We start from the raw sequence: 57671 nt of genomic DNA, 5'->3' as shown, positions 1-57671 counted from the left end.
GCAATTGAAGAAATCGATAAATATCTGTCTGAAATGGAAAGTTTTTTAAAGAGTAAAATTTAGATTTTTGTAAAAATGAGGACAAGTAGCTGGATCATTCTTTTAATGATCCAGCAGCTCACTGAATACGGTCAGAACCTAAGTACGGCAGGAATCAACGAAATCACCATCGCCAATGTAGTAGCACTGGTGATTACAGAGTTACAACCCCCGATTTTTATCGGGGCCGGTGTCATAGGCACATATGGGGCATGCGCTGTATTGCCTGTCCCGATGAGCACAGCGATATCGGGAATGCTGACTCTACCTTGTATGAGCAGGAGGGCTGAGCGTAAAGAAACAGTCAAGTGGACTGTTTTAGCGAAGAGCCAGGCCGTGCGCAGGAAATCCTATCCAAAAAGGCAAGAAACAAAAACGAGGAACTGATCAAAAAGATTGCAGTTCCAAAGGACGGGTACATTGAAACCTACTTGGTCAAGGAGACTTCTGACGATGTATGATTTGACCAGTTTAGGATTCTCAGCACTGGACCACTTATCGTACAGGAAACCCATTACGATCCATGGGGAGTGGAGCTTTCTGGATTAGGTTACCAGTATGGCGGTATCAAAATAAATCCGTATTTATACAACGGCAAGGAGAGGGCTGAGCGTTAAGAAATGATCCCTTTGGATCATTTTAGCGAAGAGCCAGCTTGTAGGGTGGGAGGCAAACGGCCACTTGGGAGTAAATATCTACGATTTTGGCGCGAGGATGTACGATCCAGCCATTGGTAGATGGTTTGTGTTAGATCCGATGGCAGAGAAGATGCGCAGGCATTCCCCTTATAATTATGCATTCAATAATCCGCTGAGATATATCGATCCGGATGGGATGGAACCATACGAGGTCATGGGTGCGGTAACTCAAGGAACACCTGATCCTGAGGATCCGACACTAAAAAGTGTGGTAAATGGGGAGGAGCAGGCTCCGGGAAGTGATTGTCAAGGTTGTGCAACACTTCCTGAATTTGTAGTAGAATCAACAAGGATTGAAAATTATTCTGAAGTTGGAGATAAAGTAATGGGGCATAGGGATGGGGTGCCTGGATTTGAGGATTTCTTTGGTTATAGGACGCTGGGAGGTTTTGATGTAAATGCTGAAGGGAGGATAATAGGAATGTCCCCAATTGGTGGGACAGGTCCTGATGTATCTCCTGTCAAAATTCTTAAAATTTCAAAATTACTAATAAAGGATGGGAATGTATGGAAGTGGGCTGTAAATGGTCGGATAGTTTCAAAGGATGCATTAAAAAGATTTGGACTAGAAAGTACATCTTTAAGTACAACTTCGCAAGTTTCTAAAGTAGAAAAGGCTTTTGAACAGACTATTTCTAATGTTCCCAATACAACAGAACCCATGTCAACTTGGGGGAAAATTAAACAAATGATTAGGATTGCAGGACAATGGCAATTTTAAATTATATCTTATGGAATTTATATTAGGTGCTATTTTTGGATTTGTGTGTTTCTTTTTTGTAAGATATTTAAAGAAACAAATTCATGAAAAAAAGGGGGTGAAATCCAAAGAATATAAAAATATGCCTTTCAAAGAGAAGTTGAGAGATACTATAAGGCACATTGTGTTTGAGTATAATATTAAAAGAAAGAATAATGATTTCTTGCTGAATATATATTTTGATGGTATTCAGTTAATGCAAATTATGCACAGATCACATTTTCCTGAACTTTGCAAGTCAGAGTATGATGTTTCCTTTGGGCTGGCTTTATATATTCCTACAAAAAGTATGAGTATTAATCAAATTGAATCATTAAAATTACTGTTGCATGAAGAAAGTGAGATTATAAAGCATGTAGATGGAGGGGAGATATCTTATTTTATAGTTGATTTAGGTACTCGAATTAGGTTTGGAGGTTATTTGTTAACTAGAATAATTAAAGAGGTGTTTAATGAGCAAGAAAGTAAGATGAGTCTAAAACTTTTTTCTGAAGGTGAATTACCCTATCAATTAAACTAATTGTAATTTAATGTGAACATATGAGTTTCTTTGAGATTTCAATTCTCGTATAATGATTTTTTTTATTATGTATAAAAGTATAGAGATGTCCATTTAGATCAGACTAAAACAACAAAACTCCCGGCGGATATGCCACTACTTGGCTCAATGCAGGTAGAAACCGAACTCTTGGCCCTTCCCGATCACAGGAAGTGCAGCAAGGCGACAGCGTGGAGCTTGGTGTTCCCGTACAGTAGTCGGGAGGAAAGTACGTCGATCCTAAGAAATTCAAGTTGTCACCAGCCAGCTTTGTACGATCAGGAATGGACAAGAAGCTAATCCAGCAGCTCACCGAATACGGTCAGAATCTCAGTACAGTAGGAATCAACGAAATCGCCATCGCCAATGTGATCGCGCTGGTGATTACGGAGCTGCAACAGAAACCCGTGCCAGAAGCTTACTTGGGATATGCATTGTATGATTCAGATTCTACACTCTATGAACAAGGAAAAGTAATCCTTTCCAAAAAAGGCAAGAAACAAACACGAGGAACTGATCAAAAAGATCGCTGTTCCAAAGGATGGCTACATTGAAACCTACTTGGTCAATGAGACTTCTGACGATGAATGGATAAGAAATAGATTAGTTATAAGGTCAGAATCTTTAGAGAATGCAGGAATTGTTGATAAGCCCAAAGATTTCCTTTATTCATATGCTAGAAATCCCGCGACGTCGGGCAAGTATTCAGGATTGAAAGTCTTAGTGAGTTAGATTATTAGTGATTTTCAATTGTTTTCCAATAACTTATGGTTAAGGATAGTAAGGTGTAATTACATATAACCACTGTACGGATTACACCCAGCCACCACGATGATTTGACTTAACCTAGAAGGGGAAGACCAAGTTATAAGTGAAAAGTCAAAACTATTACTTATTTGCATTGATGAATTCAAACAAGCCTACTTCCATGCTATTAAAGATTTTTTTAGGCTTGTTTTTGTTTTTTGGAAGCTTCTCTGCAAATGCTCAGGCTATTTTCAAAGGTACTATTGTAGATTTTGAAACTGGAGAAGCGATTCCATACGCCACAGTATTTTTGGCTAATACTACCCTAGGTACAACTACCGACGAGGAAGGGAAGTTTTCTATGTATTTACCTAACGGAAACTATGAAGTAATTATCCGAATACTCGGGTATGAAGGGCTCACATTTAATCTTCCTGCGTCTATGGTGCAGCCTCAGGGATACAAATTTATGCTTGTATCTGTGGATGAAGACTTAGATGAAATGGAGGTGAATGAAACTCGTGATCCTGCTTGGTATAGAAATTTGGATGATTTCAAGAGATATTTCTTAGGTACTTCTCTGAATGGAAAAGCCTGTGAAATAGAAAATGAATTGTCAATGATTCTAGATGATCAATCTGAACCTGGAGCATTAATAGCTTCCTCTAGAGATATTCTAAAAATAAACAATCCAAATCTGGGCTATAGGCTTGATTACCTGCTCAATGACTTTCGGTTTAATTACAAAATAGGATTTGTCACTTATGGTGGATATCCTCTGTTTATCCCTGATTCAACTCTGTCTCGGCGAAAGCAGAGAAGAGTGGAAAGGAATCGGTTGGAAGCATATTATGGAAGTTTTCAGCATTTCATGCGGTCTATTTATGCTGGGAAATCAGTTGCCGAGGGTTTCGAGATAAGAAGACTTTACCGTAAGGATGATCCTGTTCATAAGGGCAAATTCATAGATAGCCTTGGAACTGAACTTATTACTTCCATAGATATCCGCAGAAACAGGGAGAGAAGAGAATATTTGGAATTCTCTGATCATATTCTTGTAACCTATCAGAATGAAAAAGAAAGTCCCCAATACGTCCTTGGAATGGGTAGGGGAGTTCGCAAAAGTCAATCTTCCAGCATGCGGATGACAGTGGATTCACTGGAGATTTTTGAAAATGGAAGTTTATCTGATCCCTTCGGCGTTGTGGTAGAAGGTTATATAGGTTGGGAGCGAGTCGGGGATCTTTTGCCCATCGACTATTTCCCCGAAGTTGAGTACATAAGGGGAGTACAGTAGCTATCTGCAATACTTATTTTCCTTCGCCAAATACGTTACATGTCTATATCCAGCTTGATATTTTCCAAGTAAAGCGCTTTTTCTACGCTGGCATAAAGTAACTCTTGATCTATTGGCTTGGTGATGTAGTCATCCATTCCAATTGCAAAAACACGGGCTTTGGTATTCTCAGTCGTGTCGGCAGTCACAGCAATGATCGGAATATCTTTAGAATTCATTCCCGAATTCCCAGATCGTATCTGCTCGGTAGCCTCGTACCCATCCATTTCAGGCATTTGGAGATCCATCAGCACTAGGTTATAGGCCTTTGTTTTTATGGCTTCCAAAGCTTCCAGACCGTGGTTTGCAAAGTCAAAGCTGACGCCCTTCCATTTTCGGAGGATTGATTTGATGACTAATTGATTTACCATATTGTCTTCTACTACCAGAAAATGCTTGCCCTGCATAAGTTTTTCTGATTGTGCAGAAGTCAATAACTCTTGATTTTTTGGAGTTGAAATAGATCTTTCAAGCTCGATTTTAATTTTTACCTGTGTGCCTTCATATTTCACACTACTCACTTCTATAGTACCTTCATGAAGATCAACTAATGCTTTTACGATACAAAGTCCAATTCCAAAACCGCCGTATTTCCGTTTGTCATTTATTTGTTCTTGGCTAAATGAATCAAAAATCCGATTAAGTTTTTCTTTGGCAATGCCGACTCCCGTATCCTCAATCTGTAAAATGAGTGCAAGCCTATTTCCTTGTTTTTCCTCTGTGTTCACTGTCAGTTTGATTTGACCTTTCTGTGTGAATTTAGTGGCATTTTCCAGCACATTTGAGATGATTTGTTTCAACCGAACAGGGTCGCCAATTAGCTTTGTGTTGATTTCGTTATGCTCTTGGTAAATAAATTCCAGTCCCTTCTCACGGGATTTTTGGTTGGTGACAAGCTTCAATTCATGGAGGATTTTCTGTAGATCAAATTCTACATGCGCAAGCTTCAACTCACCTTTTTCTATTTTGGAATAATCCAGAATATCATTGATAGAGCCAAGCAAAGACATGGAGGAATATTGAATTACTTCCAGATTTTTCTTGATCGTGGGATCATCGGTTCGGCTTATTATTGACTTGGATAGCCCCAAAATAGCATTTAGTGGAGTCCTGAGTTCATGACTCATGTTTGAGAGAAAATAGGTTTTCATGTCGTTGGATTCCTCCGCACGCATCAGCGCTAATTCCTGTATTTCCTCTTTTTCTGTTTTGAGCTGGCGAATTCTATTTGCCATTGAAAGTGAGAGGAAGATTATTTCTACTCCAGTCCCTATTTTGGAAGCATTGGCTGTTAAAAATGAATTAGGGATCAGTGAAAAATTATTCAAAATGAAAATCACAAAACCGAGTGTTAAGAATGCAATGCCCACAGTAAAGAAAAGATCAATATGGGCCTTACTTAGATAGCTTTTGAAAATCGTGATGATGATTAGAATAAGCATCAAAAAGCCCAGGATGTTGACCGCTGGATAATAAAGTGCTTGTCCTGGAGTGTATGCTATGATCAATACAAAAAGTATCGCATGGGCTAGGAATAATAGCTGAAAGAATTTTTTGATGAATTTTGATAATTCTACTGCCTTAAGGTAAACGTAACTATAGGCACCAAGTGCCAAGGAACTAAGTGCAGCAAAGATCAGAAGGGAACGATTGGCAAACCATCCAGGCTCTAGGGTGATGTATTGGAAGAAGTATCCATCCAGATTCAAATGGAGCAATGCCACAGAGAGCACGTATGCCACATAGAAGATGAAACTGGATTCCTTCATTGCAAAATAAAAAAAGAGGTAAGTAACTCCTGCTAAAAAAAGAATACCATAGAAGAAACCGAAAATCAGTTGGGTGAAGTATGAAGAAGTAACTAGCGAGGAAGTATCATTCAGTAAAAGAGGTAGATTAATTACTTCGCCGTCGCTTTGATATTTGATGTAAAAATTTGAGTTGGAGTTGGCCGAAATCGTAATCGGAAAGATCATCTTTCTATGCTTGAAAGGTCTATCCTCAAACTTTATCATATCTCCGCTCAACTGATCTGAGATGATTTTCCCTTGAGATAATTGGTATAAATGAACCACATCGGTGATTGGTCTGGCGGTTTCCAAATAGACAGTCTGAGGCTGATCCGTGTCATTTTCTAAAGAAAATCTTAACCAGAATGTCTGGTCTGTAAATCCAAGATCAGTAATAGGGTTTAGTAGATAATGAAAATCCAGTGAGTTCTCCAGCTCTAGGATTTCATTCAAAGTATAATCAGCAGAATCAACTCGTGCGATTTCTGCTTGGGCATGAATTGAAACAGGAAATGTTAATTCTTTGCTTATGGAAATCTGTGCTTGGCCGCTTTTGGTAAGCAGAAACAGAAAACCAAAAGCAAAGCAAAAATAAAAGTGCTTCATTGCGATATAATAAGGGTATAAGCAATTACGAACTGATTCTCAAACTAGATCTTATTTACTCTGAAATCGATTAGATTATTTTAGAAAATCTTCATGTTTATACCTAGGGTTTGGGTAAGTATAAAAGCCTTCTCCTGATTTGGTTCCCAATTTCCCTTCATCCACATAGGTTTTAAGTAGCGCCGCAAAAGCTCGCGAAGCTGGATTTCTTCTAGCGGTAGTAATATGCCATGCCGTATCCAAACCCACATTATCCAAAATCCCGAAAGGACCCGCCGACATACCGAAATTCACCATCCAGGATTTGTCGATAGCTTCTACTTCAGCGATTTCTCCAGTTAAAAGTCTTCCTGCTGCATCTATCCAAGCTATTAATAAGGTATTGAAAATGTAGCCTGAGTTTTCCTTTTTAATCAAAATAGGCACTTGATTTAGCTTTCTTCCAAGATCTTCCAATATGCCGATTATCTCTGTTGACGTGCCTGCATGTGGCATGATATCCACGACTCTGGAATAGAAAACATCATGAAAATGAAAAGCACAGAATTTCTCTGGTCTTCCGGAAACTTGTGCAAATTGAGAGGGCAGCAAATAGGAGGTGTTGGTGGTGAAAATGGTGTGCATGGGAGCATTCTCACCTATTTCTTTCCAAACCTTTGTTTTAATATCGGGATCTTCAGTGACACTTTCGCTGATCAGATCCACATTTTGAAGTGTTTCTTTAAGATTCTGAGAAAAGAAAATTCTTCCCAGAGCCTGAATTCCTTCTTCTTCAACTATCTGTTTGGATCGAGTTAAGTGATCCACCAGCTTTTTCATCGAGCTTTGTGATCTGTTTAGGCTTTTCTCATGAATATCATATACGTTCACTTGATAACCTGAAATCGCAGCTTGAAGCCCTATTCTGGTTCCTAGGTTGCCAGCGCCTATAATACCGATTGTATTAATATTCATTAAGGATTGATTTCCAGTTAAATTAATTAAATAGTAAATCCGCCATCAGAAGTGAAGACAGAACCTGTGGTGTAAGACGCGGCAGGTGAAGCTAAGAAAAGCGCCATTGCACCAATTTCTTCTGCTGAACCTACGCGTTTGATAGCGAGTTTTTTCATTACCATGCTCATAGTTTTCTCATCAGACCATAACGGTTCTGAGAATTTGGTCTCTATCAAACCTGGGCAAATGACGTTCACTCTGATTTTAGCTTCTCCCCATTCCTTGGCTAATACCTTGGTCAGGGAGATCAAAGCAGCTTTGCTCACGCTATAGATGCCCAATCCATGTTCCGGTGAAATGCCACCTATCGAACTGATGTTAATCACTGAGGCATTGGAGGATTTTCTCAGGTGAGGCCAGCATAGTTTTGACAGTTCGAATGGAGCCTTTAGGTTCACATTCATTATTTTGTCAAAAGCTTCCGAACTCGTTTCATGCACTGGGCCGAAAACAGGGCTTGTTGCGGCATTATTTACCAGGATATCCAATTGCCCGCATGATTCAATGGTTTTCTCTACCAGATTTTTTAATTCCTCCAAGTTTCCCACATTGCAGGCTATGCCCATTGCTTCGTATCCTTTGGCTTTTAGCTGATTGGCCATTTCATCCACAGCTTCTTGTTTTCGGCTGCAAAGCACAACTTTTGCTCCAGCAGCGGCAAAAATTTCTGCAATGCAAAAGCCGATTCCTTTGCTAGCTCCGGTAATGAGCGCAACTTTTCCATCGAGGGAGAATAGTGAAGATAGATCCATAAGTAGGTTTTTTTCTTCTTTCAAGATAAATAAAGATAAATAGTAAGCCTGAACGAATGGAGAATATTCTTAGTTAATCCAAGAATAATATGATTATCCGTATTTGTGCCAGTAAACATAAATTCCTTGATTTACAGGTTGGAAGACCGAACTAGGCTCAAAACTAGTGTTTTAACGTATATCAAGCTGTTTTTTGACTCATTAATGGTACAGTTGTGGATAATTAGAAATCGTAAATTCCAAATCAAATTTTAGCTAACTATGAAAGAAGTAATTTTTGAAAAAACAGGAAAGCCTGAAGATGTTTTGCAGGTAAAAGAATCAGCAGCACCGGAGCCCGAAGCTCATGAGATTCAGATAGAAGTAAAAGCAAGAAATATCAATCCTTCTGATCTGATGTTCATTCAGGGGCGGTATGGAATCCAGCCTAATTTGCCAAGTAGTGCTGGTTTTGAAGCAGCCGGAATAGTAAGTAAATCGGATGCTGAGGGTAAATTCTCAGTAGGTACCAGAGTGATGTTTACAGCTCAGGGAACCAGTACAGGCACCTGGAGAGAATACATCACGCTACCGGCCAAGCAGGTTATTCCTATGCCAGATGGAATGTCTTTTGAAGTGGCCTGTCAGGCTTTTGTAAATCCCGTGACTGCTGTGGCATTGGTCAATAAATCTGAGTTGAAAGCTGGAGAATGGCTTTTGCTTACGGCTGGCGCATCGGCTTTTGGGAAATTTGCAATCCAAGTAGCGAAATCCAAAGGAATTAAAGTGGCTTGTACTGTTCGTCACGATGAGCAGAAAAAATACTTAGCTGATCTTGGTGCTGATCTCGTCATCAATACAGAGAAAGAAGACTTGAAAAAGGAAATATCCGTGCTTGTGAGTGAAGGAGTTTCTGCCGTTTTTGATGCTGTGGGTGGAGAGCTTGGAGCCACAGCCTTGACCTGTATCAAGCAGTTTGGAAAGATGTACGTTTTCGGTGTTTTGAGTGGAAAAAATATGCCTACAAATACTGGAATGATGATTTTCAAAGAAGTTTCTATTGAGGGATTTTGGCTGAGCAGTTTTTTACAGAGAATTTCCAAAGAAGAAAGAGCTAAGCTTTACAAAGAAACTCAAGCTTTTCTGATGAGTGATGATTCTAAGGCTGAAGTCGCTGAGAAGTTTCCATTGACAGAAGTGAAGGCCGCAATCGAAGCTTATCACAAACCTGGCAGAAATGGAAAAATCCTTTTGGTGAGTTAATTTCTTTGAAATAGTTCTTCATAAAAAAAGAGATTTCCCATCTTTGCATTTCAAATCAAAAAAACCGAACAGAATGAATTGGGATACGCTGGACAAAGAGCTTACCGAAATAGTAGAAAAGAGAAATCGACTTGCCTCTATGAAATATAGCGACGAAAGCTATGATGACCTGGAAGAAGAGCTTCATGACTTGGAAGATGATTTCAACGAAAACTATGAGGATAGACTTGAAGCTGAAATTGAAAAAATTCAAGATAAGTTGAAGTCTGACACGGACATTCTTTTGCCTACAGCATATATCGCAAATGCTTATAGGCCACTTCTTCCTGATGCCAATGGCATCGTGAGCTATGAAGTAGCAGGTCATCAGGGCGTGCCAATCGAGTCAGAACAGTTTGATAAGCAAGACGTTCGCATCGTTTTGATTCCAAATCCAGCGAGATTTGTGATGCTGATCAACGGCAGACAGCTGAAGGATCTTTGGAGAAGTAGATAGGTATTAAGTAGCAAGTGATAAGTATTAAGATGTTAGATTTTAGAATCAAGAATCTAGATATAAGACATAAGTAATTTGAAAGACCTGGTGAATAGCCGGGTTTTTTCATTCGAATGAATTATTTTTTCCCTGATTTAAATTAAAACAATGAACTCAAAAAGAGTAGTAATTACAGGTTTGGGAGCTTTAACTGCTCTTGGAAATGACGTAAAGTCTAACTGGCAAAACGCGAAAGAAGGAAAAAATGGTGCCGGTGCGATTACGTATTTTAATACGGAGAAATTCAAAACCAGATTTGCCAGCGAAATCAAGAATTTTGACCCTACGCTGAAACTAGACAGAAATGAGATCAGACGATCTGACCTGTATACCCAATATGGTTTGTTTGCAGCTGCTGAAGCGATGGAAGATGCAGGTTTGGATGTATCCCAACTTGACTCACCATTTGATGGCGGTGTGATATGGGGAACGAGCCAAGGCGGCATGAATACTTTTGAAAAGGAGATGAAAGAGTTTGTGGGAAATGATCTAAACCCACGATTCAATCCTTTTTTCATCCCAAAATACTTAGTGAATATGGCTTCAGGAGTCATTTCGATGAAATACGGCTTTATGGGAATCAACTATACTCCTGTGACCGCCTGCGCTTCTTCCAACAGTGCAATCATGGATGCATTCAATTATATCAAATGGGGAAAAGCTAAGGTGATCATCACCGGTGGTTCGGATGCTCCCATCACGGAAGCAGCCATGGGAGGTTTCAATGCCTTAAAGGCGCTTTCCACACGAAATGAAAATCCTGCCATCGCTTCAAGACCTTTTGATGCTGAGCGGGATGGTTTTGTGATGGGAGAGGGTGCGGCTGCTTTGATCCTAGAAGAATATGAGCATGCTAAAAAGCGTGGAGCAAAAATCTATGGTGAGGTGGTAGGAGCCGCGATGACTGCTGATGCATATCATTTGACGGCCACTCATCCACAGGGAGAAGGAGCTTACCATTGTATGAAGTTTGCCTTGGAAGAAGCTGGCCTTAGTATTCATGAAGTGGATTACCTAAATGCACATGCTACTTCTACACCAACAGGAGATCTGAGTGAGATTAAAGCTATTTCAAGGCTCTCTGCTGGCGCTTATGATAATCTGCATATTTCGGCTACCAAATCCATGACAGGCCATTTACTTGGTGCTGCAGGAGCTATTGAAGCGATTTTCTGCGTGAAGGCAATTAATGAGGGAGTTGTACCACCAACTATCAATACTGAAAATCTGGATCCAGCCATTCCAGAAGGAATACAGATAGTTACAAAGAATGCTATCGAGAAAAAAGTTACCGTTGCTTTGAGTAATACGTTCGGATTTGGTGGTCATAATGCAACTGTGATTTTTAAGGAGTTTATTTAGTCATTTTAAACCACAGTGTACACAGAGGGTTTCGCAGAGAGCGATAGACTAAGAGTTGCGTAAGGCTGATAAATTTTTATGATGACGGTCTGGCTCGCCTTCTGAATGGAATAAAGGCAAAGCACAAGTAGAAATAAAAATGGCTCCGTCAGATATCGAAGGAGCCATTTTTTTTCGGATTTCAAATCCGTTGATAGAGCTTCGGAATTGCAAATCCCGAAGAGCTCACAAAACGTAGCGCCGCCACGCCGTAGCGAGAAACCAAAAAAGTATTACTTAAACCCCAGTTTCGCTCTAACCTTTTCCAACAATTCCGCTCCTACGGCTTTTGCTTTTTCTTCGCCTGCAGCGAGCTTTTTTTCCACTTCTTCAGGATTGCTCATGTAGTAATCAAAGGCTTTGCGCTCTTCGGAATATTTATTCAAAATAAGCTGCATAAATTCCTTCTTAGCATGACCATAGCCATAATTACCAGCTTCGTATTTTGCTCTCATCTGCTTGGTTTGCTCTGTGGAAGCTACCAAACTATACAGCTTATACACATTGTCGGTATCTGGGTCTTTTGGTTCTTCCAGGCCTTTGCTGTCAGTTACAATACGGTTAATATTAGCCTTCAGTGCTTTTTCAGGAAGAAAAATATCGATATAGTTATTGTAAGACTTACTCATTTTCTGCCCATCAGTGCCTGGAATGGTTTTTACAACCTCATCGATTCTTGCTTCGGGAATAATCAGGATATCTTCACCTACAATTCTATTAAAAGTGGAAGCTATATCCCGGGCCATTTCGAGATGTTGCATTTGATCTTTTCCCACAGGCACCAAATCCGCTGAATACAGCAAAATATCCGAAGTCATCAATACCGGATAGGTAAAAAGTCCGGCATTTACGTCGGAAAGCTTTTCTGACTTGTCCTTGAAGCTGTGCGCATTTGCCAGCATTGGAAAAGGAGTGAAGCAGTTCAGGTACCAAGTCAGTTCCGCTACTTCCGGTCTTCTAGATTGGCGGTAAAAGGTAGTATGCTCAATGTCCAGCCCAAAGGCTAGCCAAGCTGCAGCTACTGCGAGTGTATTTTGCTTGCGTACCTCACCATCCTTTAGAGAGATGAGTGAATGTAAGTCTGCAATAAAAATGAAAGACTCTTCTTTGTTTTCTTTGATCAATTCAATTGCAGGGACAATCGCTCCGAGGATATTCCCCAAGTGTGGTCTGCCGCTACTTTGAATGCCTGTAAGTACTCTTGCCATTGGTGTGATTTTGCTGCAAATTAAGTAAATCAGCCTATAATACGTTTGAAATTATGCGTTAATTGCGGGCATGATTAGAATTGAAAAGACCCTTTATACCCTCATTTTCCTTTGTTTTTTCTCCCAACTTGCACTGGCTCAAGACGCTATAACTCCTAAGCTGATCTGGGCAGTGAACAAGGTGGATTTGGGAACTGTCTTGGAAGAGCAGGGGCCACAGATAGCAGAATTTCAGTTTATCCACACGCAGGATTCTCTTTTTTTCATAGAAAATGTCGTGACAGATTGTGGATGCACTACTGTAGAATATACTAAGGATACTTTGAACGTAGGAGAGAGCGGGACTTTACAAGTATCATTTGACCCATCTTCAGTTGCCGGTTATTTCTCCAGAATGATCGTCGTGAAGGGTAATTTATTTGGTGTTCAGGATACGCTTTTTATAGAAGGAAATGCCATTCCACGGGCTAGTGATCCTGTGGGAACTTATAGAACGCGTAAAGGTGATTTTGGCTTTCGACTAGCTAAAATTAACGTGGGAGAGGTGTTTACTAATGAACCAAAACTGAAACAAGTGGAGGTTTACAATTTTGGTAACAAGCCTTATTATAAAGATAGTCTTCATTTTTTAGGCCCAGAATATATCCAAGTGAATCAGATTACCGATTCGATTATGCCAAATGATCGGGGATTACTTCAGGTATTTTATGACGGGGCTTTGAAAGGGGATCTTGGGTATTTCGAAGATCAAATCTCCCTCAATTGGCAGGATAGTACCACGTTTATTCAGCTAGACGTGCTAGCCGATGTGTTTGAGTACTATGCGCCTTTTGCAAAGGATGACTTGAATATTGTGCCTCAACTAGTTATTGATCCAAAAGAAATTGATCTGAGATCCATCAAGTCAAATGTGATCCAAGTAGAAAATGTGGTGCTGAACAATAGAGGGAAACAAGTGCTGGAAATCAAAAAGGTGCAGGGAAATTGCGAATGTCTTAAACTGGAGCTACCAAAAACCTCACTTAATCCAGGGGAATCTGTTCAGCTCAAAGTAGTATTTGATCCCAAAGGAAGACAGGGGATAGATCAGCGAAATATTTACATTTTCAGCAATGATCCTGTAAATCCAGTTCAGTTATTTTTGCTAAAGAGTAGAGTGGAGTGATTTGCTAAACCTGCCTGTGAAATCGTGGAGGATGGTAATATCCTAAAAGCTCCGGATGGGGAATTTCACTTAGCAATGGTTTAGAGATGGCGATAAACTGGAAGATGCTACCCAGCGAATGCTGATTGTAAATCAAATGGGAGAATATGCTGTAGAATTAACGAATGAAGCTGGCTGCACAACACGACTTGCCACTGTCACCATGACTATTTCGGGGATTTTCAATCCAGGCATCTTGGTCTCTGTGGAATTGAAAATCTATCCAAATCCAGCTTCCTATGAAGTGAAAATCCAAGCATTGGGTGCTCTGGAATTTGCTGATATCGCTGAGGATCTATGATTCGAATGGCTAGGACATCAGCTCCAGTGTAGAAGTATTTCATCAAAGTCTAAATGAAGTAAGCTTAGTAATAATGTTCCTAATTGCTTAAATAAGTGGACTAGTTATGCTACGATTTTAAATGGTTATCGAAACTTGAATTTTCTCCAAGTTTCGATAATCTTACTATCATCTGATTGTTCAAGCTTAAACTGTCCCTAGAATTTAGGAATCAATATTCGGTTTAGTTATTAAAGTTACTTACAGTAGTTTGGGGATTCGCACTTTTGCCAATACTCAACTATTATTTTCAATGTACTTTTTAAATCTTGAAAAGTACAAGGCTTGACAAAAAATCCTTGAATAGATTTTGAGTAAGCGTCTACAACAGCTTCTTGCGCAGCACTTGTTGTGAAAAATAAGTAGGGAATGGTTTTTAATCGAATGTCCTCGTTTTCATGAATTTGCTTTCTTAGCTCTATGCCATTTAGCTTTGGCATATTGATGTCAGAAAAAACGATGAAGGGCTCGATGGTTTTACCGGTCAAATAGGCAAGCGCTTCTTGTCCGTCATTAAAGAAAACTATTTCATTTTTATAATTCAGTTCTTTAAACACTTTACTAAACATCACTTGATCATCATCGTCATCTTCAACAATAACTATTGGTCCGTTCTTATTCATTTTAATTAAAGGATAGTACACAAATGTACGATTTAATTTGCTGTGTTAGGTTATTGAATTATCCTCAAGTACCATTCATAAAGTACATGATGTTTATATACCCTACCACTTACTAATATTTTGCATATATCTTTTTTGTCCTTCCAACTAATTACCTGTTCAAATCCCCACTCTCGCCCTCAGCGTTTACCTCATTGATCTCCGCGGTTTAAAAAAAAAATCATACAAAAGCCGGTATCCCGGTAATCTCCTGTCCCAATATCAACAGGTGAATGTCATGCGTGCCTTCATAGGTGATCACTGATTCCAAGTTCATCATATGACGCATAATTGGATATTCTCCGGTGATGCCCATTCCGCCATGGATTTGTCTGGCTTCACGTGCGACATGTAAGGCCATATCCACATTGTTTCTTTTTGCCATCGAAATGTGGACAGTTTTGGCTTTGCCCTCATTCATCATCTTACCGACTTTCCAAGCAAGCAATTGTGCTTTGGTGATTTCGGTGAGCATTTCTGATAGCTTTTTCTGTATCAACTGAAAGCTTGCAATGGGTTTGCCGAATTGGATACGCTCAGCAGCATACTTTCTGGCAGACTCATAGCAGTCCATCGCAGCGCCAATTGCTCCCCATGCGATACCAAACCGCGCGGAATCCAAGCACATCAAAGGAGCACCAAGACCTGATTTTCCAGGAAGTAGATTCTCCTTTGGAACCTTCACATTGTCAAACACAAGTTCTCCGGTGCATGAAGCACGTAGAGACCACTTTCCGTGAGTTTCTGGCGTACTGAATCCTTCCATTCCACGTTCTACGATCAAACCGTGGATTCTACCCGATTCATCCTTTGCCCAAACAACTGCGATATCAGCTTGGGGAGAATTGGAAATCCACATTTTAGCACCGTTCAGCAGGAAATGATCACCCATATCTTTGAAATTAGTCACCATACCGCTTGGATTGGATCCATGATCTGGCTCGGTAAGTCCAAAGCATCCAAGCATTTCTCCTGAAGCTAGTTTAGGCAAATACTTGTTACGCTGCTCTTCTGATCCGAATTTATAAATGGGATACATCACCAACGAACCCTGCACAGATGCTGTGGATCGCATTCCCGAATCCCCGCGCTCAATCTCCTGCATAATCAATCCGTAAGAAATGTAGTCTACTCCACCGCCGCCATATTGCTCTGGGATTTGTGGGCCAAAAGCTCCAACATCCCCAAATTTCTTGACGATTTCTGTAGGGAAATAAGCGTTCTGAGACCAATCTTCTATGTAAGGTGAAATCTCCCTTTTGACAAAATCCCTAATGGAAGTTCTTATCAATTTATGCTCGTCGGTAAGCAAATTATCAATGTCTAAAAAATCAACTCCATCGAAAGTGTCCTGCTTCAATGACTTTCTGATTTCAACTGACTCCATGTTATTTTTGGTTTATAAAGATGAATCTTTGATTTTTGTCGTGAATTTAACCTGAAATACTGCAATAAGTTTCGTCCTAACCTGTCTCGATCAATTTCAGAAATAGCTAATATTGGTGCAAAAGCAGACCGTTAGTAGAATCAGTCATTGTGAATATCTGGGAATCCTGGTAGACATCGGAACGAAATTAGAACCAAAGTGACTGATTTTAAAGCAATTTTGGCTAGCAGAAGGAATGCCCGGGCATTTTCAGCGCTCTCACCTCGATTCTAATTAACCAGAAAAGAGGATAAAAAACTATCAATTCGATTAAAAAATACTCATGGAGGAATCCCAATTTGATCCTAGGATATTAGATAAAATAGAGCAGCTTCAACAAAAATTCAAAGCTTCGGGTCAGGATATGCTTTCTTACTTGGAAGGTCTTCATTATGCAGATTATCTCACGTATTGGGATTACATCAATTTGGACGTATTACTTTCGTTACAGCAACCGAAAACGTCTTTCAAGGATGAAAAGATCTTCATCATCTATCATCAGATCACAGAGCTATATTTCAAGTTGATTATTTCTGAGATGGAGCAAATAGCTGAACAAAAAGCAATTTCGGACGATTTTTTCCAAAGACGATTGGGGAGAATCAATATGTATTTTGATCAGTTGATTGGCTCATTTGCAGTGATGTGGAAAGGCATGGAGCAGGAGCAGTTTCTGAAATTCCGTATGTCTTTGCTTCCTTCCAGTGGTTTTCAAAGTGCTCAATATCGGGAGATAGAACTGATGGCTGCAGATGCATTTAATTTGGTGGCTTTGGATAAGCGTAAAGACCCTGATTTCCATACGCCTACAGATGTGATTTTTGAAAATCTGTATTGGCAGCAGGGAGCAATAGAACTGGCAACTGGAGAAAAGACCCTTACCCTAAAGAATTTCGAAGCGAAATACAGCAAGAAATTGATGGATTTGATCGATGCATATAAACGCAAAAATATATGGCAACGCTATATAGACCTGTCTGATCCTTCGGATGGATTAACTGAGGCTATGAAGCAATTTGATCTAAAGGCAAATGTGTTTTGGCCTTTGGCTCATTATAAATCTGCAGTCCGTTTTCTGCAAAGAGACCCGGTGGATATTGCTGCAACTGGCGGGACCAACTGGCAGAAATATTTGCCTCCGCGCTTTCAGAAAGTGATTTTTTATCCAGAACTCTGGACTGAGTCTGAGCGGGAAGAGTGGGGTAAAGGCTGGGTTGTGAAGGAGATTTTTGGGGAAGAATAGTTTTTAAAAGTAGCTAGATAATGCGGAGCAAGTATCAAGGACATTACTAGCAAATAGCTTTCTATACTTAATTAGATTTTGAAATATGATGTTGGCTTTTTTGGCTGTAAGGGGACACAAGGAAAATAGGGTTTGCTAAACTATATTATTTAGTTTACTTAGGTCTACGTCTACGGTCTTCAAGCAGCAGATAGGATTCTCTACCCAATAAATCAATGATACTGTAGGCTATTGGAATTATCCGATAGCCATAAGTTGCGTATAATTATGATTGCTTATTTGGGGTAGTTAGCTTTCACAAATGCCTCTGCATTATTATAGCAAAAATCATCAACTAAAGCTTCTGTATCTTCTCTTGATTTGAGGTGGGTGAGATGTATAGCTGTTGGATCTTTACGTGCCTGCTCAATTTTAAAAATAAGATTACTTGAAAAAAGCTCAAATTCTAAAACCGTAGGATAGTGGTCTATAGGATCGATTAAGCCTTCGAAATCTGTACCCAGAGTCATGCATTTCCATACTTTGGATTTTTCGGCTTCGCTGAGATTAGGATTTGCATAAGCAGATTTGGCTATTCCTTCAATATTGTCATAAAGAAGTTCGATTCCATTTCGCTTGGATTTTTTATTCTCTTTAGTGATTCCAAGTATGCGCTGATCAAAGGAAAGTCCGAAAAGTCCATCGGTCTTCACGATCATTTCTATATCCTCTTCACAGACATTGATATTCCAGGCATTGAATTTTTTGCTTTCATCAGAGAAGTCATCTTTTTCAAGATGAAAGCAATCAATATGTTCCTGTAAAGTTTTGACTCCTGAAAACCCACAATGCGAAGCGATAACGGGGATTTTGTCGCCTTTTGCCAGGCATGGTTTGACGATCTGATCATAATATTCTAGACGCCCGCAAGCACTCATGTGCTTGACATCAATAAGGATTCGATAACCTAGCTTCTGGTCTTTTTGAAGGTTTTTGTCCATACCCAATAACTCCAGCACAATCCTTTTTCCATGATCCGTAAAGCCTTTGTTCATATTATCGACTTGATTCAATAATAGTTTGCCTTTGTCAGGAATTGAATGCGCATGACCGCAGAGATTATTGTTGAAGTGATGCGAAAAAGTGATGAAGAAAACAGGGACTTTCCAGTCATTTTTGATTTCCTGAATTCGATTTGAAATTTCATCAATTGAGATTTTCCCTTTTTCCAAAAGGTCAGTTCCCAAAGCATGAGATCCTTCGATGGTCAGTATCATCGTAATCTCATCGTTGTTTTGCAGAGATTCATTTAAGGATTTTTTTGACCCAGGAATCAAATACCGGGCGTTTTCGACCCAAAGCTCGTTTTCAAATTTGGTAGCTCGTTTCTTTTCATTTTCAAAAATCCTTCGCAAAACACCTGTAGTATGAATTTTATTGCTCTCAATTGTTTTTCCGGAGTCCATGAGCACAAACTCAAATTCCCGCTTCAAAGACTCCCAATAATCATAATTTTTTGATTGGACATAATCGACTGTAATTTTGGGAATACGCATATAAAACGTCTGAATCAGATCCCTTAGTGGCAGTTTGTGATGTGTGCTCACTCCGACGGAAATATTGAGCAAATCAGTGGTATTTAGTTTTTCCAATCCTAAGACAAACTGTCGCTCAAGTGGATACAATGAGTTAAAAGTCAATCGTACATTTCCATTCCAGGCCTTTACCAGATCACACTGGCTGTAGGAAGCGCCCATTTTACCCTTTACGTAGCCGGCTCTATTGGATGATATTACCGTCCAAGGACTGAATTCATCCTTTTTTTCATAAGCCTCCCTTTTTTCCTGCATATGCAGATGGGCTCTCATATGATTGTGACAATGCAAATCTGAAAATTTCCTTTTCATAGCTTAGAAGTTTAAAAAAACAGAAATTATAGTAAGTAAAACTTTAGGTTAATTTCCTGATTATTAGGATAAAAAGCAATGTGAATCCGATTTGAAATTATAAATTCTAAATCAATTGTAGATTACTAAATTGAGAAGTTTGATAAACGAGCAATTAAAAACTGGATTCAATTCGCATTTTTAAGAAACCATGCAAAAACATACCCCAACCACTCAGAAGAACTAACTATGTTTAAAAGAAGAGATTTTATCAAAACACTGGGCCTTACTTCGGTAGGATATTTTGGGCTTCAGGAAATACTGTTAGCAAACCCTCAGAATACACAACTAACCACGGTTTTCAAATCTATACGAATTAGAGGAAGGGTGCTGAACGATGGGAAAGGTATTCATCGAGTTCCTGTTTCGGATGGACGTTCAGTTGTTTTGACCAATTCTTCTGGTGAATTTGACTTGTACTCAGCTTCTGATAGGGACTTTGTTTTTATTTCAATACCAGCAGGTTTTGAGATAAAAAAGCTAACCAATGGTTCGGCGGATTTTTTTCAAAAAATAGATAAAACCAAAAGTGAGCAAAATGTCAGCTTTACGTTGAAAAGGAGTTTCTCCAATGATGAAAACCATCATTTCCTTTTATTATCCGATACACAGATTCAGAATGAGTACGAAGCCAATCAACTCTTGACTGTAGCTGCGCCAGATGTGCAGCAAACCATCAAATCACTAAATGATCCAAATCTCTTTGGGATAGGCTGCGGGGATTTGGTTTTCGATCATCTGGAATTATTCAAGGAATATAACCAGAGTGTGCAGCTATATGATACGCCTTTTTTCCAAGTGATCGGCAATCACGATATGGATTTGGGAGTCAGATCAGATGAGTTGAGCAGCAGTACTTTTAAGAGCCACTTTGGCCCAACTTATTATTCCTGGAATAGAGGGGAAGTGCATTACGTGGTATTGGACGATGTTTTTTACATTGGGAGCAAATACATAGGGTATATTGATGAAGAGCAATTGGCGTGGTTGGAACAGGATTTGGCTCATGTTGAAAAGGGTAAAACGGTTGTAATTGCGCTACATATTCCTAGCTACACAGGCGCTGTGACCAGATATCCAGATCGTGATACGATTGGAGGTACAGTGAGTAATAGGGAACATTTGTATAAGATTTTGGAGGGATACAATGCACATTTGCTTTCAGGACACACGCATTTCAATGACAATATGATTAACGGGCATATATTTGAACATTGTCATGGGACAGTTTGTGGAGCCTGGTGGTCAGGGCCAATTTGCTATGACGGTACGCCAAATGGCTATGCTCTTTATGAGGCAAAAGGCTCGGAATTGAAATGGCGATACAAGGGAACCGGACTGGATATCAGTGAGCAATTTCGAGTTTATGACAAAGGATATCATAAAGATTTCCCTGATCAGATGAGCCTTAATTGCTGGAACTATGATCCTTCTTGGGAAATTTCTTGGTTTGAAAATGGCATAAAGAAAGGCGTTCCAGAGAAGATTGTAGCTATTGATCCGTTAAGTGTTGAATTGCATCTTGGGCCGCAGCTTCCTAAGCGAAGAGAATGGGTAGAGCCTCAATTGAATGATCACATGTTCTTTTTTAACCCAGAGTCAAAAGATAATCTGGTAGTGGAAGCCAAGGATAGATTTGGAAATGTGTACACTAAAAAGATCTAAGAATCTAATTTATTTGGTGTAATAGATCGCCCTCTTCTTCTGATTTTCAAATTTTACTGGCATCTTGGAGTGACTGGTTAATCCATCTCAAAAGAATGATGAATGAGTAAGAAATATCAAGTAGCAGAGGGGAGTTTAGTCCGAAGTCTCTTCACCATAGCTTGGCCGATAATTATGGCCAATATCCTCCAGACTGCTTATCAGTTGATTGATACTTTTTGGCTTGGACGATTGGGTGCTAATGCAGTAGCTGCTGTAAGCATAAGCTTTCCTATTTTGTTTTTGGTACTCTCGCTAGGTGCTGGATTGACTCTCGCTGGAACTGTGATTGTGTCCCAGTACAAAGGTGCTAATGATAGAAAAATGATTGATTTCACAGCTTCGCAAACTGTCGTTATCGTCTTTTTGATTTCAATTCTTCTGGCTTTTCTGGGTTATGTAGTTGCATCACCTTTAATGACCTTGGTCGGGGCAGGGCCTGAGATTTTAAATGACTCGGTCACCTATTTTCAAGTCTCTTCCTTTGGGTTTGTATTTCTCTTTATGTTTTTTGTTTTCCAATCCCTAATGAGGGGAATTGGTAATGTGCTATTGCCGATGTATATAGTTTTGGGCACTGTACTTTTGAACTTAGTGCTGGATCCTTTATTTATTTTCGGATACGGAAGTATTGAAGGATATGGAGTGGCTGGTGCTGCCATAGCAAGCATCATCACGCAGGGTCTATCAGCAGCAGCTGGTCTCTATATACTTTTCAGAGGAAAGCAGGGGATTAAAATAAAGTTGAGCTGCATGAAACTTGAGCTTCGCTGGGTGAAGAGAATGTTTGAATTGGGAATTCCGGCTAGTTTGGAACAATCCTCAAGAGCAGCCGCAATGACATTGATGGTGATGCTAGTTACTAGCTATGGAAGTGAGGTAGTGGCTGCCTATGGAATAGGAGCAAGGATTCTGAGCTTAGTGATAGTCCCATCGCTCGGTATGGGCATTGCTACGACCACCCTGGTAGGCCAAAGCATAGGTGCAGGCCAAATCAAACGAGCGGAAAAAATAGGTGACTTGAGTACCAAGATTGCTTTTTTTGGGCTTACTGGAATAGGATTAATATTGTTTCTATTTGCAGAAAACCTGACAGCTTTCTTTGTGCCAAATGACCCCCAAGTCATCAAAGATGGTGCAAAGTTCATACGAATTATGAGTTTAAGCTTTGGTCTTTTGGGAGTGCAGCAAGTGCTCAATGGGGTTTTTAATGGCACTCGCTTTACTCAGGCTTCTATGTTGATCTCTATCTTTAGTCTATGGGTAGTTCGCTTTCCGGTTGCTTTCATACTTTCAAATAAAACTGAACTTGGCTTTGAGGGTATTTGGTGGGCGTTTCCAATTTCCAATTTGATTGCTGCTTTGGTTGCATTTTATTATTACAAAACTGGTTACTGGAAAATCCGAACCTTTAGAAATAGAAATGAGTGGTTACAATCAGGATTGGGATAAAATTTAATATTGGCATCCTCAATGTTGCCGGTAACCTTATTTTCTTCGCTTATTGGGACCGAAGACCGAAGACGGGAGACCGAAACGCCCAATTATCAATTATGCACCAATTATATTCTTGCCTCTTCTGCCTACTGGCAAAGTAGCGGATAAACAAAAAATTTAATATTGGTATCCTCAATGCTACCGGTAACCTTGATTAAAAGGATGTGACCCGCCACAGCGGGGCAGGCCGATGCGATAGCGATCGGGAGAAGTACCGGCAATGCTAATGTTTACCATATATTAAGCTGCTTTTTCCTCAATACTTGTAGAAAAGCGGATACAAAGAAAATTAAAAAATAAACCGTATTTAACTATATGAAAATACACTATTGCAAAGATTACCAGGAAATGTCGCAGCTCGGTACTGAGCTGGTTCTCCGTGAAATTGAGATCACGCCCGACTTGCTTTTTTGTGCAGCGAGTGGGAATTCTCCTGCTGGATTGTATGAGTTGATGGCAAGAAAGCATCAAAATTCCCATGGTTTTTTTGACTGGATGCAAGTGATTAAGCTGGATGAATGGGTTGGGCTGGACGATGAGTCAACTTTTACATCCGAATATGACATTCAGGAAAAGCTGCTCAAAAAGCTGGAAATCGAAGATGATCGATACATTTCATTTGAAGTTGAAGCAGACGACCCAATTTCTGAATGCAAGCGAATCCAGAAGGAACTGGACGAATCCGATGGAATAGACATTTGCATTCTGGGTATTGGAATCAATGGACATATTGCTTTGAACGAACCCGCAGATTTTCTTCAACCATATTGCCACGTAGCCAAACTGCATCCAGTGACTTTAGCTAGCGGCATGATAGAAAAAGTTGGTGTTCAGCTGACCCAAGGAATGACCCTGGGTGTTGGGAATATTATGGACTCGAAAATGGTCATTCTCTTTATCACGGGAAAAGGCAAAAAGTCAGCTATGGATTTGCTTTTGAAAGGTAAAATTAGGACAGATTTGCCGGCTTCAATTTTATGGCTTCATCCTAATGTACATGTGATTGTGGATAAGAAATCAATGGGTTGAGAGAAGTTTGGAGGTTGGAGTCATAGGGCGAAAATCGACAAAAAGTGTCTGATGAGTGTTTGGTAACCCTTTAGTAACTCAGTTGGTTTTTCGATCATCAGAAATTTTCCTTTCTTTCGACCTTTCAATTTTTCCAACCATCAATGACTTGGCAATTAATCAAAGACTCCCTGCGGGGCAAAGAGCAGGATTTTACCAGTCTCCCCCTGAAAACCGCCATTTTCGTACTTGCTATTCCCATGATCTTAGAGATGATGATGGAATCTGCTTTTGCTGTGGTGGATATTTTTTTCGTAGCCAAACTCGGTGAGCATGCCATTGCGACGGTTGGCTTGACAGAATCTGTGGTAGTGCTTGTCTATGCCATGGGATTTGGAATCAGCATGGCTGCCACGGCTTTAATTTCAAGAAGATTTGGTGAGAAAGAATATGAAGAAGCTGGAGCCGCAGCTTTTCAATTACTTATAGTTGGGGGAGCGATCTCAATTATACTTGGAATAATAGGATGGATATTCGCACCGGATATTTTAGGGTTGATGGGCGCTGAGGCGAAAGTAATAGAAACTGGAGTTAGTTACACTCGAATTATTTTTGCGGGAAATACCGCGATAATGCTCTTATTTCTGTTAAATGGAGCTTTTCGAGGTGCTGGACAAGCACATCATGCAATGCGTTCCCTCTGGATAGCTAATGGGTTGAATATGATTTTGGATCCGATCCTGATTTTCGGAATCGGAAACTGGCCAGGATATGGATTAGAAGGTGCTGCGATTGCCACTACTTTTGGTAGAGCAATAGGTGTAGTTTACCAATTGTATCATCTTTTTAATGGAAAGCACAAGCTCAAAATTCTAAAAGAAAACATTGTCATTTCTTGGGAAATCATCAAGAAAATCATGGAAATAGCTGTTGGTGGAATGGGGCAATTTTTGATTGATTCGGTAGCTTGGATTGCGCTCACACGAATGAATGCTGAATTTGGATCTGCCTCGCTGGCTGGATTTACTATTGCATTTAGAATATTGATTTTCACTTTGTTACCTGCCTGGGGTTTGTCTGGAGCAGCATCTACTTTGGTAGGTCAGAATTTGGGAGCCAAGCAACCAGATCGTGCCGAAAAAGCAGTTTGGATGACTACAAGATATACCGTGATTTTCATGGCTTCGGTTACTGGAATCTACCTTCTTTTCAATCAACAACTGGCAGGTATCTTCACTGATATTTCAGAAGTTCAGTCTGTGGCTGCTCAGGGACTATGGGTAGTCGCCTTAGGTTACGTTTTCTTTGCCGTCGGAATGGTGCTGACGCAGGCATTTAATGGTGCTGGAGACACCAAAACTCCAGCTTGGATCAATATTGGTGTGCTTTGGTTTATCGAAATTCCGCTAGCTTATGTACTCGCTTTTCCGCTGGGAATGGCGCATTTGGGTATATTTATCTCCATCGCATTTAGCCATAGTTTTCATTCCTTAGTTTCTCTTTATTTCTTCAGAAAGGGCAGATGGAAGCTAATGGAGGTGTAAGGAAAAGAATTTAAGTTTCACTATTTTCATACCATTAAGTCCTTGAAAAAAAGAGGATTAAAGTAACCAACACTAAAATTCCGGAAAGTTCTTGGAAAGAACCATTCTTTCACCCGCTAGTAAAAGACCTTTTTCCTAGGTTGGTTTCCTGTCCGCTGTCCGCTGAGATCCAAGGCCGGACGTCCGATCTTTGCCATGTTTTTTCTAAAGCTCCAGGAATATCACTGTTGATCTAAAATTTTCCCATCAACAACCTAAGTTGTCCTTAGCACTAATTACTTATTCCCGAAAAACCTTTTCTGAATCTTTATTTTTACCTGTACAGTCTACAACTAATTCTTGTCGACAAAACCCTATTCACGTTAATTCTCAGTAAATCTAATTCCCTTTTGAATGGGAGTTTAGCGTCAACTAAAAGCTATGTAATGGTTCTGCCCATCTCAATTTTGAACCACATATTACAGACATAAAACCGGGGTCAATTTTATCAGGAATAAATTTTGACTAAAAAAAAATAGAAATACCGACATTTTTTTGGTGTATACATCACTGATTTTGGTGTGTATTTCTAAATATCAATGCATTGGTAAAGCTGTATTATTTTAGCATTGTACTAGCAAATAATTTACGTGAAACGAAAACACCAGTTTGCCGTCGGGAAGATTGTTATTCTATTTCTGTACATATTGATTGGGATTATTTCACCAGTCAAATCGTCATCCCGGCAGTTTCAAAAAAACAAAACACATCTCGCTTCTTCCAATGCTTCTTCCCCGAGGTTAATTGGAGACTCTGAAATATGTATGGTATTGGGTAATACAATCGGTATTTATAGTGCAGGGGGAAATCCCGAAGACGTTTATGAATGGAAAATAACCAATTCAAAAGGCGAAGAAATATATAACAGAAGTGGTGGTGAGCAATTTGAGACCATAAAGGTCTTATTCACTGAAATTGGAGAATATACTGTTTTCCTAAAAATAAGACGTGGGACAGAGTCTAATTTTTACCAAGATCTCATGAATGTCAAAGTTCAAAGAGGTCCAAAACTAGCACTTCTTCCGGATTACTTACTTTGTGGCGAAAATCCAGTAGTCCTCACTGCATTAGATCCCAGCACTCCAAATATTGGAAACTATACCATCACTTGGAAGGACGTAAATGGTAATGCTTTAGGAACTGGCAACAACATTACTGCTTCTATAGCGGGTTTTTATTTAGTTGAAATGTATCTGAAAAATCCTGGTGGTAGTCAAACTTGTACCATTAACGGATCTACTTTTGTTGGGCCTGCACTAGATTTTCAAATTACTAAGTCAGCATCAAAAATATGTGATGGTGGCAGTATAAAAATATCGACTGACACCCCTTTATCTGGAGAATGGTATATCAGAAAAATGCCGAGTGGAGAAAACGTTAGTTTGGGGAATGCATATGGTATTGATCTATCTACAATGGAACTAGATGGACATGGATTTTACGAAGTAAGCTTTAGCGTTCCAAGCATTGATTTTCCCGATTGTCCGTCACTAAGAAAAACTGAATTTGAAATAGTTCCAGCGCCTCAATTTGAAATTCAAATTCTTAAACACCCAGATGCATGCTTTATTGACGATGGAAGTTTTCAAGTGAAAGCAAATTCGAATTTAACATCCATATCTATTCCTGAACTTAATTTTTATCAAAAGAACATTTCTAAAGGGCAGATTATAACCTTTAAAGATCTCAAAGCCAAAGTGTACCTTGTGAATATTGAAGGAAGTGGCTGTAACACCAGCCAACTTGTTGAAATGAAGTCCGAAAATTTATCTGACCAATCTGCTGCGGATAAACTAAATCTGACTATCAGTCAAGTAAATGAAACGTGTGTTGTTAATGGAGTTATTCCAGGAAAAGTCAGTTTGGAATTTGGGGAATCGATTGCTAATGGAAAATACAATATACTCTCTTCAAATCGCGGAACAGTGAAATCAGGTGCGATTCCAGTTAATGGAAAATTTGAGGTTGAATTAAATTCGGGCAATTACCTTATTGAAATAATAATAGATGGTTGTACCTATCCAACAGAGTCAATTACTATTCTTGATCAACCTCAAATAAATGTAAGCATTCCATCGAATATTATTATATGCGAGTCCTTCTTGCTTATTCCTGAGACAGCAGATCAATTGCTTTTCACGTTAACTGCTCCTTCAGGAAAGGTCGAATCTTCAAAAACGGGAGAAGGTTTTACCCTCACTGAAAAAGGAAATTATTCTCTATTGGCAGAGCCAATAGATGCAAATTCAAGTCTATGTGCTAAGAAATTAAACTTTGAGACAACGTTGTTGTCACCTTTCAGCTATACTCCTGTTTTACTTGAAGAGAAATGCTTCGATCCAATAAGATATCGTGCAGAATTAGAAGGTATTAGTATTGATAAAGTGAATTTAAGGTGGTTGGATTCAAATGGGGTCATTGTAGGCAGAAGCCGAGAATTCTATCCACCCTCCATTGGTCACTTTTCGCTAGTGATTTCACCAATTGGTAGTGGTTTCTGCCCTGTAGAACCTGTTGGATTTGAGGTAGTGACCCCAATCACAACTGTGCCAATGGATTTGGACTTGGGCAAAACCTGCTCTGACCCTGAAGCTGTAATTATATCCTTATCTACTAATCTGGACGAGGTAGTACAAACGGAATGGATTTTTTACGATGAGTCTAATAACCGTCAGGAAAAGGTAGCCTTTGATGATCATTTTGATATCCAAATTAACACCAGTGGAACTTATGAAGTTGTGGCCTATAACAAGCTTGGTTGTGAAATCGGAAGGAATTTTACATTTGTAGAAGTCAGCCCACAATACACCGTTCGAGATTTGGAGGATACTTATCCTGTTTGTTCCAGAAAAAATACGATCAGCCCTATAGATCCCGGAGAGTTTGCGAAATATGCATGGTATTTTGCAGATCAGTTAGTATCTACACAACGACTTTTTAAACCAGATAAGATTGGCGACTATCAATTAGTAGTAACCACAGAAGATGGATGTGAATTAGAAGATAGCTTCAGAACCTATGTTGTCTGCAATTACCAATTAGTCTATCCAAATGCTATGGTTTTAGGAAATCCAGAGAAGGACTTCAGGGTTCTGATGAGTGAGGGTATTACCGAGGCCGAGCTGTTTGTTTTGAACCGACAAGGAGAGCTTATTTACCATTCTTATTCGGATGATATTCCCGTGGAAACTCCGATCTTAAAATGGGATGGTAAATTTAATGGAAGCTATGTTCCTTCTGGGGGGTATGTAATCGTGCTTATGCTTCGAAACCCATTATATGGCATAGAAGAAAAGCAAACTAGCTCATTGTTGGTATTGATGTAAATTCATAGCCTAACTCCTGTAAACATTTTCAGGAATTTTTCGAAAAATAAGTTATAGTAGACATCTAAACAATGTTCCTACAACTTATTATTGCGTCTTTTAAAAAAGAGCCAAGCTAAATATCGAATTGATCTTAAAATAAATACCACATAATTTATGCTTGTAGATTAAACCTAACTAAAGTAAATTTAATTTTTTACCGTAAAGTATGCGATTGAATACTAATCCATAGCAAACCCAAAACACTATGACAACTATAAACACTTACCTGAATTTTGAAGGGAATTGTGAAAATGCCTTCAATTTTTATCGCTCAGTTTTTGGAGGCCAGTTTTCTCATGTGGGCAGGTTTTCCGATATGCCCGCTAACCCCGACTATCCTGTAGCTGATGAGTTTGGAAATCAAATTATGCATATTAGGTTGCCGATCAGCAAGGAATGCATGCTGATGGGAAGTGATACTGGCGGGCATGGAGTGCCACTTACTATTGGAAATAATTTCTCTATATCTATAAACACCGATTCCAAGGAAAAAGCTGATACTTTCTTTGAGAAACTTTCTGCTGATGGTAAGGTGACGATGACTATGGAAAAGACTTTTTGGGGTGACTATTTCGGGATGCTTACTGATCGGTTTGGGATTAATTGGATGATCAGTTTTGCTGAGGAAGGTTCGCTAGAATAAGATAAAATGAAAAATAATAGAGCCGAGAAAGTAATTTCTCGGCTGTTTGCTTTCTATCTGAGGTAGAATAGTGCCTCCGTTTAGTATTTTGGATAATAAGTGCTCACTCTGAGTAAACCTCCGCGTACGGTGGTTGAGGAAATTTCGGAATAAACAATCTTGAATTTATATTTCTAAATGGGAGTGAAAGCAAAAATTCGAGGATAGTATTATCTAGGATTTGGTTAGTTGACAATTTTGATAATGAACGGCAATCTGGAGAATGAATTGGTTTAAGTCCAAGACTGGTGATTTAAACCAATTGATCTTGTGGATAATTTGTAAGTGAGGACAAAATTGCTAGAAACAAAAAAAGACCGCCTCGGCGGTCTTTTTTTGTTTTGATTGAAATATAATTATGGTAATAAAACCTTGTCAATCACGTGAACTACGCCGTTTGAACCAGCAAGGTCAGCTGCTACAACAGTAGCATCACCAATCATTACTTTTCCATCCTTAATAGTAACTTTCAATTGTTTTCCGTTCAATGTAGTTACCATTTGGCCATCCGAAAGATCACTGGACATTACATTACCTGCTACGACGTGATAGGTCAAGATTGAAGTTAAGTCTGCTTTTGCTTCAGGCTTTAGCAATCCATCTACTGTACCGGCAGGAAGTGCATCAAATGCGGCATTTGTTGGAGCAAACACAGTAAATGGACCTTCACCTTTCAAAGTTTCTACTAGGTCGGCTGCCTGAACCGCCGCCACTAATGTAGTGTGATCAGGAGATCCGATTGCAATGTCTACGACAGTATTTGGTGCTTCCATCGCTGGAGCCTCTTCTACTACTTCAGTCACAGTCTCTTCTGATTCACTGGTAGATTTGCTGTCACAACTTAATGCAAATGTAGCTACCGATGCAGCTGCTACAAATGATAATAATCTTAATTTTTTCATGTTGAAATGGTTGTTTTTTTACACCCTCTCAACAAACAACTCTACAATAAGTTTATCTTTTCTTGTTTTTATTTCAGATTGATGATTTTCTGAATAATTTTTCAATATTCAATTTCAGCCAGCAATTCCCTTTTCATCCTTACCTTTGTGATCAAACAGGCCATCTTACATTCATGAATAATTCAGACATTTTGCGGACTATCCGCTATATTTTTAATTTCAAAGACCCTGAAATGGTCAGCATCTTTAAAGCAGGAGGATTGGATCTCAAGCGTGAGGAAGTTGCAAATTTTTTAAAAAATGAGGAGGAGCCATTTTTTCAAGTCATTATCGATAAAGATCTCGCGGCTTTTTTAAATGGTTTTATTATCGAAAAAAGAGGAAAAAAAGAAGGGGAGGAGCCCAAACCTGAAAAGACCCTGAACAATAATATTATTTTCAGAAAGCTGAGAATCGCCTTGAATTTGAAAGAAGATGATGTCTTGGAAATATTATCTTCTGTGGGAATGCACATCAGTCCGCATGAGTTGAGTGCATTTTTCAGAAAACCAAGTCAGGCTCAATTCCGCCCGTGCAAGGATCAAATTCTAAGAAATTTCTTAAATGGTTTAAAAAAGAAACTTAGACCTAGTGATTCTTAAAAGGTTCATTTGTTAAGGTTTTTCACTTCCTCTACAAGTTTATCATTACTCATACCCAGACCTTCTTGCTGATAGTGTAACACGCCATTTTTGTCAAACACAGAAATGATATTGGTATGCGAAAAGTCGATAGGAGAAATTTTCTTGTATTTCATGGAGAGTACATTTGAGAATTCTCTCACATCGTCCAGACCTCCTTGTAGCAAGATCCATTGGTCACCGTCCAAGTGTTCCTCTTTTGCATAAGCTTTCAATTTTTCAGGAGTATCTTTCTCAGGATCTATACTTACCAATAGATAGTCAACAGCTGGATTATCTACTTTGGCGTAGATATTTCGCATGTCTGCAACTAGTCTAGGGCAAGCAGCTTCGCATGAAGTATAGATCATCACTACTACCATCACTTTTCCTTTGAGATCATTCAGATGAATTGTCTCATTGTTCTGAGTTTTCCATTCAGATGTAAGATTAAAAATTGACTTGTCAGAGATGCCATCTTCATCCAAAACCGCTTCTTTTATTGAGCTTACTTTCACCAAATCCATCTTGCACACAGGGCAAATTCCGGGATGATCATAGGTCTTATGATCTTCGCATTTCATAGGACAGATGTACTGTTCTGAAGAGTCATTTTGCTTTTGACAGGCAAATAGATTTACCAAAAGAACTAAACTGAGCAGCTGGGTGAGATACTTGATTTTCATGATATTAGTTTGTTCTTGCGCACCTAAAACCTAGGTTTTTAATATTGTAATCGGCTTTAATACTCCCTCTGAAGGCATAGCGCATAAAAGCAGCATAGTCACGGAGATTGCTCGCGCTGATAGCAGCACCCGCACAAAAAAGGTTTCTATCCGCATCACCGTCTTGACGTGATTCTCCAGATATTAATACACTGTTGAAATCGCTAGTCCATTCCCAGACTAGTCCATGCATATCATAGACTCCCCAGTAGTTTTGATAGGTACTCCCGACTGTCTTGGAATAGGTGTTTGGTGTCTCGTAGGATTCTATTATTCGCTGGTTGAACAAGCTATCATTTTCAGCATTCGGCTTGGTCTCATTTGCTTTGGCGGCCAGTTCCCATTCATCTACAGAAGGCAAGCGTTTGTCCTGGCAAGCGCAAAAGGCTTTTGCCGCGAACCAAGACACATTGGTGATAGGGGAATTGGGATTCATGTTTTCGCCTAACTGACGATTTCCCCGCCAATTATATAGGTAATTTCCGTCGGCGAAGATTGACTTCACATTGAATTTCTGCCATTCTGGATAATTTTTGACAAAGTCAAGGTACTGCTGATTTGTGACAGGATATTCATCCAGCAAGAAATCATCTACCCATACCTTACTCGAATCCAAACCATAAAGGGGGAGCATTGTCCCCCCTTTAATTGGTTTCATGGCTGTCGGTGTTTGGCAAATTCCTGTGAGGGATAAGCTGAACAAACCCAAGAAAGCGATGATATACTTTAATTTAACCATTTCATTTAATGCGAACTTTTCACTTTAGTTACCATTGTAGGTGTTACTTCAACACCGCTATTTCCCCAGCTACTGTAAACGTAGGTCAATACATTTGCCACTTGTTCATCAGTAAGTGATTGGGCAGTCATTACTGAGTTGTAATTTTTGCCATTAACTGTTATTTCGCCAGTTTTTCCGTGAAGCACTATGGCAATAGCGCGCTCTACATCATCATTGAGATAGTCAGCTTTGGCTAAGGGAGGAAAGGCGTTTGGAATACCTTGACCTTCTTCTTGGTGGCAGGCCAGGCAAGTTCTAGCATAAATCTGCTTTCCCATCTCAATTCTTTCAGACACAGACTGTGCTATAGGGGCTTCAGGAGCGCCTTTGTTGCCAGGCATAGTTTGGATTATGCCGCCTTCCGGCTGGTAAATTCCTTCTTGGATAGTGCCTGAATATACGGAGGGATTATCCTCACCTGTTACTTTTAGCATGCCAAGTGCACCTTTGTTGAATGCTCTGAAAATTGCGTGATCAACCAATACAAATGTGCCAGGGGCTTCTACTTTAAACTCTACAATTGCAGCTCCTCCCGCAGGAATAAGAGTCGTTTGTACATCATGATTGATCAATTTTCCGCCTTCCACATACACTTTGTCGAATATCTCTCCAATCACGTGGAATGAAGAAGTTAAATTGGGTCCACCATTTCCCACAAACAGTCGTATAGTTTCTCCAACTTCTGCTGTGATTGCATTGTCACCTGTTAGCGCATCTGTGGCACCGTTGAAAACCACATAATCGGCATGTTCATCGATTGCTTTTTGCATATCAAAAGGTTGAAGACCTGGTTCTCCATTATTGCCTTTGGTATAGAAGTCACCCTGCATGATATAGTATTCCTTATCTACTTTAGGATATCCACCAGCTGGTTCTACCAAAATCAACCCATACATTCCATTTGCAATGTGCATCCCTACTGGTGCGGTAGCACAGTGATAGACATAGAGTCCTGGATTTAGAGTTTTGAAAGAGAAAGTGATCTCATGACCTGGAGCTACAAAAGATGAAGAAGCTCCACCTCCTGGTCCTGTCACAGCGTGAAGGTCAATATTGTGGGGTAGTTTGTTGTCTGGGTGGTTTTTAAGCGTAAACTCCACCTCATCGCCCACTCTTGTTCGGATAAAACTTCCGGGAACAGATCCTCCAAATGTCCAATAGATGTAACTGACTCCATTTGCCATTTGACCTTCTTGCTCTAGTATTTCCATGTCCACAATTACTTGTTTAGCAGGACGGCTACCTATAGGATCTGGAACAAATGGAGGACTGGTAAGTTGAGCATTGATCTTACCGTTTACTTCGATGTCCATGGAGCTTTCACCATTTTCATGGCTATTCCCATTACATCCTGCTAGAGAAATAATTGAACCTAGCATTAGGATCATTATTAACCTACTTTCTAATCGATATTTCATAATCAATCATTTAAAATGGTCATTAATTAAAAATTACATTTGTCTTCTTGAAAGAAAGGAGGATTAGTTCTCATTCTTGTAAATCTTTCTGAAAGCTTGTGTAACTATTTTGCCTGTTGTTTTTATTATTAAAGGACAAAAATATCCGCTATTCTGATGAGAATAACCAATCAATCTCTTATTACAAAGTGATTTTTGTCATATTAACTACCACGTTTTTACCACTCATGTTACTCTACAATTACATCAACGACTCGACCCACCTCGCCAGTTTCCAACATCACTTTTATACCATGGTGATGTGTAGGTGAGGAGGTGAGAATTTTCTTCACAAAACCTTCGGTGAGTTCGCCAGTTCGTTGGTGGTGCTTTTGCACAATTGTGACTTCGCTATCGATTTGTATGTTTTTTCGGATGGTGCCAGTGAGTTTTTTCTTTTCCATTTTAATGATAGTATTATATGTATTCCCGCATAAATCGACGTAAGCTCAAGTTGCTCCGCGTCCCTGCATGCTCTAATGCGAATTCTATTCACGACCTAAGTCGAGATTAAGATCTACCGTGCTTGTATCTCGAACCGTGCAATCAACCGAACAAACTTATAGTACAATTTTAAAAGCACTTGACCAAAATAGTATCAACTAAAAAAGGCCGTTTTGAAATCAAAACGGCCTTTTTTAGTTGATTAAGTTCTTATATCAATTTTCCTGAGGGATATTGAAAAGGAGAGCTATCAAATCCTTTGGCGTATGCACAGATCCTAGTTTTTCTTCCTGAAAAATGACCTGAAGTTGGTATTCTAGCTCGAAAATCAGGCCATTGATAAAAATGGGATCCATCTGCAATTGCTGGATGAAGTCAGCATTCTTATGCTGACCTATCAGTGTGATGCCATAAGAGTGAAATACCTCGATGGCTTTTTTCAATAGAGTAAAATGTTGGTTCATAGTTGCTATTTAATAGAGTTAAGAATCATTGGAAATGCTAATTTTCAAACTGACCGTCCTTCACAACGCGAAATGGGTTACATAGTTTCCAATAATTGAAATAACGTGAATGGTTGTAGATTCGCTACTGTGAACTAGAAACTTAACATTAAATAGGGTTGTTAATTTTTCTATCTAATAATTTGACTGGTAGCTAGATGAATCAATTACTTAGCATTTACGAACCAAGTCCGTCTGATGGATTTAGTAAAAAGTATCGTACTAATGCTTTGTGCAATTTCTCAGGTATTTCCATCCTTATTTACCGCTTCTTTAATAGCGTCGCTGTCCCAAGTATGATCATTTACAGAAAACTTCCTCATTAATTCGCCAGATAATAGACTTTCCTGCATTTCTATTTGCTGGCGGCTTTTGGATATGTATTCGTCTTGATTGTCTTTGAAATTCACCAATACTTTTAGTGCACTTTCATCGTAATCCCGAAATTGCTTTGCCAATCGATTTACCGTGTGAGCTCTGAATCCTAGCTTTTTCAGAACATCTTCTCCCATGCGAATAGAGGTATCCAGATGTTCTCTGTAAATATTCTTCACACCCATTTCCATGAGTTCAAAGGCATCGAATCTATTCTTTGCACGAATCATCACTTCCAAATGCGGAAATTCCTCTTTACAAAGCTTCACTAGCTTGAGACTGTATTCTGTATTGTCGATGGCAGAAATTAGTATTGATGCTTCAGCAGCTCCAGCAGAATGTAGTAATTCTCCTCGTGTCCCATCTCCAAAATACACTTTGAATCCCATTTTTCTCAGATATTCTACCCGCTCAGGATCAGCATCCAAAATAGTAGCTTCTACGCCATTTGCTCTTAGAAAACGTCCTAGCGTAGATCCGAAATGACCAAAGCCAACGAGAATCACCTTATTGTGCTCATCGATGCTGTCCATTTCTGGTTCAATGGTTTTATGAGTTTTGTTAATGGCCGGATTGATTACTTTATCAAGTAGAACCGTAAGGATAGGAGTGATGGTCATGCTCAAAGCGGTAACAGCCATGAGCGTGTCCGAGATAGATTGGTCGAAAATGCCAAGCTGTAACGCAAAAGCATAGGTGACAAAAGAGAATTCCCCTACTTGGCAGAGCCCTATCGCAAAGCTAAGATTACTTGTAATTCCTAAATTCTTGGATTTGCCTATCACCAGAAGGATAACGGTCTTTAAAACTATAATCCCCAGAGTTAGTGAAATGACAGTCGAAGCGTTATTGAAGATCAAACTGAAGTTGATCGTAGATCCTACAGCCATAAAGAAAAGCCCGAGAAGCAATCCCTTGAACGGCTCCAAATCCGATTCCAATGCATGTCTGTAGGGGGAATTTGCGAGAATGACGCCAGCCAGAAAAGCTCCCAAAGCAGGGCTCAAACCTACTAATTCCATCAAGAAGGATATTCCAACTACGATCAGTAGAGCTGACGCAGTAAACAATTCCCGCAACCTACTTTTTGCTACCCAGTTCAGAAGCGGGCCAAACCCAAACTGTCCGAGAAGAACGACAATGCCGATAGCTCCGAAAATAGATAAGGTTTGTGCCCAGCCTGGTAAACTATCAATCAACCCATTCATTCCCGCGGTGTCAGCAGATGGGGCAGGATCACCGGTAATCAGCAATGGTAAAAGAGCTAGAATAGGAATGACCGCAATGTCCTGCATTAGCAATACCCCAAATGAAAGTCTCCCACTCGGACTGTTCATTTGATTCTTTTCCTTGAGCGATTGAAGAACTATAGCAGTAGAAGATAGTGCCATAGAAAGGCCTATTGCTAAGGATATTTGCCATTGAACATCGAGGAGCAAACCAAATCCAAAAATCAATGCGGCAGTAACCACGACTTGACTCAACCCGACTTGGAGAATCAATCGACGCATTTTCCAGAGATTTCTCGGCTCTAATTCCAAGCCGATAAGAAAGAGCATCATCACTACTCCAAACTCTGTGGCGTGCATGATATCCTGGCCTTGTCCTTCGTTTGTAATGAAGCCCAGCAGATATGGGCCAATAAGAATCCCCGCAATCAAATAACCCAGTACAGAACCCATTCCAAGCTTTTTGGCTACGGGAACGCAGATAATTGCAGCTAAGATATATAAGATGGCATTTACTAAAAATCCATTCATAAGCTCAAATTTTAGGGATTTTGGTAAATACTAAGATCCAATTCATCCCGAAGTCCAAGGAGTAATTCTTTATAAGAATTTGCTTTCTTTTGAAGTTCAGAAGTAGTGATTTTGTGCGTACCTGCCACATGAAATGAAGGCAAATACGTCATGTTACATAGCCTGGCTGTTTGCTCAAATGGCCTCAGAAAGTCTTCAATTCTGTAGTTATTTCTACCATCATGCTGATATGCCTCCTGAGATCCGCCGGTGGTAATCGCATTGACCAGGTATTTTCCTTTGAGATAAATTCCACCAGGCCCATATGCCCAACCAAATTCCAATACCAAGTCTATCCATTGCTTCATGAGCGGAGGACAGGAGTACCAGTAAATAGGATGATGCCAGACAACTATTTCTGCTTCAAAAAGTGCTTCCTGTTCTGCCTGAATTGAGATATTAAAATCGGGATAAAGCTCATATAAATCCCTGATCACAACATTCTCCAATCCAGTAATAGCTTGAATCAGCACTTTATTTGCCTCAGAATGTTCAAATTTTGGGTGGGCAAAAAGGACGAGTACTTTACGCATGAATCTAGGCTTTAGCCTTGGAAATTAATTTTCTGGTTCTACCCTGAATTTTGTGAAAGGGGAAATTTTTAAGATCAATAAAATAATTGTTAAAATAACCCGATTCGAAATATGGAAGTAATTCTAAAATGGTGTAGTAAATCCGTATTTATTTACCACAAAGTAACAAAGAAAACAAAAGCCCGCTTTTTGTTTTCTTTTGATTCTTTGTGGTTTATTCTTTTTACAGGCTGCTTTATATCTGATTTTGACCATTCAGTTGCCTGTTTTTGGAAATCTTAAAACTTTCATTCTCTTAGGATACAAAGTTTTCACAACATTCGTGGTAGAACCAATTTTCTTATGAGAACCATCTCAAAAGGGTTTGTTTAAGCTGGCTCCACATCTGCAGAAGGCCGAAACTTTACTTTGGTTTTGATTTGACCATTGGGAGTTTGACTTGGAGGTGTCCATAGACCATCAGTGGTCCGTTAGGAATTACTTCAATGGATTTTTCTGATTCCACATCACCAGTACTTTTTTCTTTCTTCTCTGCAAAATAATATCCCAGCGCACCACTTGGGCAATTGTCTATTTGCTTGACAATAGTTTCAGTACTTGCTCCCTGAGCATTGAAACAGGGCCTTTTTTCAAAATCAAAAACTGAAGATAAACCAGAAATACAATTCTTGGAATGAATGAATTTATGAGGTTCCCAAGTGATGGTGACTTCACTAGTTGAGTATTCTTTCTTCATGAAAGTTGCGCTTATGTTTGTGGTAGAAAAGTATTACAGTTTACCGAAAATCAAACAATTTCAGGCCAAGGCAAATTCATTATTTCAGATAAAAATAATTTGGGTTACACTTCAAAATCTATCAGCTGATTGAGATCTGATACCTTTCGGGCGGCATTCTCTTCAAGACAATGGACGGATCGCTTGCTTCCTTCTTAACAAAAAGAAATTACTACTTTTTTAGACCATTTTCTTCGAATGCAAGACGTCTGTAATCGTAGGTAAAAAGTTGCTAGTGAGATTTATTGCCTTAATAAGAAAACATCCTACCTCAAACCTTTCCATCCTCATTTACATTGATTTCACTTTCACCCCGAATCTATACCGAGGGCATCAATTTTATTAATTCTTGGACTCCCAGATTTCGTTTCTCTTTTTCGCGGCTACGCTGCACATGTGCGAATGTAGCGTAGCGCAGCATCATAACCATGACAGGCCTGCACAGTGCATCGTTCTATCGATGACATTCAGTTACCACTTGCACATTTAATCAATTCAACTTTAGTCAATCTCCAAAACTTCCTACTTTCAGCCTCAAACTCTCCTTAAACCTTAGGTTTTTTCAAAACCAGATAAAAGCAATAAGCCGTAATACCCAAAATACTCAGCTGTGTAAAGATCACCAATACCAATGCGGATGTGTTCATAGTGCAGTTTTTAACCTCTTTTTAGTGGAATACCATACGATCCATATGATCGCCACAAAAAGTGCGAGCAATTGAATTCTGGCGGCATTTGAATAGAAAATCTTTTGCTTGATAACGGAAGCATCCGAACTTGGATCAGCCAATTGTTCGTAAAATTCACTGTGAAGTAACTTCGCGATCAGAGAACTATGATCCAAAGCCCAGCCATTCCCAGAACTAAGTGTACTCAAACCTGCAATCCAGTCATTGTCTTCCGGAGTGATCAATGCCGCCACAAAAACCAGTGAAAGCAATACAGGTGTTACAAATTGAATGATCCATTTGTACACATTCGGAATTCTGATATCGGCTCCTCGATTGAGTTCTTCCCAACCTTTGTTGATGCCGAATACCCATGCAAACAGGATCGTTTCCAATAAAGCGAAAACCACCAAACTTACGGTTCCGCCCCAATAATCGTATTCATCAAAATATCCATATTGATAAAATAAAACGGTAGGTAAGCCCATAATTAGAGCCATAATCCCGAAGGAAATTGCTCCTTTGTTTTTGCTCCAGCCAAACTCATCTTTCATAAAACCCATCCACGGAGTTCCCATTGCCAGCGAAGAGGTGATTCCAGCGAAGAAAAGTAAACCAAACCAGCATACACCTGCAAAATTCCCAAAGAATATTCCCCATTGCTGGAACAGGTATGGCATAGTTTGAAATGCCATTCCAAAACCTGCATTTTCCAACACCCAGTCCAAACCGAGAAATCCGGCTGCTATAGGAATCACAATCGCACTTCCCAAAAGAACTTCTACAAATTCATTGGTAAAACCTGCTGCAAGGGAATTTAGAGCGATGTCTTCGTTTTCCCGGATATAAGACGCGTAGCATTGAATACTTCCCATTCCCACCGAGAGGGTAAAGAAAATCTGTCCGGCTGCTGCCAACCAAACTTTGGGATTGGCTAAAGAATCATATTGAGGAGTCCAGAGGAAGTTGATGCCATCCCAAGCATTGGCCAAAGGGAATTCTACACTTGCATTCTCTGAACCCATCGTCCAACCTTTCAACGCTAGAATAATCCCAAAAAGAATCAACAAAGGCATTCCTATTTTTGCAACTTTCTCTATTCCTGAAAGGCCCTGAGAAAGAATGTAAACATTGATTCCCAATACAAGAATATAGACCAGCACAGGGAAAAGTGGAATTCCAAAATCTGATCCGGTGAAATTCACATAATCAGAAAAGAAGGTACTGATCTCCTGCTGGCTCAAGCCAGTGAACGTGCCAGCCAGGGTATGAAAAACATAGATGAAAGTCCAGGATTCTATGTAGGTGTAATAGGCGACGACTGCAATATTGGTGAAAATCCCAAAAACTCCTATATACTTCCAAATCGGTTTTTTAGACATACTATCGAGGATGTATGGAGTACTGTGATTTCCGTATTTTCCTCCATATCTGCCAATGGACCACTCGATAAATAAAAGTGGAATTCCCATTAGCAAAAAACAGATCAGATAGGGGAATATAAATGCTCCTCCTCCATTTTGCACTGCCTGTACGGGAAATCTCAGGAAGTTGCCCAATCCTACGGCATTTCCTGCCATAGCTAAAATCAGCCCAACTCGCGATCCCCATGATTCATTAGTTATACTCATTGTAAAAGAAGTATGGGGAAGGCAGTACCTTCCCCGGATTTTAGAATTAGGATTTTAGAATATTCTCTATTTTTTCTTTCCACCTTTCTGTCAGTCCTCTTTCTCCAGCCATATCACTGTACAGATCCCCGTCGTAGGTTTCTAAGGTTTTTGGTGAATGAGACTCATCCTTGAAATGGAATTGCAGCGCTAGGTAATCGATGATAAATCGTTTTTCCTTGCCCACTATAACTACTCGGCTTTTTTCCTGCACACTTACCTTCTTCACTTCATTTAGGTCAATGACTGTTTGCTCAGGATAGCTTCCAAATCTATGATAAACCACTTTTTTGGACTCAGTGTCTATCCCAAGATGATAGTGGTTTCTCCATTGCTCATGTAGAGTAGGTCTTGCATTGTTCATCTCGGCAAACTCAGAAAATGTGGCTTGCTGAAGGATTAACTTGTTTTTGTTTTTGAATCTTTGAAATATTAGCGGGCTAGCAAAAGCCACTATGAGAAGGGCAGACACAATAAGTGTCATCGGATCGATGTCAAACATGATGGAAATTGGTTTTGAAGTTGAATTGAATTAAAATCTGAACCTTAAGCTCAGGGCTGAGTCAATTCACTTCTACCATGGATAGAAAAAATGTAAAAATGTAATTTTGACATCAAAAAGGGTGACTAACTTCTTGAAAAATGAATTAGTCAAACATCCAATTTCAGACAGGCTTCCAAAACTTTCAATCTCTGAATTTAATTTTCCTGAAAGGCTCCAGTCAACTTTAAATCCGGGTACTTCTGGGTGATTTCCCAATTCGAAAAACTGCAAATCTGGAAGACTAGACAGATCGGATAAAACAGAAATGGAAGTCTGCTTAACTTGGAAATTGGGTTGTCCTGAAAAATTACAAACAGCCACTAGCCAGATACCCAAGCTGAGGGAAATCATAACGGCTGAAAGCTGTTTGTTCATTTATTTTCGAATTTCAGGTCAAAGCATGAATATTAATTCCAATTAAACAAGCGGTTAGTTCAAGTTATTTTTTAAGGTTGAAAATTTTTACTGAATCGAGGTTTTCAGAAATTTCTACACTTTTCCAAGGGCTAGTCGGGAATAGGATGGATGTCATCACTAACTCTCCATTATTTACAAATAACTCGATGGAGGACGCATCCATAAAAATCCTAATTTCCTTTGCTTCCCAGCTCATAGGTGCAGAGTGGATCGCAGCAAAATCTCGTTGAAAATCATTCTTTCCGGCATTTCGGCGATCTATACTTACCAAGCTATTCTCTTTTGTGATCACCAGCTTTTCGCCAACCTCATTGGAGAATGTAATTGAAAAAGTGTCAGAATCTACTTCAGCATACAGCTCCACTGCTTCAGATGGCAATGCGGAAGATTCTTGGCTCATTTTATATTCTTCAGACCTAAGCTTTTCGAGTTCTTTTGCGGGAGCAGATTTCAATAGTAGCGTGCCATCCACATCGAACAAACTCAACTCTCTGGGAACAGTCGTTGCTGATCTCCAGGCTTTTGTCGGCACTTTGTTCGCGTAGAGCCAGTTACTCATCCAGCCAATAAAAAGCGTCCGGTTTTGATCGGTTGGCAGATTACTCCATGTTACTCCGGCATAATTATCCGGCCCATAATCAAGCCAGCGGATCATGGTATCATCCGGAGTGAACTGGCCATTTTCGAAGTCGCCAATGAAATATTGAGTTGCCGATCCATTTTGTGGTCCACCAGGATTTATGCTGACTAGCAATACCCATTTGTCTTTGCCCAAAGGCGTTTTGAACGGAAGTAAGTCAGGACATTCCCATACTCCGCCATGTGCTCCAATTGTTTTTCCAAACTCACTCAGCAAATTCCAAGTCTTCAAATCCGTTGAGCTATAAAAATTGATTTGATCTAGAACTGCCAGTGTCATTATCCAAGAGTTCGTGCCGTCGGGATTTGTGATTTGGGATACTTTTGGGTCGCGGAAGTCACGAATTCCAGGATTGGGCAACACAGGATTTCCTTCATATTTCTCCCATGTTCTGCCTTTGTCGAGAGAGAATGCGATGGCTTGGTTTTGGAAAGTATCTGAGGATGTATTTGCTTCTTCGGCGTTGTGGTAGGTGAAAATAGCAACCAAAGGAGGATTTTCAGCAGTGCCAAGTCCAGAACTGTTGTCAGCATCGAAAACTGCACTTCCTGAGAAAATATAACCTAGACTATCTGGATAAAGTGCTACCGGAAGTGGCTCCCAGTTTATCAAATCAGTAGAAACAGCATGTCCCCAGTGCATTGGTCCCCACACCGTACTGTCAGGATAATGCTGATAAAAGAGGTGGTATTCCCCATCCAAATATACCAATCCATTCGGGTCATTCATCCAGCCTGATGCGGGAGTGAAGTGATAGGAAGGTCTGAATTCCTCGGTAGTGATGGATTCAAAAGTGATTTCTGGATTCGATTGGCAACTGACAAGCGAAATGCTAAATAGAGTCAGGAGTAAAAGATTATTTCGATTCATTTACTTATTGATAGAGTTTTTATTCAAAACAAGGTTAAGAACAGTATCACGTTTAGCTTCTTTTTTTATTTGCAGGGAAAGCTTCAGTGCATTTTCAGAGTAAACATGATTCGTCCAAAAGTCTTTCAAAGCTATCTCAAATTTGCCTGCATCCAAATTATGTATACTAATTCCCAAGGGCCCTATCTGCCGCTTTTCAATAATTCTATTCCAAAAGTACTGGTCAATAATATGAGGAACGATCATCTGCACGCATCCATGAGCAGCACCCTGATGAGTAGTGCCCGATCCACCATGATGAATAATTCCATAAAGCTGGGGAAGAATCCAGTCGTAAGGAATTTGATTTACATAGAAAATGGACTCTTCACTATCCTGTAGTCGCTCCAATCCTCCCCAGGAAGTATTTACGATTGTTGGTATTTGGTGCTTTTGCAACAGGTTTATGATGGTTTTAGAGTATTCTTTGGGCTTAGTGTTGCTCATCGAGCCAAATGTGAGCAAAATTGCCTTTGGGTACTTTTTTAACCATTCACTTAGCTCATTTGAAGGTTGATATTCCTTGAGTTGATTTCTAAAGTAGTATCCCACGATCTTGGCTGATTCTGGCCAGATAGAAGGCCTCGGGAATAGGGATGGAGAAATGGTGTAAATAGTTTGAAGTCTGGCGAGTTCAAACTCCTTCAAAGTAGTTGAATTGATATTTAAAGACGGGAAATCTGAATAATATTTTCCAAGGAATTTCTTCATTGCAAGGCGCCTCGCTCCATTTATCAAATCATAAGATTTGAGATTCCACTTTGGACTAAAGGGCTTCCATTTACCTAAGCCGATATGAGCATATTCATGAGAAGGATGTGTAAGACAGGGGAGAGGAGTAAGAAAAGTAAAGCGGTCAGGGTCTGCCATTGCTGCCACATAATAGAATAGACACTTTGCATGAAACACAATTCGATCAGGATTGTGGGTACTGATTGCCTCTCGCTGTTGAGTGATGAGCGTGTGCTGCAGGCTCATGGAGCTTTTTGCCAACTTGAAATAGTTTTTAAGTTGATTCCAGGCATTTCCACCTCCGCCCATGATGGTTTTTCCACTTTGAGTTTCTAGCATCTCTAGAAAACCTTCGTCAAAACCGATGAATTCGTACCCAAGTTGGGTCACGGTTTCTCTAAATTGTTCAGGAAAAAGACAGATGACGGCATGTCCTGATTCAGCAAAAATCTCAGCTTGTGCCAAAAATGGCTCAATATCTCCACGAGTTCCCAATGAAGCAAACAGTGTTTTCATATCTTATTTTTTTAATATTTGCTCTTTCTGTAGCTTTAACCCTTAATCTAACTCTAATTTTCAATTTTTCTGACGCCGGCTTTTGTCAATTATAACAATCTGTGTAATCGAGAAATACTTGATAGACTTTGTAATTTGGATTTGTTTTTGGCATCGAATTGAGAGGTTATAGAATTTAAACTTATTAGACTTTAACAATATGAAGGGAATTATTTTGGCCGGTGGAGCCGGCACGCGTCTGTATCCTTTGACTATTTCCGTAAGTAAGCAGCTAATGCCAGTTTATGATAAGCCGATGATCTATTATCCGCTTTCAGTATTGATGATGGCAGGGATCACTGAAGTTTTGATCATTACCACACCAGAAGACAGCGAGGCTTTTCAGCGACTTTTAGGCGATGGGTCTCAGGTTGGATGTTCTTTTGAATTTGCCGTGCAGCCGAGTCCTGATGGTCTGGCTCAAGCATTCCTTATTGGTGAGAAATTTATCGGAAATGATAAGGTTGCTCTTATTCTTGGAGATAATATTTTCTATGGATCGGGATTGCATAAGACCCTACAAGCCTACACGGAAACTGACGGCGGAGTGGTATTTGCCTATCATGTAAAAGATCCTGAGCGATACGGTGTGGTGGAATTTGATGAAAATATGAAAGCAATTAGTATAGAGGAAAAGCCCACTAATCCAAAATCAAATTATGCTGTGCCGGGACTTTACTTTTACGATAACAGAGTGGTTGAAATTGCTAAGAAAATCAAGCCAAGTCCACGTGGCGAGTTAGAAATCACGGACATCAATAACGAATATTTGAAGTTGGGTGAATTGCAAGTTGCAATACTTAACAGAGGCACTGCATGGCTGGATACTGGTACGCATCAATCACTTTTGCAAGCAGCGCAGTTTGTGGAGGTAATCGAAGAGCGGCAGGGATTGAAAATAGGGTGTATTGAAGAAATAGCCTACAGAGCTGGTTTTATAGATGAGGAAAAGTTGCTACAAGCTGCCGATAAACTAGGAAAAAGTGGCTACGGAGGTTACCTGAGAAGATTGATAAAGTAAGTGTAGGAGGAAGAAAAATAAAAAGGGAATGATCCTCAAGATCATTCCCTTTTTATTTTTGTGATTTAGTCACCCAAGTGATCCCAATTGATCAAAGCATTCCAAACAAGTGGTGCGTCATGGTGATTCATAAAGCGATGGAGGGGATCAAAAGTGAAAGCCAAGACTCGCCCTTTTCCAACTGGAACATTAAAAATTGTTCCCTGACCTATGATTGTCTGCTCGTTTCTCACCATTCCTGATCTTACATAAGGAGCTACTTTTTCATTTTCTTCGATCTTTTTTTCCATAATTGGCTGATCTGGCTTACCCATGATTGGTCCAGTATATTCGATCTCATCTTCTAAAGGCTTCGTACCATATTGAAGAAGGATCATATCTCTTTCCTTCAGGTCAACTTGATAAAGCGGACCATTTCCTCTGAAAATAGAGAAAGTTTCAGGATAGCCGTATAGAATGGGGCTACTTCCCTTTTTAGCCTTTACCGTCACAACAGATCCTGGATGAAATAAACCTGAAGGGGAATAGGATTGAAGGTCTCTGGTAATGCCCGTTTCGGCAACCATAGCAGTGGAATTATCCAAAGTGATGATTACTCCACCGGCTTCAGCAAAATTCTTTAAATTATCTATTCCCATAAACCCTGGTCCACCTGTCATGTCAGGCGTAAAATCAGGGAATCCATGGGAGGGGAAATCGTCAGTTTTGGTGAAGGGCATAGGTCCAAACTTCGGGTCAATTCCATGTATAAAATCCGAAGCACTGCCTCTAGCTCTTGGAACCAAAATCACATCGTATTTGCTACGAAGATTTCCTGATTTTAAATCATCCTTATCAATAGAGGTATATGGAATCCCCCTCTGCTCGAACGTATACCGAGACCAGCCTTCATCCTGCGTATTGAACCAAGTATGGTAGATCGCAACTCTAGGCAAGGTAATCGGTTGAACTTGATTAGATTCCGGCTGTTTACTTCCTCTTATTAGGTCAAGCCCATAGTTTTCTGCAATATGATCCGCTTCGTTCTTTGAGATATTATTGAATACCAGTGAACCGATTCCAAGTGTGTCTGATTCAAGTATAAAACTCTCTTTCAATGTAGAAATCTTAGTGTTTTGGTGGTTTTTCTTAAGCCAATATAATGCTGGTAAAACCGTGTTCTGGGCATTGTAAGATAGAAAATAGGTGGTGCCATTACCAGAGATCTCTCCTTTATAGATTACATCTTCATGCAGCAATTTTAAATCGTCGGAATCAATACCCACAGAATCTTTTTTCTCAACATCCACACCGTACAAATAGCCCAAAGTCCAAGCGATGTCATCATAGGGAGGGAATTTGGCTTCTTTAGGATAGTTCTGCTCAGTCAATAGATTGACTGCAAGATTTCTATAGGGCTGATCCAAAAGGATGACATAGTCTCCTTCTTTTTCTCCAGAGGTAGCTTTATGAATTTCAATTTTCTGTGCTCTTAATTGATTAACCAAGTAGGCAGCCATGGCTGGGTCTTTTTGAGCCTTGGGAATTACAAAAGCCTTTGGAGTTTCATTGCGGCCTTTCTCAAGTGAGTTTACACCTTTTTGATAGAAGTTTTTGAGAAGTGTCTTTCCATTATGAGCAGCATAAGTCAAGGAAGCCAATACGCCCGCTTCCATGTAGTTAATGTTATTTCTAGCAGACCAATATACCTTTTGTGTTGGGGGATCCGGGCGATACCATTCTCTGGATGTGGCTGGATCTCCTGCATATTTTTGATCGGAAAGATCCCGCATGTAGGTGTTGGCCCCTGCATTTCCGAAAGTCTCATAAAATCGTCCATTGGAATTATGGTTGTTTGCCACCCAGACTCCATACCCTGGCCACCAGCCATCATAAAAAGCCCAAGTAAAGGTTCCGGGCATTCCTTGAGCAGCCAGGCTTGCTATGTCCGAATTTGCCATGACTTGCCATTCTCCTATGGTAATGGGATCCACTTGCTCATTGTATGGGCCTGTTCCAGTGGAAATGTAAAGGAATGGAACTGATTCGTGTAGGTCTAACATCACAAGAGGATGCCACTCAAAGAAAATTTTGAAAATCCCTTTTGTGATTCCTTGAGAAACCTGCAGGCCATCCCGATTATTATCATGGAAAACGTACTTTCCCCAATAAGGAGTTGACCTTGGGAAGCCATCGTCCCAATCCGTTCTTGCTTTGGTATAGCGATAATACCAATCAACTTGTTTGTCTCTTCCATCAGGTTCAGAAACAGGATTGATCAAAAGGATCAAGTTGTCACGGATGTCTTTAATGGCTTTTTCATCACTGGTGATCATGCGATAGGCAAGTTCCATGAGCATTTCTGGAGAACCCATCTCGGTAGAGTGCATTCCACCATTTAGATAATATACTGGTTTTGAGTCCTCAATGACGGCATCTGCTTGATTTTCATTGATGATTCGAGGATCTGAAAGTTTACCCATTTGAGCTTTATAGTGATCAAGCCGATTCATACTATCATCTCCGCCTATAGTTACCAAATATATAGCTCTGCCTTCTTCGGAAGTTTCTACTTGTTTAATTTGAAGATGACTTGACTTGTCGGCCAGAAGCTGGTAATAGGCATATATTTCCTCAGTAGTATGCATTTCACCCGGTGAGCCAATAATAGTCCCGAAGTGCTCCAGTGGAGAAGGGATGTCTGGGTGCTTGATGATTCCTAATACCGAGCTGGGCAAAAAGCGCTTATCAGTAGTAAACTCTTGGATTTTTGTGTTGTATTCCTGATCCAGTGATTGAGAATAGACTGGAGAACAAACGAAAGCTCCATAGATGAGACTCGCTAAAAATATTTTTTGCATGGACTGTAAGTATTAGTGGCTAAATGAAATCTATAGAAAAATCTCTTAAGCCAGAAGATAATAGATTTTTGGGAATAATACAGGAGGAAAAGTAAAAGCTCCTTTTAGTGTAGAAATGGTAAAATTATAGGAGCAGCTCTGAATTTTAAGCCAATCTATTTCTTGATAAGTTCTTCAAGGCTTGTTTTCATAATTTGTCCCATATTCTTGCATTCCAGGAACTTGTCATTCCCATAATGCTTTGCTAAATCTTCTCTCAGTGACGTTATATTTTCTGGAAGGGATATAGTGTCTTGCTCCATTGTACGGAGAATATCAACTATACCTTTACGGGAAGATTTGAATCGTGTGGCAATCAATGCGCGCTCTTCCTTTTGGTACTGCACCATAGATTCGGGCGTGATGTATTTCATGCCGAGCTGAATCAAAACATTGTTTTCTTTGAAATACTGGGGTAAATAAATTGATTTTTTTCCCTCATAGGATTGCTGATCAAAGTCAATCGCTCGGATTCTATAATGGGTCTCCTCGAAATCTGGGGTGACGTCAATCACAAAGTTCGATGAGTGCATATCACCCAGAAGTCTCACAAAGCAGCGCTCATTAAACTTGACAAATTCCTTTGCCAATCGAATAGGATTCAGATGCGGATCCTGCATGTGTGCACGCATGAATTTGTCTCCTGGGATTCCTGCGATATGCTCTTCTATCAACGTGTTTTTATGAACCAGATAAGAGATTCTATTGGGCGAAAGCAAATGCTCAAACTCTAACCCATAAACGCGCGATGCATCGGCGTTTTTGACATAGAAATAATCAAAGTTATCATTGATTCTATTTACTATTCGTACACGAAAAGGCTGTGTATTTCCATATACACAAAGGTCAATTCGATCTATGTAAAGGTGCTGCATCACCGACATATCTCCGCCGGCTTTCAGCAAAGCATAGATTTTTTTGACATTAAGATGGATTTCCTCCCGATCGGATTGATCGTAGAATACCGTCTCCCACAGCGTGTCTTGGTCCTTGGAATCGTAAAGAGCGATAGAACTTGAATATCGAAGCAATTCGAAATAGTGAATAGGGATATCCACTTCTCGGGAATATTTAATCAGGTAGCGTCTCAGCCCTTGACTGATTGGGTAAATGCGCTTTTTTTTGCTGATTAATGCCATTTTTACAAATCCACGTGCTGACTTTTCTTCAAGTTTCTATCAAAAATAAAGGGGCCAAATGGTAATATCGAAGCTATAAGCGCAAATAACGTTCTGCTGAAATTCCATTTTAATTTATGTGCAGTAGGGAACACAGTGTAGATATAGATCACGAAAAGCACCCCATGAGCCCAACCTACATAGGTCACAGCCATAGGATAGTCCCACATGTATTTGAGAGGCATGGCGATCAATATTAAGAGTAGGAAGGAGGTGCCTTCGATAAGTGAAATCCAGCGAAACCGCTTTGCCCAGGTGTGTTGTTGAGGTGTAAGGCTCATTATTATTTAGCTATGTTAAAGAGTACTTTTAGGGTGTTCCAAAGCTTGCCTTTGAGAACTTTGTCATCAGAAATTGTACTTAGCGCATCGGCGAAAAGATATTCTGTTTCATCTTCTGTGTGTATCTGATAGTCCGACGCAGGAAGGGCATTGATCGGGTGTTTAATTCGACCAAATTTAAGCACAATATGTGCATTCAGATCGTAAAGCTCTGTTAAGGTTCTACCTTCCAGTTCCCTGGACGATAGTAATCCGATCTCATTCATAGAATGCCCTACAGCATTAATCATATTCACGAGCATTTCCATTACTTCTGGCCTCAATTGCTGCTCTTCATGAAGCACCAGAATTCCCTTCTCGAACTTACCGCGAACAGTCAAAGGTTCTGGTTTTAATTCTTCTTTGGGAGGTATCGCGCTTTCAAGATGTATTGTTTTCGGAAGAGTCTTTGGTTTTTCTTTCTCTACAGAAGGATTTGTGTCCTGTATTGCCTGATCGGCTTTAGGTTCTTTTTCAAAGAAAAAAAGTTCCTCGGTGATGATGTACTGGAGCTCGTGAATGCTCATATTTTCCATGTCGGGAAATTGCTCAAAATTCGCCTTAACACAAAAGAATGAGAGGTAATATCTCTATCACCCACACTTTTTTAATGTCTATTTATGACCACAGTGGACGTGGAGTTTATCGCAGAGCACAATTAAATTTAATCACTTGTTTCAATTCTGTTTAACAAGATCTCCAGACTTAGGTCTGCGACTGATCACTTTCATCTGCTTTGGTGAAGTCCTAATTTATACTTCGACTTTTAATCTTCATTGAAGATTAAAAATGGACTTCAATTCCACAGCATCCTCCGGTTTCATCCTTTTTGCAAGCACCAATCTCAGCTGTCTTCTTCTAAGTGCTCCTTTAAAGTTTTCGATTTCCTCAGGAGTTTCTGGGACCAATTCCGGAATTCTTGAAGGCTTATTGTTCTCATCTACAGCCACAAAAGTGAAAAATGCACGATGTGTCATCACCTTTTTATTTGCAGGAATATCTTCAGCAGTCACTTCTATGAATACCTCCATAGAAGAATTGAATGCTCGGGTTACCTGAGCTTTCAGGGTCACCACATTTCCAAGTGCAATAGGTTCCTGGAAAGAAATATTATCTGCTGAGGCAGTCACCACAATGCTGTTGGAATGCTTCTGAGCAGCTATGGCTGCTGCCACATCCATCCAGTGCATGAGTTTGCCTCCCATGAGGTTGTTCAGGGTGTTGGTATCATTGGGTAGGACCATTTCGGTCATGATCACTGAGGACTCTTTTGCAAATTTTTTACTACTCATAAATCTAAATTTCTACAAAAATAGAAATAAAATTTGGCTGAAAAATTATTGAGTGGGATTATCAAAATTTTATTTCGAAATAATGTCAAATTCTACAAATAGAAAATCTCATATCATTTTCCCCAACCATCTTTTCCTAATAGTGGCACAAAGGCAAATCCCTCGTATTCTTCTTGATCAACCTTCGTATTAGATTTTTTGGTGATTTTCAACATGGCTTGTTTACGCTTATCACCTACAGGGATTACCAATATTCCGCCAATTTTCAATTGTTGAATCAAAGCCTCTGGAACCACAGGAGCTCCAGCGGTTACAATTATTTTGTCGAATGGAGCATAGGCCGGAAGTCCACCCGTTCCATCTCCATAGAAGAGATGCATTTCTATACCTAATCGAGTTAAGAAGCGCTTGGTTCCCTCAAAAAGTTTCTTCTGATATTCTATGGTAAATACTTCTGCTCCAAGTAGATGTAAGATACTTCCCTGGTATCCAGATCCTGTTCCTATTTCCAGAACTCTATCACCTTCTTTGAGTTCCAAAAGCTCCGTTTGGAAGGCAACAGTATAAGGCTGAGAAATCGTCTGACCTTCACCAATTGGAAATGCTTTGTCCTCATAAGCATGAGAAATCAACGCTGAATCAAAGAAATAATGTCTTGGTAACGTATTGATAGCCTGAAGGACACGTTCACTTTTTATCCCTTTTTCCCGAAGCAAAGTCACTAAAGCTCTCCGTTTTCCTTTATGTAAATAAGTGTCTTCGAGTTTGAGTAGGGGCATGTTTTTTTGTGGTTCTGCGGTCGAAGATAAAAGAATATTTGGCTTAATTTGAACTTGAATAGCGCATTTGTTGCTTACTCATTGAATATTTGAAAGTTAAATTCACCTCCATGTTCACAGGAATTATAGAAGCTTTTGGCATAGTAAATAATATAACTCATGATGGTACAAATGTCCATTTTGATTTGGAATCTTCGCTCTCTTCTGAATTGAAAATTGATCAATCTTTGGCTCATGATGGCGTTTGTCTGACTGTGGTGCAAACTACTCCGGATTCTTACCGGGTGACAGCTATCGATGAGACAATCCAGAAAACCAACTTATCACAATGGAAAGTAGGTAAGAAAGTTAATTTGGAGCGCTGCATGCCGGCAAATGGGCGCTTTGACGGGCATATCGTGCAAGGACATGTGGATCAGGTGGGTAAGGTTAAAAATATAACTGATCAAGAAGGCTCTTGGGTTTTTGATCTTGAGTTTGAGCATGGCTTAGGAAATGTGACGGTAGAAAAGGGCTCGATCACGATCAACGGTACAAGTTTAACTTGCTTCAATTCCAGGCCAGGTAGATTCTCCGTTGCGATCATCCCATATACGTATGAGCATACTAATTTTCATCAGCTTGTTCCAGGTGACTTAGTCAATTTGGAGTTTGATATTCTGGGCAAATACATTCAGCGAATCACTAAAGGATACGATTTACCTTAACGCTGAAAATAAGTATCCATGAATCAGATCTTTGCTAATGCAAAAGAAAGTAATAATTAGCTCCCAGCTTAGCTGTAAGCTGATTTCAGCATTTTTTGTACAGGTATTCAGCTTTACACATAGCCCATATCTGCGGAGTTAACTATTGCTAAATAAGTGCTGCCTACATGCAATCCACGGAGGATGAGCACGTCTGTCGCCCTTGGTGAAAAAACTCCAAAAAAAAATGGCTGATCGTATGAACAGCCATTTTTTTTGAAAAATTTAAAGTTTTGATTCCAGCCTGACTTCTATCTCGTTAGTCCTCAGATTACGAATTTACGGTATTCTGAGACTGAAAACTGAGAATGCGACTGCGCCTGTTTCTATTCTTCCAGCAAAGTTGCATTGAACAATTTCAAAATTCGCTTGTATTCATCCGTCCAAGAGCTTGGTTCTACGAAACCGTGATCTTCCACAGGATAGATCGCCATTTCCCAATTGTCTTTTCCCAACTCTATAAATCGCTGTGAAAGTCTCACCACATCCTGGAAGTGCACATTCACATCGACCATTCCATGTGCCATTAGCAAGTTTCCTTTCAGGCCTTCGGCAAAGTAAATAGGAGAAGAACGACGGTAAGCTATCGGATCTTCTTCAGGAGTGTTCAGAATATTAGCTGTGTAGCCATGATTGTAATGTGCCCAGTCAGTTACCGAACGAAGAGCAGCACCTGACTTGAATGTATTGGAGGCATTGAAAAGAGCCATCAACGTGATAAATCCACCATAACTTCCACCGTACAAACCTACACGATCAGGATCGACGCCATGAGAAGCCACTAAGTATTTAACTCCATCTACTTGGTCTGAAAGGTCTTTTCCTCCCATGTGACGATAGATTCCTGTTCTCCAATCCCTACCATATCCAGCAGATCCACGGTAATCAATATCCAAAACAGTGTATCCTAAATCTGTCAATAGATTGTGGAACATGTATTCTCTAAAATAGCTACTCCACCATTTGTGGACGTTTTGCAAGTATCCTGCGCCATGAACGAAAACAACAGCTGCGCCATTCTTCTTGGCTGGATCTGGTGTGTATATTCTAGCTGGCACTTGCGCTCCGTCTTCTGCAGTGAACCTCACGATTTGAGGATCTCTCCAATTATAAGCTTTGAATTCTTCGCTTTGACCAGCCGTCAGTTGTTCTGCTTTTGCACCTACTTTGTTTTCCTGAAGGAAAAGCTCTGCAGGCTTATTACTGTAAGAATAAATGATTGCTAGCTTTTTCTCATCAGGAGAAAGAGACACTTCATTGTTGCCAGTCATGGAAGTAAGCTTTTGCATTTTTCCGCCCATGAGTGGCATCTTGTAGAAATGACGCTCTCCAGGGTTTACTTCAGAAGTAGTCAGGTACCAGGATTTTTTGTCTTTCGAAATAAATGGATCGAAGACCTCATAGTTTCCTGATGTGATAGCTTTCTTTTCTCCGGTAGCTACATTTAGCAAATAGAGGTGAGAATAACCGCTTTCTTCTGACTGGAAGTAGATATGCTCGCTATCAGGAAGCCACCCCATCGTGCCACCAGAGAAAGAATAACCAATACCAGGGCCTGAGATCCAAGCTTCGTCCCGTTGTCTATCCAGTGTAGTTAGTTTTCCAGTCCCAAGATCTACAGAGGCAATCCACCTGTCTTTGTTGTCATTTGAACGGATGTTTATGATTGCCTTTTTTCCGTTAGGTGAAAAGTAAGGACTTGAGAACGCAACATCTCTTTCCTTTTCTTCCCAAGTTTTATCAGGATAGTCAGTTACATAATCAGGTAAATCTTTGATTCCTGGCAACTCAGAAGAGCTGATGAAATACACGGTATCACGCTGCAAATCGTAGATTCCAATTTCCGTTATTGTCGGAGTTGTTCCGACTTTAGATCGCGCATTGAGATCGACAGTATATCCGGAGGCATCTGCATAATCCGGAACGATGGAATTCTTATTACTGGAAGTAGTATAGATAGTGAATGTGGCATAATTGCCATCTGGGGATAATTGCAGGTTGACCGGGCTTTTGCCCTCAGTATAATAGGTGAATTCTTCCTTTTCCGAATCACTGTAAGCATCACGGTAATCTCGACGCATTTTACTCTTTTCTTTTCGCTCTTTTACCACGCCTAGAAGTTCCAGGTTTTCTGATTCTAGCCAATCCACTTTTTCATCCTCATTTTTGGATTTGTCTTTTGGCTTGGTCTCTGTGGAAATATTGGTGACTTTTCTAACAATTTTGGTAGATCTATTCAACACGTAAATATTACTTTTCGAGGTAAATGAGATCTCCATTTCATTTGCCATAAACTTTGGATCATTGAAATTCTCTGGCCATTGGATTAGCAGAGAGGAAGTAAGCGATGACATATCTTCAAGCATCAGCTTCTTATCCACTTGATATACTCGTAGTGACTTGTCAGCATTAAAGTCCTCCTCGCTACGTTCGTTGGCTTTCATTTCTTCCCAACTCACTTTAGAAATTGCTCCTTTTTCGGACAAACCTAGTTTGTATAAGGAGTCTGTAGGATCCTTGTCTCGATTGTATCGGAAGTAAATAGTTTGAGAATCATCGCTCCAAGACGCGGAAGAAGGGAAAGTTCCCATCCAGATAGGATCTCGCATGATGTGTTCTACACTTAAAGTTGATTGTGCCTGAGCTTGCAAAAGGGCAATGCATAGCAAAGGCAGAAACAGTAGTTTTCGCTTCATATTCGCATGGGTTTGTTTATTCTGAAATCAATTAAGTGTTTCAAGAAACTGATTTAGCTCAGTTTCGATTCCGATAAGGTGTGCTTGGAGGGTTTTATTTAAATCCTGATAATTATTTCTGTCGTTTTCAATTTCCTCTAAAATTTTCCGAGTTTTTTGAGCTCCTACATAGACCATAGTAGGTTTGGCTTTGTGACATCGCTTTTTAATGGTAACGAAATCGTCTTGCTTATAAAACATATCCAGTTCCTTCAAATCTTTGATATTGGTTTCTAAAATTATCTGAACCATCTCTCTAATCAACTCTGGCTCATCTTCGCCAAAGAACTGATAAATCGATTGCTCACTTATAAATTGATACATGACTGGATGAAAAAGGGTGTAAAATGTAAAAAGTGGTTTTGATCTATCTTCATAAAATTAGGCACAATTTTGAAATAGTATAATATTCGGGCTAGGACTTTCAATAATTCATGAACAATGGTCACAGATGTCCTATGATTGGTTAATTTTGCGCGACATCAAGTCAAAAAATTTATACGGAATGCAAAGGAATAAGAAGATATTTTTGATCCTGTTTGTGATATTCATGTTGATCATGGGCTGGATCGGCTATGATATTTCCCAGAGAACGACTTTTCCAGGTTCCAAGAGGAATTTGGAGCAGCGAATAGGAGATGACTTAGAAAAGGACGAAAAGTAAACTCTTTGCTACGAATTAGCCTAATGCATTACACTTACTCGGTAGCCTTACTGAGATAAAATCAAGTCAATGGATAACTTAATGACCCGTCAGCTAGACCTTATTTTGCGTGAGGGCGAAGTGGATTTTGAGCGGGATTTTGAATTAGAATTAGAGCCAAAATATTTGGATCAGAAAGGTCATAATTGGTTGAAGGAAATTTACGAGGATTTAGGAGGGGCTGGGAAAATGCCCTTGCTGGAAAAGTTGAAATTCGACTTCAAAATCAATCGAAATTTGTTTGTGTATGACGATGAAGTACACTTTAATAGATATCGACTAATTACTTTTAAGTCAGATCTTTATTTAGAATTAAATTTCCCTTTTCTAGAAACTCAAAAAAGGCTGTGTAGAAGCTATGAGAAGGAATGTCTGAAAGTAGGAATGCAGCAGAGAATCTGGAATGGTGCTCCAATCGCCAAGCATAGTTTTGGCGAGCCAAGTGAGCCTGGAGATTTCTCTGGAAATGGTGGTATTGGATGGAAGCTTTTGGCGTATAATGATGCTCAATTTGACTTGCAGACAAGGATTCATGGCTACAAGCTTTTTCGAATCACTCCTTTCGAAACCCTTATGACAGGAGGATCACTTAAGCGTCTGGATCAGTTGCTAATCAATCCAAAAGAAGAGCAGCGGACTATGCTTTTGAACTGGTTTATGAGGAAATATCAATGCTAGAATAAAAAAAAGTTTTAACCACGGAGCTTTCAGAGATTTATGCAGAAGGCACAATTGAGATATCTAAGATTAAGAGACATTACTCTAAGTCAGCTAAAATCAAGTTAAGTTCAATTCAATTTCCAAATCTGAACTTCAAAGTAACTTATCAAAAGAGTGAGTGTAGCTAGGCTGATACGATTATTTTTAACCACCTGGACACATAGAAACCATAGTTATCACTTCATAATCGCTATGAAATCTATGTGTCCAGGTGGTTTAATAATTTTTGTCCTTAACTCCATTAGGAAAACAATCCAAAAATCTCCCGCTCAACTTTTTCAACTACCATAGAGAAGTCACTTGGATTCTCAACAAAATCAAGGTTATTGACATCTATGATCAACAATTTACCTTCCGTATAGCCAGCGATCCATTCTTCGTAGTGGGTGTTGAGGTTTTTCAAATAATCTATCCTCATGGTCGTCTCATAGCTTCTTCCTCGCTTTTCTATCTGACCCACCAGCTTTGGAATATCGGCTTTCAGGTAGATCAAAAGATCGGGAGCTTTCACATGAGCAATCATGCTTTTAAATAGATTTTGATAGTTTTCATAATCCCGTTCAGTCAAAAGCTTGCTTTTATATAGGTTGGCTGCGAAGATATAAGCGTCTTCATAGATGGTTCTATCTTGAATCGTTGCGCTTTTGCTCTCCTGAATTGCCGTGATTTGGTTGAATCGGGAATTGAGAAAATACACTTGCAGATGAAAAGCCCATCTCTTCATATCCTCATAGAAATCAGGAAGATATGGATTGTCATCTACAGCTTCAAATTCAGCTTTCCAGCCATAGTGTTTGGCTAGCTTTTCGGTAAGCGTGGTCTTCCCGCTACCTATATTTCCCGATACAGCGATGTGCATTATTTTTTATTTTGTGAAGCGTGGAGAAATGACAGAGTCTTTGCTTCCAGCAGTGTATTTG

54 protein-coding genes (2 of these 54 cut by a window edge) are annotated in these 57671 nt (G+C 39.8%); 23 read left to right on the top strand and 31 right to left on the bottom strand.

The window, feature by feature from the left end; genetic code table 11:
* The 6 genes from BVH04_RS05735 to BVH04_RS05710 form a co-directional block, all read left to right on the top strand.
* A protein-coding gene (locus tag BVH04_RS05735) for a hypothetical protein (RefSeq protein ID WP_086540385.1) crosses the window boundary here: on the top strand, nt 1-63 show its final stretch. Its footprint begins 216 nt before the window's first position; the window shows 63 of its 279 coding nt (coding positions 217-279); the start codon falls outside the window, past its left edge; its stop codon occupies nt 61-63.
* A gap of 12 nt (nt 64-75) precedes the next feature.
* Nucleotides 76-426, top strand: coding sequence for a hypothetical protein (locus tag BVH04_RS05730; protein WP_086540383.1), 351 nt, complete (start codon nt 76-78; stop codon nt 424-426).
* 294 nt (nt 427-720) lie between these two features.
* Nucleotides 721-1458, top strand: coding sequence for an RHS repeat domain-containing protein (locus tag BVH04_RS05725; protein ID WP_205635796.1), 738 nt, complete (start codon nt 721-723; stop codon nt 1456-1458).
* Between the two features lie 10 nt (nt 1459-1468).
* Nucleotides 1469-2017 (top strand): hypothetical protein, encoded by a 549-nt coding sequence (locus tag BVH04_RS05720; RefSeq protein WP_086540380.1) that lies wholly within the window; start codon nt 1469-1471, stop codon nt 2015-2017.
* A gap of 302 nt (nt 2018-2319) precedes the next feature.
* Nucleotides 2320-2589, top strand: coding sequence for a hypothetical protein (locus tag BVH04_RS05715; RefSeq protein ID WP_086540378.1), 270 nt, complete (start codon nt 2320-2322; stop codon nt 2587-2589).
* Nucleotides 2590-2963: 374 nt separating this feature from the next.
* Nucleotides 2964-4079 carry a carboxypeptidase-like regulatory domain-containing protein gene (locus BVH04_RS05710; RefSeq protein ID WP_169714365.1) on the top strand — a complete coding sequence of 372 codons (1116 nt, stop codon included), beginning with the start codon at nt 2964-2966 and terminating at the stop codon, nt 4077-4079.
* 35 nt (nt 4080-4114) lie between these two features.
* Here BVH04_RS05710 and BVH04_RS05705 read toward each other — a convergent pair whose 3' ends face one another.
* The 3 genes from BVH04_RS05705 to BVH04_RS05695 all read right to left on the bottom strand — a co-directional run bounded on the left by BVH04_RS05705 (nt 4115) and on the right by BVH04_RS05695 (nt 8262).
* On the bottom strand, nt 4115-6514 hold the full coding sequence (locus BVH04_RS05705; RefSeq protein WP_086540374.1) for a hybrid sensor histidine kinase/response regulator: 2400 nt from the start codon (nt 6512-6514) through the stop codon (nt 4115-4117).
* A gap of 75 nt (nt 6515-6589) precedes the next feature.
* Nucleotides 6590-7468, bottom strand: a complete 879-nt coding sequence (locus tag BVH04_RS05700) for a 3-hydroxyacyl-CoA dehydrogenase (protein ID WP_086540372.1) — start codon at nt 7466-7468, stop codon at nt 6590-6592.
* A gap of 26 nt (nt 7469-7494) precedes the next feature.
* Entirely contained in the window at nt 7495-8262 is a 768-nt protein-coding gene (locus BVH04_RS05695) for an SDR family NAD(P)-dependent oxidoreductase (protein ID WP_086540471.1), read from the bottom strand.
* A 261-nt stretch (nt 8263-8523) separates the two neighbouring features.
* Between BVH04_RS05695 and BVH04_RS05690 the strand changes: the two genes are divergently transcribed.
* The 3 genes from BVH04_RS05690 (at nt 8524) to fabF (ending at nt 11401) form a co-directional block, all read left to right on the top strand.
* On the top strand, nt 8524-9504 hold the full coding sequence (locus tag BVH04_RS05690) for a zinc-dependent alcohol dehydrogenase family protein (protein WP_086540371.1): 981 nt from the start codon (nt 8524-8526) through the stop codon (nt 9502-9504).
* Between the two features lie 73 nt (nt 9505-9577).
* A complete protein-coding gene (locus BVH04_RS05685) occupies nt 9578-10000 on the top strand; it encodes a hypothetical protein (RefSeq protein WP_086540369.1) in 423 nt (140 codons plus the stop codon).
* 147 nt (nt 10001-10147) lie between these two features.
* Nucleotides 10148-11401: a beta-ketoacyl-ACP synthase II gene (gene fabF / locus BVH04_RS05680; protein ID WP_086540367.1), complete on the top strand. Its 1254-nt coding sequence runs from the start codon at nt 10148-10150 to the stop codon at nt 11399-11401.
* Between the two features lie 272 nt (nt 11402-11673).
* On the opposite strand, the gene trpS is transcribed toward fabF, so the two are convergent.
* Nucleotides 11674-12648, bottom strand: a complete 975-nt coding sequence (gene trpS, locus BVH04_RS05675) for a tryptophan--tRNA ligase (RefSeq protein WP_086540365.1) — start codon at nt 12646-12648, stop codon at nt 11674-11676.
* Nucleotides 12649-12718: 70 nt separating this feature from the next.
* Between trpS and BVH04_RS05670 the strand changes: the two genes are divergently transcribed.
* Nucleotides 12719-13813, top strand: a complete 1095-nt coding sequence (locus BVH04_RS05670) for a DUF1573 domain-containing protein (protein WP_086540363.1) — start codon at nt 12719-12721, stop codon at nt 13811-13813.
* Nucleotides 13814-13931: 118 nt separating this feature from the next.
* Entirely contained in the window at nt 13932-14153 is a 222-nt protein-coding gene (locus BVH04_RS05665) for a hypothetical protein (protein ID WP_086540362.1), read from the top strand.
* 236 nt (nt 14154-14389) lie between these two features.
* Here the strand turns inward: BVH04_RS05665 and BVH04_RS05660 are convergent, their stop codons facing one another.
* Nucleotides 14390-14815, bottom strand: coding sequence for a response regulator (locus BVH04_RS05660; protein WP_086540361.1), 426 nt, complete (start codon nt 14813-14815; stop codon nt 14390-14392).
* A gap of 220 nt (nt 14816-15035) precedes the next feature.
* The gene (locus BVH04_RS05655) at nt 15036-16241 is read right to left on the bottom strand and encodes an acyl-CoA dehydrogenase family protein (RefSeq protein ID WP_086540360.1); all 1206 of its coding nucleotides are present in this window, start codon (nt 16239-16241) and stop codon (nt 15036-15038) included.
* A 322-nt stretch (nt 16242-16563) separates the two neighbouring features.
* Here BVH04_RS05655 and BVH04_RS05650 point away from each other — a divergent pair, with 322 nt between their 5' ends.
* On the top strand, nt 16564-17523 hold the full coding sequence (locus tag BVH04_RS05650) for a tryptophan 2,3-dioxygenase family protein (RefSeq protein ID WP_086540359.1): 960 nt from the start codon (nt 16564-16566) through the stop codon (nt 17521-17523).
* A gap of 275 nt (nt 17524-17798) precedes the next feature.
* On the opposite strand, the gene BVH04_RS05645 is transcribed toward BVH04_RS05650, so the two are convergent.
* Nucleotides 17799-19409: an amidohydrolase family protein gene (locus BVH04_RS05645; RefSeq protein ID WP_140160528.1), complete on the bottom strand. Its 1611-nt coding sequence runs from the start codon at nt 19407-19409 to the stop codon at nt 17799-17801.
* Nucleotides 19410-19637: 228 nt separating this feature from the next.
* On the opposite strand from BVH04_RS05645, the gene BVH04_RS05640 reads away from it, so the two are divergent.
* The 6 genes from BVH04_RS05640 to BVH04_RS05615 all read left to right on the top strand — a co-directional run bounded on the left by BVH04_RS05640 (nt 19638) and on the right by BVH04_RS05615 (nt 29251).
* Entirely contained in the window at nt 19638-21113 is a 1476-nt protein-coding gene (locus BVH04_RS05640; protein ID WP_086540357.1) for a calcineurin-like phosphoesterase C-terminal domain-containing protein, read from the top strand.
* A 102-nt stretch (nt 21114-21215) separates the two neighbouring features.
* On the top strand, nt 21216-22604 hold the full coding sequence (locus BVH04_RS05635) for an MATE family efflux transporter (RefSeq protein ID WP_086540356.1): 1389 nt from the start codon (nt 21216-21218) through the stop codon (nt 22602-22604).
* Between the two features lie 360 nt (nt 22605-22964).
* Nucleotides 22965-23678, top strand: coding sequence for a 6-phosphogluconolactonase (locus tag BVH04_RS05630; protein ID WP_086540355.1), 714 nt, complete (start codon nt 22965-22967; stop codon nt 23676-23678).
* Between the two features lie 143 nt (nt 23679-23821).
* Nucleotides 23822-25201: an MATE family efflux transporter gene (locus tag BVH04_RS05625; protein ID WP_086540354.1), complete on the top strand. Its 1380-nt coding sequence runs from the start codon at nt 23822-23824 to the stop codon at nt 25199-25201.
* Between the two features lie 1226 nt (nt 25202-26427).
* Nucleotides 26428-28566 (top strand): hypothetical protein, encoded by a 2139-nt coding sequence (locus BVH04_RS05620; protein WP_140160527.1) that lies wholly within the window; start codon nt 26428-26430, stop codon nt 28564-28566.
* 247 nt (nt 28567-28813) lie between these two features.
* Nucleotides 28814-29251: a VOC family protein gene (locus tag BVH04_RS05615; protein WP_086540352.1), complete on the top strand. Its 438-nt coding sequence runs from the start codon at nt 28814-28816 to the stop codon at nt 29249-29251.
* 395 nt (nt 29252-29646) lie between these two features.
* On the opposite strand, the gene BVH04_RS05610 is transcribed toward BVH04_RS05615, so the two are convergent.
* Nucleotides 29647-30192 (bottom strand): fasciclin domain-containing protein, encoded by a 546-nt coding sequence (locus tag BVH04_RS05610; protein ID WP_086540351.1) that lies wholly within the window; start codon nt 30190-30192, stop codon nt 29647-29649.
* Between the two features lie 173 nt (nt 30193-30365).
* On the opposite strand from BVH04_RS05610, the gene BVH04_RS05605 reads away from it, so the two are divergent.
* Complete coding sequence (locus BVH04_RS05605; RefSeq protein WP_086540469.1) at nt 30366-30833, top strand: YehS family protein; 468 nt, start codon at nt 30366-30368, stop codon at nt 30831-30833.
* A gap of 5 nt (nt 30834-30838) precedes the next feature.
* Here the strand turns inward: BVH04_RS05605 and BVH04_RS05600 are convergent, their stop codons facing one another.
* The 13 genes from BVH04_RS05600 to BVH04_RS05540 form a co-directional block, all read right to left on the bottom strand.
* Complete coding sequence (locus BVH04_RS05600) at nt 30839-31537, bottom strand: SCO family protein (protein ID WP_205635795.1); 699 nt, start codon at nt 31535-31537, stop codon at nt 30839-30841.
* 4 nt (nt 31538-31541) lie between these two features.
* On the bottom strand, nt 31542-32234 hold the full coding sequence (locus BVH04_RS05595; protein WP_205635794.1) for a formylglycine-generating enzyme family protein: 693 nt from the start codon (nt 32232-32234) through the stop codon (nt 31542-31544).
* A gap of 86 nt (nt 32235-32320) precedes the next feature.
* Nucleotides 32321-33775: a copper-containing nitrite reductase gene (gene nirK, locus BVH04_RS05590; RefSeq protein WP_086540349.1), complete on the bottom strand. Its 1455-nt coding sequence runs from the start codon at nt 33773-33775 to the stop codon at nt 32321-32323.
* 230 nt (nt 33776-34005) lie between these two features.
* The gene (locus tag BVH04_RS05585) at nt 34006-34218 is read right to left on the bottom strand and encodes a YwbE family protein (protein WP_086540348.1); all 213 of its coding nucleotides are present in this window, start codon (nt 34216-34218) and stop codon (nt 34006-34008) included.
* A 255-nt stretch (nt 34219-34473) separates the two neighbouring features.
* Nucleotides 34474-34722 carry an acyl carrier protein gene (locus BVH04_RS05580; protein ID WP_086540347.1) on the bottom strand — a complete coding sequence of 83 codons (249 nt, stop codon included), beginning with the start codon at nt 34720-34722 and terminating at the stop codon, nt 34474-34476.
* A gap of 281 nt (nt 34723-35003) precedes the next feature.
* Complete coding sequence (locus BVH04_RS05575; protein WP_086540346.1) at nt 35004-36896, bottom strand: monovalent cation:proton antiporter-2 (CPA2) family protein; 1893 nt, start codon at nt 36894-36896, stop codon at nt 35004-35006.
* 11 nt (nt 36897-36907) lie between these two features.
* Complete coding sequence (gene kefF, locus BVH04_RS05570) at nt 36908-37468, bottom strand: glutathione-regulated potassium-efflux system oxidoreductase KefF (protein WP_086540345.1); 561 nt, start codon at nt 37466-37468, stop codon at nt 36908-36910.
* Nucleotides 37469-37871: 403 nt separating this feature from the next.
* Nucleotides 37872-38204, bottom strand: coding sequence for a (4Fe-4S)-binding protein (locus BVH04_RS05565; RefSeq protein ID WP_240510839.1), 333 nt, complete (start codon nt 38202-38204; stop codon nt 37872-37874).
* A 682-nt stretch (nt 38205-38886) separates the two neighbouring features.
* Nucleotides 38887-40542, bottom strand: coding sequence for a sodium-dependent transporter (locus tag BVH04_RS05560; protein ID WP_086540344.1), 1656 nt, complete (start codon nt 40540-40542; stop codon nt 38887-38889).
* 46 nt (nt 40543-40588) lie between these two features.
* Nucleotides 40589-41083, bottom strand: a complete 495-nt coding sequence (locus BVH04_RS05555; protein WP_086540343.1) for a hypothetical protein — start codon at nt 41081-41083, stop codon at nt 40589-40591.
* A gap of 72 nt (nt 41084-41155) precedes the next feature.
* Nucleotides 41156-41500 (bottom strand): hypothetical protein, encoded by a 345-nt coding sequence (locus BVH04_RS05550; protein WP_086540342.1) that lies wholly within the window; start codon nt 41498-41500, stop codon nt 41156-41158.
* 64 nt (nt 41501-41564) lie between these two features.
* The gene (locus BVH04_RS05545) at nt 41565-43052 is read right to left on the bottom strand and encodes a glycoside hydrolase family 32 protein (RefSeq protein WP_086540341.1); all 1488 of its coding nucleotides are present in this window, start codon (nt 43050-43052) and stop codon (nt 41565-41567) included.
* A complete protein-coding gene (locus tag BVH04_RS05540; protein ID WP_086540340.1) occupies nt 43053-44339 on the bottom strand; it encodes a glycosyltransferase in 1287 nt (428 codons plus the stop codon).
* A gap of 199 nt (nt 44340-44538) precedes the next feature.
* On the opposite strand from BVH04_RS05540, the gene rfbA reads away from it, so the two are divergent.
* Nucleotides 44539-45399, top strand: coding sequence for a glucose-1-phosphate thymidylyltransferase RfbA (gene rfbA, locus BVH04_RS05535; RefSeq protein WP_086540339.1), 861 nt, complete (start codon nt 44539-44541; stop codon nt 45397-45399).
* A gap of 65 nt (nt 45400-45464) precedes the next feature.
* Here the strand turns inward: rfbA and BVH04_RS05530 are convergent, their stop codons facing one another.
* The 6 genes from BVH04_RS05530 to BVH04_RS05505 all read right to left on the bottom strand — a co-directional run bounded on the left by BVH04_RS05530 (nt 45465) and on the right by BVH04_RS05505 (nt 51847).
* Nucleotides 45465-48239: a M14 family zinc carboxypeptidase gene (locus BVH04_RS05530; RefSeq protein ID WP_086540338.1), complete on the bottom strand. Its 2775-nt coding sequence runs from the start codon at nt 48237-48239 to the stop codon at nt 45465-45467.
* A 155-nt stretch (nt 48240-48394) separates the two neighbouring features.
* Entirely contained in the window at nt 48395-49417 is a 1023-nt protein-coding gene (locus BVH04_RS05525; RefSeq protein ID WP_086540337.1) for a hypothetical protein, read from the bottom strand.
* A gap of 2 nt (nt 49418-49419) precedes the next feature.
* Nucleotides 49420-49737: a DUF3817 domain-containing protein gene (locus BVH04_RS05520; protein ID WP_086540336.1), complete on the bottom strand. Its 318-nt coding sequence runs from the start codon at nt 49735-49737 to the stop codon at nt 49420-49422.
* A gap of 2 nt (nt 49738-49739) precedes the next feature.
* The gene (locus tag BVH04_RS05515; protein WP_140160526.1) at nt 49740-50303 is read right to left on the bottom strand and encodes a hypothetical protein; all 564 of its coding nucleotides are present in this window, start codon (nt 50301-50303) and stop codon (nt 49740-49742) included.
* A gap of 246 nt (nt 50304-50549) precedes the next feature.
* Nucleotides 50550-51068, bottom strand: a complete 519-nt coding sequence (locus BVH04_RS05510; RefSeq protein WP_086540334.1) for an acyl-CoA thioesterase — start codon at nt 51066-51068, stop codon at nt 50550-50552.
* A 113-nt stretch (nt 51069-51181) separates the two neighbouring features.
* Nucleotides 51182-51847: a protein-L-isoaspartate(D-aspartate) O-methyltransferase gene (locus tag BVH04_RS05505; RefSeq protein ID WP_086540333.1), complete on the bottom strand. Its 666-nt coding sequence runs from the start codon at nt 51845-51847 to the stop codon at nt 51182-51184.
* A gap of 110 nt (nt 51848-51957) precedes the next feature.
* Between BVH04_RS05505 and BVH04_RS05500 the strand changes: the two genes are divergently transcribed.
* Nucleotides 51958-52554: a riboflavin synthase gene (locus BVH04_RS05500; protein ID WP_086540332.1), complete on the top strand. Its 597-nt coding sequence runs from the start codon at nt 51958-51960 to the stop codon at nt 52552-52554.
* A 365-nt stretch (nt 52555-52919) separates the two neighbouring features.
* Here BVH04_RS05500 and BVH04_RS05495 read toward each other — a convergent pair whose 3' ends face one another.
* Together BVH04_RS05495 and BVH04_RS05490 are read right to left on the bottom strand one after the other, a co-directional pair.
* The gene (locus tag BVH04_RS05495) at nt 52920-55289 is read right to left on the bottom strand and encodes a S9 family peptidase (protein WP_086540331.1); all 2370 of its coding nucleotides are present in this window, start codon (nt 55287-55289) and stop codon (nt 52920-52922) included.
* A gap of 27 nt (nt 55290-55316) precedes the next feature.
* Entirely contained in the window at nt 55317-55652 is a 336-nt protein-coding gene (locus BVH04_RS05490) for an Hpt domain-containing protein (RefSeq protein ID WP_086540330.1), read from the bottom strand.
* A gap of 181 nt (nt 55653-55833) precedes the next feature.
* Here BVH04_RS05490 and BVH04_RS25380 point away from each other — a divergent pair, with 181 nt between their 5' ends.
* Both BVH04_RS25380 and BVH04_RS05480 read left to right on the top strand, forming a co-directional pair.
* On the top strand, nt 55834-55992 hold the full coding sequence (locus BVH04_RS25380; RefSeq protein ID WP_169714364.1) for a hypothetical protein: 159 nt from the start codon (nt 55834-55836) through the stop codon (nt 55990-55992).
* Between the two features lie 69 nt (nt 55993-56061).
* Nucleotides 56062-56709 carry a DUF7255 family protein gene (locus BVH04_RS05480; RefSeq protein ID WP_086540328.1) on the top strand — a complete coding sequence of 216 codons (648 nt, stop codon included), beginning with the start codon at nt 56062-56064 and terminating at the stop codon, nt 56707-56709.
* A 283-nt stretch (nt 56710-56992) separates the two neighbouring features.
* Here BVH04_RS05480 and BVH04_RS05475 read toward each other — a convergent pair whose 3' ends face one another.
* Nucleotides 56993-57610, bottom strand: coding sequence for a deoxynucleoside kinase (locus BVH04_RS05475; RefSeq protein WP_086540327.1), 618 nt, complete (start codon nt 57608-57610; stop codon nt 56993-56995).
* A gap of 6 nt (nt 57611-57616) precedes the next feature.
* Nucleotides 57617-57671, bottom strand: partial view of a 3-hydroxyacyl-CoA dehydrogenase family protein gene (locus BVH04_RS05470; protein ID WP_086540326.1) — the 3' portion only. 836 nt of this gene lie beyond the right edge of the window; 55 of the gene's 891 nt are visible here — the last part of the coding sequence; the start codon falls outside the window, past its right edge — the gene reads right to left on this strand; the stop codon is at nt 57617-57619.

This window comes from Algoriphagus antarcticus (genome assembly GCF_002150685.1).
In the GTDB taxonomy this organism is placed as follows: domain Bacteria; phylum Bacteroidota; class Bacteroidia; order Cytophagales; family Cyclobacteriaceae; genus Algoriphagus; species Algoriphagus antarcticus.
The sequence above is the reverse complement of the archived record's forward strand: the minus strand, read 5'-3'. Positions and strand labels throughout refer to the sequence as shown.

What these genes read in the sequence shown, in the direction of transcription:
- BVH04_RS05730 (WP_086540383.1), top strand. Translation starts at nt 76, where the DNA reads ATGAGGACAAGTAGCTGGATCATTCTTTTAATGATCCAGCAGCTCACT.
- BVH04_RS05720 (WP_086540380.1), top strand. Translation starts at nt 1,469, where the DNA reads ATGGAATTTATATTAGGTGCTATTTTTGGATTTGTGTGTTTCTTTTTT.
- BVH04_RS05715 (WP_086540378.1), top strand. Translation starts at nt 2,320, where the DNA reads ATGGACAAGAAGCTAATCCAGCAGCTCACCGAATACGGTCAGAATCTC.
- BVH04_RS05710 (WP_169714365.1), top strand. Translation starts at nt 2,964, where the DNA reads ATGCTATTAAAGATTTTTTTAGGCTTGTTTTTGTTTTTTGGAAGCTTC.
- BVH04_RS05705 (WP_086540374.1), bottom strand. Translation starts at nt 6,514, where the DNA reads ATGAAGCACTTTTATTTTTGCTTTGCTTTTGGTTTTCTGTTTCTGCTT.
- BVH04_RS05700 (WP_086540372.1), bottom strand. Translation starts at nt 7,468, where the DNA reads ATGAATATTAATACAATCGGTATTATAGGCGCTGGCAACCTAGGAACC.
- BVH04_RS05695 (WP_086540471.1), bottom strand. Translation starts at nt 8,262, where the DNA reads ATGGATCTATCTTCACTATTCTCCCTCGATGGAAAAGTTGCGCTCATT.
- BVH04_RS05690 (WP_086540371.1), top strand. Translation starts at nt 8,524, where the DNA reads ATGAAAGAAGTAATTTTTGAAAAAACAGGAAAGCCTGAAGATGTTTTG.
- BVH04_RS05685 (WP_086540369.1), top strand. Translation starts at nt 9,578, where the DNA reads ATGAATTGGGATACGCTGGACAAAGAGCTTACCGAAATAGTAGAAAAG.
- fabF (WP_086540367.1), top strand. Translation starts at nt 10,148, where the DNA reads ATGAACTCAAAAAGAGTAGTAATTACAGGTTTGGGAGCTTTAACTGCT.
- trpS (WP_086540365.1), bottom strand. Translation starts at nt 12,648, where the DNA reads ATGGCAAGAGTACTTACAGGCATTCAAAGTAGCGGCAGACCACACTTG.
- BVH04_RS05670 (WP_086540363.1), top strand. Translation starts at nt 12,719, where the DNA reads ATGATTAGAATTGAAAAGACCCTTTATACCCTCATTTTCCTTTGTTTT.
- BVH04_RS05665 (WP_086540362.1), top strand. Translation starts at nt 13,932, where the DNA reads ATGCTGATTGTAAATCAAATGGGAGAATATGCTGTAGAATTAACGAAT.
- BVH04_RS05660 (WP_086540361.1), bottom strand. Translation starts at nt 14,815, where the DNA reads ATGAATAAGAACGGACCAATAGTTATTGTTGAAGATGACGATGATGAT.
- BVH04_RS05655 (WP_086540360.1), bottom strand. Translation starts at nt 16,241, where the DNA reads ATGGAGTCAGTTGAAATCAGAAAGTCATTGAAGCAGGACACTTTCGAT.
- BVH04_RS05650 (WP_086540359.1), top strand. Translation starts at nt 16,564, where the DNA reads ATGGAGGAATCCCAATTTGATCCTAGGATATTAGATAAAATAGAGCAG.
- BVH04_RS05645 (WP_140160528.1), bottom strand. Translation starts at nt 19,409, where the DNA reads ATGAAAAGGAAATTTTCAGATTTGCATTGTCACAATCATATGAGAGCC.
- BVH04_RS05640 (WP_086540357.1), top strand. Translation starts at nt 19,638, where the DNA reads ATGTTTAAAAGAAGAGATTTTATCAAAACACTGGGCCTTACTTCGGTA.
- BVH04_RS05635 (WP_086540356.1), top strand. Translation starts at nt 21,216, where the DNA reads ATGAGTAAGAAATATCAAGTAGCAGAGGGGAGTTTAGTCCGAAGTCTC.
- BVH04_RS05630 (WP_086540355.1), top strand. Translation starts at nt 22,965, where the DNA reads ATGAAAATACACTATTGCAAAGATTACCAGGAAATGTCGCAGCTCGGT.
- BVH04_RS05625 (WP_086540354.1), top strand. Translation starts at nt 23,822, where the DNA reads ATGACTTGGCAATTAATCAAAGACTCCCTGCGGGGCAAAGAGCAGGAT.
- BVH04_RS05620 (WP_140160527.1), top strand. Translation starts at nt 26,428, where the DNA reads ATGTATCTGAAAAATCCTGGTGGTAGTCAAACTTGTACCATTAACGGA.
- BVH04_RS05615 (WP_086540352.1), top strand. Translation starts at nt 28,814, where the DNA reads ATGACAACTATAAACACTTACCTGAATTTTGAAGGGAATTGTGAAAAT.
- BVH04_RS05610 (WP_086540351.1), bottom strand. Translation starts at nt 30,192, where the DNA reads ATGAAAAAATTAAGATTATTATCATTTGTAGCAGCTGCATCGGTAGCT.
- BVH04_RS05605 (WP_086540469.1), top strand. Translation starts at nt 30,366, where the DNA reads ATGAATAATTCAGACATTTTGCGGACTATCCGCTATATTTTTAATTTC.
- BVH04_RS05600 (WP_205635795.1), bottom strand. Translation starts at nt 31,537, where the DNA reads ATGAAAATCAAGTATCTCACCCAGCTGCTCAGTTTAGTTCTTTTGGTA.
- BVH04_RS05595 (WP_205635794.1), bottom strand. Translation starts at nt 32,234, where the DNA reads ATGAAACCAATTAAAGGGGGGACAATGCTCCCCCTTTATGGTTTGGAT.
- nirK (WP_086540349.1), bottom strand. Translation starts at nt 33,775, where the DNA reads ATGAAATATCGATTAGAAAGTAGGTTAATAATGATCCTAATGCTAGGT.
- BVH04_RS05585 (WP_086540348.1), bottom strand. Translation starts at nt 34,218, where the DNA reads ATGGAAAAGAAAAAACTCACTGGCACCATCCGAAAAAACATACAAATC.
- BVH04_RS05580 (WP_086540347.1), bottom strand. Translation starts at nt 34,722, where the DNA reads ATGAACCAACATTTTACTCTATTGAAAAAAGCCATCGAGGTATTTCAC.
- BVH04_RS05575 (WP_086540346.1), bottom strand. Translation starts at nt 36,896, where the DNA reads ATGAATGGATTTTTAGTAAATGCCATCTTATATATCTTAGCTGCAATT.
- kefF (WP_086540345.1), bottom strand. Translation starts at nt 37,468, where the DNA reads ATGCGTAAAGTACTCGTCCTTTTTGCCCACCCAAAATTTGAACATTCT.
- BVH04_RS05565 (WP_240510839.1), bottom strand. Translation starts at nt 38,204, where the DNA reads ATGAAGAAAGAATACTCAACTAGTGAAGTCACCATCACTTGGGAACCT.
- BVH04_RS05560 (WP_086540344.1), bottom strand. Translation starts at nt 40,542, where the DNA reads ATGAGTATAACTAATGAATCATGGGGATCGCGAGTTGGGCTGATTTTA.
- BVH04_RS05555 (WP_086540343.1), bottom strand. Translation starts at nt 41,083, where the DNA reads ATGTTTGACATCGATCCGATGACACTTATTGTGTCTGCCCTTCTCATA.
- BVH04_RS05550 (WP_086540342.1), bottom strand. Translation starts at nt 41,500, where the DNA reads ATGAACAAACAGCTTTCAGCCGTTATGATTTCCCTCAGCTTGGGTATC.
- BVH04_RS05545 (WP_086540341.1), bottom strand. Translation starts at nt 43,052, where the DNA reads ATGAATCGAAATAATCTTTTACTCCTGACTCTATTTAGCATTTCGCTT.
- BVH04_RS05540 (WP_086540340.1), bottom strand. Translation starts at nt 44,339, where the DNA reads ATGAAAACACTGTTTGCTTCATTGGGAACTCGTGGAGATATTGAGCCA.
- rfbA (WP_086540339.1), top strand. Translation starts at nt 44,539, where the DNA reads ATGAAGGGAATTATTTTGGCCGGTGGAGCCGGCACGCGTCTGTATCCT.
- BVH04_RS05530 (WP_086540338.1), bottom strand. Translation starts at nt 48,239, where the DNA reads ATGCAAAAAATATTTTTAGCGAGTCTCATCTATGGAGCTTTCGTTTGT.
- BVH04_RS05525 (WP_086540337.1), bottom strand. Translation starts at nt 49,417, where the DNA reads ATGGCATTAATCAGCAAAAAAAAGCGCATTTACCCAATCAGTCAAGGG.
- BVH04_RS05520 (WP_086540336.1), bottom strand. Translation starts at nt 49,737, where the DNA reads ATGAGCCTTACACCTCAACAACACACCTGGGCAAAGCGGTTTCGCTGG.
- BVH04_RS05515 (WP_140160526.1), bottom strand. Translation starts at nt 50,303, where the DNA reads ATGAGCATTCACGAGCTCCAGTACATCATCACCGAGGAACTTTTTTTC.
- BVH04_RS05510 (WP_086540334.1), bottom strand. Translation starts at nt 51,068, where the DNA reads ATGAGTAGTAAAAAATTTGCAAAAGAGTCCTCAGTGATCATGACCGAA.
- BVH04_RS05505 (WP_086540333.1), bottom strand. Translation starts at nt 51,847, where the DNA reads ATGCCCCTACTCAAACTCGAAGACACTTATTTACATAAAGGAAAACGG.
- BVH04_RS05500 (WP_086540332.1), top strand. Translation starts at nt 51,958, where the DNA reads ATGTTCACAGGAATTATAGAAGCTTTTGGCATAGTAAATAATATAACT.
- BVH04_RS05495 (WP_086540331.1), bottom strand. Translation starts at nt 55,289, where the DNA reads ATGAAGCGAAAACTACTGTTTCTGCCTTTGCTATGCATTGCCCTTTTG.
- BVH04_RS05490 (WP_086540330.1), bottom strand. Translation starts at nt 55,652, where the DNA reads ATGTATCAATTTATAAGTGAGCAATCGATTTATCAGTTCTTTGGCGAA.
- BVH04_RS25380 (WP_169714364.1), top strand. Translation starts at nt 55,834, where the DNA reads ATGCAAAGGAATAAGAAGATATTTTTGATCCTGTTTGTGATATTCATG.
- BVH04_RS05480 (WP_086540328.1), top strand. Translation starts at nt 56,062, where the DNA reads ATGGATAACTTAATGACCCGTCAGCTAGACCTTATTTTGCGTGAGGGC.
- BVH04_RS05475 (WP_086540327.1), bottom strand. Translation starts at nt 57,610, where the DNA reads ATGCACATCGCTGTATCGGGAAATATAGGTAGCGGGAAGACCACGCTT.